Genomic DNA, 57,671 nt, shown 5'->3' with positions numbered 1-57,671 from the left:
TCTATGAACTTCCGCTTGGAAGAATTCACGTTCCACCAAGTTTCCTTTGGCATCATACTTAAAGTGAATCTCCCCTAGTTTGATTTTCTTATCATCCAATAGGAATTGAATTTGAACGTTTAGTTTTTTAGGATCAGGAATGATACGAAAGGATTCTACATCTTTGGATTCTGAATTTTTACCTTCGCCACTGACTAGCATTCCGTCTTTGTCCGTTTCCAAAGTATAACTGATCAGATTCTTTCCTTCGAAGTTTTTAACGACCAGTCTTTTGAGAATTTTGCCTTTATAGACGAAGTCTTTTCTTTCTACAAGAGTGTTGTTCTGACCATAGACTTCTTCTGAAGTTACAAGTCCTTCTGTGTAACGAAAGATGGTTTTACCATCCGACTTACCTTCTTTATCAGAGTAAGTTTCTTGGACGAGATGACCGTCTTCATCATAAACATATTCCGCTACATAGATGACTTGTCCTTCTGAGTTGCGAACGATCTCTTTGGATGGACCTTTCTTTCCTTTGAAAAAAACAAACTGATCTTTGTGAGACCATTTTCCGGGAGTGAATGCAAACGAAGGAAGCGTAAGTAGTAAGAAAGCAATGAGTGTAAATGTTAAGATTAAAAATCGTTTCATGGAAAAGAATTCTCCTATTAGAACCATCGACGATTTTTAGAAATTAAGTAACAATTATGGCAGAAAATTTAGCGCGCGAAAAAGTTTCCTCTTTGCTTCCTCGGATATTTGAAAGTTTGGATGCACAATTTGATTGGAAGAAGATAGATCTCTATCACGAATTTTTGATTCGTGAAAATGAGAAAGGTGGCTTTTTCTCTAAGAATGATTCCGCGTTGATTTTAGATCGGCATATCATCGACTGTTTGGTTTTTGTTTTTAAACTAAAGGAGTCGGGATTTGTTTCACGTGAAACAAATCTGGCGGATGTAGGCACAGGCCCTGGTCTTCCCGGATTTCTTTTTTTATGTCTCAAAGAATCTCCTAAGCTTACACTCATCGATTCTCAAAAAAGAAAACTTTTCCTTCTGGAAGAAGAGGTCAGAAAAGGAAATTTGTCCGGGGCAAATGATAGAATTTCTTTTGAATATATGAGAGCAGAAGAAGAGAAAAGAAAATTTGATCTGGTAACTTCCCGTGCGGTAGTCCCCTACCCTTTTATGGTAGAAGTAGTTTCCAATTTAGTCAAGAAGGGAGGATATTTTTGCCCTTTCCTAGGTCAGAGAAATTTTGATGAGAAGATAGAAACAAAAGTTTTGAAATACAGTGGCTTCCGAATTAAAAAAGAAATCGAACTTACGGAATTAGAGTTTGTGGGAAAGCGACATATTAAAATACTGCAAAAGGATTCCGAACCAATTACGGGTTACCCCAGACTTTGGAAAGACATCAGCAAGGAGAGTAAAGAAGGCAATGGGTAAAATAGTTTCGATTAGCAACCAGAAAGGTGGAGTGGGAAAAACAACCACAGCGATCAATCTAGCGTCGAACCTAGTTGAGCTCGGAAAGAAAATTTTACTCTTGGACATTGATCCGCAAGGAAACTCAGGATCCGGTTTGGGATTGGAAGTGCAGTCACTCAACAAAACAACTTACGAGGTTTTGATTGGAGAACTTTCCGCAAGAGAGGCGATTCAAAAATCTTTTATAGCAAACCTTGATATCATTCCTGCCAACATCAACTTATCAGGATTGGAAGTCGACTTCCTTGGAATTGAGAAAAAAGAATTCAAACTCAAAGACGCACTCGCAAGTGTGCAAGCAGATTACGATTACATCTTGATCGATTGTCCTCCTTCCCTCGGAGTACTTACCATCAATGCACTTTGCGCTTCTCAGTCTGTGATGATCACTTTGCAAACAGAGTATTTTGCTTTGGAAGGTTTATCACAACTCATGAGAATCATCTCGCTTGTTCAATCTCAATGGAATAAAAGTTTGGAATTGGAAGGAGTGCTTCTTACGATGTATGACAAAAGAACAAACCTTGCCAATCAAGTAGCGGAAGATGTTCGCAACTACTTCAAAGAAAAAGTTTATAATACAATCATTCCTAGAAATATAAAATTGTCGGAAGCTCCTTCTTTTGGAAAACCAATCAACTACTACGACCCGGAAGGGATCGGTGCGAAAAGTTATAAAAGTCTAGCAGAAGAAATCGTCGGTCAGGGTTAAGAAAATGGCACTGGGCAAAGGAAAAGTTTTAGGAAGAGGACTTGGTAACCTAATTCCCGTTAACGAAAAGAATGTTGAACTCAATACAGATGATGTTTCCGGATTACGCGAAATACGAATCTCTGAGATTGTTCCTAACCCTCACCAACCTAGAAAACATTTTTCAGAAACGGCGATCCAGGAACTTTCACAAACCATCCAACAGCATGGAGTGATTCAACCGATCGTCGTTCAAAAGAATACCGCGGGTGCCGGCTTCATTCTGATTGCCGGCGAGAGAAGACTACGCGCTTGCAAGCTTGCCGGTTTCCAAAAAATTCCAGCTATCGTTAAAGACGTTTCCGATGCGGACATGATGGAACTCGCATTAATCGAAAATTTGCAAAGAGAAGATTTAAACCCGATAGAAGAAGCGCAAGCTTATCAAAATCTAATTGAAAAAAGATCTTTGAAAGTGACGGACCTTGCGACTCGGGTTGGAAAAAACAGATCCACCATTGCCAACTTGATTCGCCTTTTGGGTCTTCCTTCTCAAGTTCAGGATTTGATTAAAGAAGGAAAACTTTCCGAAGGTCAAACAAGGCCATTGCTTTCTCTTCCCGAAACTAAAAAACAAATCGAAGTTGCGAACAAGATCATCACTGAAAATTGGACTGCCCGCGAAGTAGAGAATTATGTTTCTTCCATTTTAAACCCGGATAAAAAACAAAAGAGTTCCGGTTCGGGATCAGAGAAAGATGCAAGCATTGTAAAGATCGAAGGCAAACTTAGAAACAAGTTCAGTGCCAAAGTGGAAATCTCTCATAATGATAATAATGGAAAAGGAAAGATCACATTCAATTATGCAAATCTTTCCGACATGGAACGAATCCTAGAGCAATTAGGTTTGAAATTGTAATTTGGAAAGTCGCGCATAAAGTTCACTTTGGTTCTGTAACTCTTCATGAGTTCCGATAGAATCAATCTTACCTTGTTGGATCACAACAATCTGATCGGAGCGAACGATGGTTGCCAGTCTATGTGCAATCATCAGAGTCGTTCTGTCTTTCATCAAAGAATCCAAAGCTTTCTGAACCATTCTTTCCGATTCAGAATCCAAAGCGGATGTTGCTTCATCCAGAAGTAAAATTTTAGGATTTCTTAAAATCGCCCGAGCAATTGCGATTCTTTGCTTTTGCCCTCCGGAAAGTCGAGTGCCCATATGACCTAGATCCGTATTGTATCCGTCTTTCAAATGATCCATAAATTCGGTAACATACGCTTGTTCTGCGGCACGTTCAATTTCTTCAAGAGTTGCATCCGGTCTTCCGTATGCGATGTTTTCACGGAGTGTTCCAGAAAACAAAATCGGTTGTTGGGGAACAAATCCTATGAGGGAACGAAGGTCCTTCAATGTAAGAGTTCGGATATCGATTCCATCGATTGTTATCCTTCCTTCCTGCGGATCATAAAAACGTAAAATGAGTTCGAAGAGTGTAGACTTTCCTCCTCCGGAAGGTCCAACAAGTGCGGTGGATTTTTGGGCCGGTAGGTTTAAATGGAAAGAGTCAATTGCATTTCTATCGGGACGGGAAGGATAATGAAAGGAAAGATTTTCAAATCGAATTTCCCCGATTGTATCAATAGGTAAATGAATCGGTGTGAGAGGATCTTTGATGTTGGATTCGGAATCCAAAAGTTCCATTAATCTTTCCGTAGCACCGGCGGCTCTTTGCAAATCTCCGATGACTTCGGAAATAGCTCCGACGGAATTTGCCACCATGATTGCATAAAAAGAAAATGCAATCAGCTCCCCGCCTGTGATCCTTCCTTCCAAAACATCCAATCCACCGATCCATAACATGAAACTGATTCCGGCTAAGATGAGTAAAATGACAGTCGCTATCAGCATGGATCTTTGTCGGATACGGAGAACGGAAACCTCGAAAGCATCTTCCACAGTTTCATGAAATTTTCGTTTGTCTATTTCCTGGTGAAAAAAGCTCTGAACGATTTTGATATTGAAAAGAGATTCGCTTACATAAGATCCTACGTTTGCGATTTTATCCTGAGTATCGCGGGAGAGTTTACGGACCTTTCGTCCGTAAAATAAAATAGGAAACAATACAAACGGAACACTCAAAAGTACGATCGCAGTCAATTTCACATTGGTGACAAAAAGAAAGATCATTCCTCCGATAAACAGTAGAAAATTACGAAGCGCGATGGAAGCGGAAGAACCTATCACTGTTTGCAAAAGAGTAGTGTCCGTTGTAATTCTGGATTGAATTTCTCCCGGCGAATTGGTTTCAAAAAAATGAGGATGCAGATCCACAACATGACGGAATACATCGGTTCTGATATCGGAAGAAACTCTCTCTCCGATCCAAGAGACCAAGTAATGTCTCAAATATGTTCCACTGGCTAACAAAAATCCAATGAAGATCAGTATAAAAAGAGAGAATGTGAGCTCTTCTTTGGATCTTGCAGTGAAGCCCGCATCGACCAAATGTTTCAATCCCTGACCGAGGGAAAGTGTGATCGCAGCGGTGAAAAGTAAGGCAAAAGAGGAAAGGGATACTTGTAAACGATAAGGCTTTATATAAGCCATGGTTTTGCTAAGAACCTTTAGGTTCTTACTGATGGGGCGGTTCGAGTCTTTCAAAAAATTATCCTTTTAGATCAATCAATAGACCTCTGATTTCATCTAATTGTTTCAAAATTGCGAAGGCGGAGTTGTTGGGGGAAAACATGGTTTTTGCCAAAAGATCCAATTTCTCATCTACAATCTTGACATAACGAATGTCTTTGTTATCATTTCTACCCCGGGAAGGTGCCTGCATGACTTTATGATTTTTCTTCAAAATCAATTGAGCAATGTTTTTGATATGCTCTTTGTATTCTTTCAGGTTGGAATGATTCGGATTGGCAATGAGGGCTTTTTCCAAATCGGGAAGATCTTTCCAAAGCTCGTTTAATTCTTTTGTGTTTTCCCCGTCGGAAGGGACGATGGATTCCAAAATTTCCAGGAAGGTTAAATTTTTGGATTCGGAAGTTTCCTGGAGTTTTTCTTTTTCTCCCGGTTTGCGTTTGGGGGAATTGGATACCGGTTTGTTATTTGTATTTTGTACGAACATAGATCCCCCGAAACTTTAAGTAGGGTTGATCGTACACTTACCGTGAAAAACCACGCCCTCTTCCACAATCAATCTAGGAGTTACAACATCTCCTTCCAATCGACAGCTGGAAAGAAGAGTCACCCTTTCAGTTGCAAAAATATTGCCCCGGATTTCTCCACCGGCAACTACTACTTTCGCTCTGATATCAGTATCGACGATTCCGGTTTTTCCTATAAGGACTTTCCCGTCGGTTTCCAAAACTCCACGGAATCTTCCGTCGATACGGATGAGGCCGGAAAATTTGAATTCACCGGTGAACTCAGCACCTTCTCCGATGACACTATTGACTAAAAACTCTTCTTCTATTTCAGGTGAGGGCATTATTCTTGAATTTGGTTGAGAAAGGAAAACGGATTGAGTGGTTGTGTTCCGACATGGACTTCATAATGTAAATGGTAGATTGGATTTTCGGGAGTTTTTCCCACATAACCAATCACATCCGACTTGGATATACGCTCTCCTTTTTTCACTTTGACCCGGTCAAGATTGGAGTAAATCGTTTTCCATCCGAACTTGTGCGCGAGTTTGATATAGTATCCCGTAGCAGGAGAAAATCCAGTATCAAAAACTAAACCGGGAGCAGTAGCAACTACTTCGGCTCCCGGAAAAGATCCGATGTCGAGTCCCTTGTTCAATTCTTCTTTTCCAGTGATGGGAGAAAGGTACTTTCCGAAAGGAAACAAAACATATCCTTTGGTCGGCCAGATGGAAGGAGTATTGCGGATGATACTTTTTCTTTTTTTGATGAGTTTGATGATCTCATCGGATAGTTCGGAAGATAATTTTAAATTGTGAATGTCTTCTTTGATACGGAAAGACTCATCAGTGATGTCTGTTTGCGGTGTACCTTGTAAAGAAGCGAATTGGTTTAAGTTTGCAGCGCCGCCCATACCTTTGGAAACACGAGCCGGGTCTCCGCCAAGTTTGATATACAGACTGGAAATCTTTTCATAATAATATTGGATCGTTTCATGGAGAGATCCCACTTCTTCTTTCATTTTAGAAGACTGACGGATAAAATCTTTGTTCGTGAGATTAAGCTCTGTTAATTGGTGAACGGAACCGCTATGAGAAAGTACATTCACAGCGCTAATGACAAGTAAGATAACGACAATACCTATGAAAATGGAAATAGCTTTGTAAGATATGATGAAATTGATCGTTCTACGGTCGGTATGGGGAATGACCATAATGGTCAGTCTTTCCCGGCCTTTTTTATCTAAATCTTCGTAACGCTGGGAAAGGCGTAACTTCCACTCCTGGAATTTATACCGAAGACGGTAAAAAATTAGATTTAGGCGGCTCTTGAAATTCACTTTAGTTTTTGCTTATCCCGTCGTTTAATAAAACATTACGTTCTTCTATAACTTTCGATGGAATTTTCATTTTCAGTCAATCTAATTTGCAAAACCTGAGCTATATGGCCTATTCTTTAATCGATACACATTGTCATTTAGACATAATTCAGGAACAAGGACAAGATATAGCCGAATCCTTACAAAAATCCGCTGTTGCCGGTGTGAAAAAAATTGTACAGATCGGAATCGACTTACCAAGTTCTTTGAAGGCTAGGGAAATTGCTGACAGTTTTTCTACGGAAGACTTGGGAATTCACTACACTGTCGGATGCCATCCTACGGAGACTCATGAATTTCCAAATGCGGATCAGATACTTAAATTTGCCGAAGAACAATTGGATCATCCACGTTTTACGGGAATCGGAGAAATCGGAATGGATTTGTATCATGACGCTTCCACTAAAAAACTACAAAGAGAAATCTTTTCCAAATTTTTGGAATTTTCCGCAAAACACAAATTGCCTGTAGTCATTCATTCCAGAGATGCTTTCAAAGAAACATACGAAGCCCTTTCCGAATACAAAGGAAAAGCATTCGGTGTGATTCATTGTTTTACTTACGATTATGAAGCCGGGAAAAAATTCGTAGATTTAGGTTATTACGTTTCTTTCTCAGGAATCGTTGCTTTTAAAAATGCTACGGACATTCATGAAGCGGCGAAAAAACTTCCTTTGCAATCTTTGTTGATCGAAACGGATTCTCCTTTTCTCGCCCCTCCTCCTCATCGGGGAAAAAGAAATGACTCATCTAACATGCCTTATATATTAGAAAGGATGTTTTCTTTGCGGGAAGAAACCAATGCTGTCGTTACGGAACAATTATACTCCAATTCGGAAAAATTTATAAATAAAAAGGCTTACCATGCTTGATATCAATCGAATTCTACAAGACCCGGAAGAACTGATTCTTTCTTTGAAAAAACGCGGAGCTTATAACGCTGACATCGAGACAAAAATCAAAGATGTTGCCACAAAACAAAAATCTTTAAAACAAGAAGCTGAGAACCTTCGTGCCGAAAGAAATAAAGTTTCCAAAGAGATTGGGATTTTAAAGGCGCAAGGAAAAGACATCACTGAAGTTTCCAATTCCGTCAAAGGTGTGGGAGATAGAATCAAAGAAATCGAAGAAGAACTCGCTAAACAAGAAGAGTCTCTTCATGATTTGAATATAGGTCTTCCGAATATTTTGGATGAATCCGTTCCCGAAGGAAAAAGCGAAGAAGACAATGTGTTGGTTCGCAGTTGGGGAGAAATTCCAAAATTCAAATTTTCGCCTAAGCCGCATTATGATATCGGTGAAGCTTTGAAAATTTTCGATTTTGAAAGAGGGGTCAAACTCTCCGGTGCCCGCTTTTATACATACCGAGGTTTGGGCGCGAAGATGGAAAGAGCGTTGATGAACTTGATGTTGGACACTCATACCGGTTCCAACGGTTATGAAGAGATGTGGGTTCCGGTGCTTGTGAACGATGAGTCCATGACGGCTACAGGGCAACTGCCAAAGTTTGCGGAAGATTTTTACCGTTTGGAAAAAGACGGACTCAATTTGATTCCTACGGCGGAAGTTCCTCTCACCAACTACTATCGCGATGAAATTTTAAATGAGAAGGATCTTCCCATTTCCGTTTGCGCCCATACTCCTTGTTTTCGAAGAGAGGCTGGTTCTTATGGAAGAGATACAAGGGGACTCGTTCGGGTTCATCAATTTCAAAAAGTGGAATTGGTAAAATTCACGAGCCAGGAATCTTCCAAAGAAGAACACGAAAAGATGCTTTCCGACGCAGAATCCATTTTACAAAAACTAAATCTTCCCTATAGAGTGATGCTTCTTTGCAGCAAGGACATTTCCAGTGCATCGTCCAAGACTTACGATATTGAAGTTTGGATGCCCGGTTTGAACCGTTTTATGGAAATTTCCTCCGTTTCTAATTTCAAAGACTATCAAGCAAGAAGGGGAAAAATTCGATACAAATCGAAGGAAGGTAAAAACCTACTCGTCCACACTCTAAACGGTTCGGGGCTCGCGATCGGAAGAACGCTTGCTGCTGTGATTGAAAATTACCAATTAGAGGACGGCACTTTCCAAATTCCGGAGGCATTGAAGAAATACCTTCCGTAATTTTTATAAAAAGCGGATACCAGGGAGGTCTCCATGTTGAAATCAACTTTCTTGGTATTCGTATTCTGTTTTGCAGGCGTATCGATTTTTTCGCAAAACAAAGAAAACTCTCCCATCATAGTAGAACCTATCAAAGGTAAAATCAATACCAACTTCCAAGAGTTTGCACCTACTCTTACGCCTGATGCTAAGACTTTGTATTTTTATTCCAAAAGAAGTAATACGAGTTATACGGATATATTCAAAAGCAATTTGGAAAAAGACGGTCAGTGGTCTTTTCCTGAAGAAGTGGATGAGCTCAATTCTGAATTTGACGACCAAAGTCCTTTTATCTCAAGGGATGGAAAAACGTTGCTACTTTCTTCCAACCGGGATGGAGCAGTTGAGGTAGAACTTCCGACAGGGAAAGTAGGGATATCCAGGGATATTTACATTTCCCAATGGCAGGGAAAAGAATGGAGTAATCCGCAAGCACTACCCTCTTCGATCAATACCGAGGAAATTGAAGAAAATCCACACCTGTTAGGTGATAGTTTATTGTTTACCAGATATCCTTTCGGACAGCCGGATAAGGCAAAGATTTATATCTCCAAGCGAAAAGGAAATTCCTGGGCCAAGCCCACTCCTCTGCCCGATCCCATTAATGATTCGAATTCAACAATCGCAGCCGCATGGAATGATGAAGGAACGATTCTGTTTTTTGCTTCCAATCGCGCAGGAGGATTCGGAGGATACGATCTTTATATGATAAAACATGATTCAGGTAAATTTTCCGATCTGGAAAATTTGGGAGAAGGGATCAACTCGGAAGCGGATGAAGCCTATATTGTTTATCAACAGGTAAAGAAGACTTTTGTATTTTGTAGAAGGGTGGAAAACAGATCCTTTGATATTTATACGGCATCCATCCCTAAAAAAGAAAACGTCATTGAAGAAATGTTAGTGGAAAAGAAACGGATTTCTTTGGATAATATCTACTTTGAAAGAGCTTCTGCAAAATTAAAAAACGAGTCCACGCCTCCTCTGGATTCGATCGTCGATTATCTTCACGAAAACAAATCCGTTCGTATGAAGATCATCGGTCATACCGATGTCACCGGCACGTTCGAAGACAATATGGTTCTTTCCAAAGATAGGGCAAAATCCGTGAAAGATTATCTGATTTCCAAAGGTGTGGATGCGAAACGTTTGGAAACGGATGGGAAGGGACCGACCGAACCGCTCATCAACAAGTCTGACGAAGAATCTTCCCGTAAAAACCGCAGAACGGAATTTGTATTGATAGAGAATTAATTTTTCCTTGATTCCTTTTTCAATTTAAAAGGGAATCAAGGACAGTGGTTTTTGCGAATTTCAAATACTTAGCAAGCGAAAAAACGATGTTAGTTTCGCTTATTCTGTTATTCAGTTTTCCTGTTTTTTCCCAAACAAGTCCAACATTAGATAAAATAAAAAAAACGAAACTCCTTACGGTTTCCGTGAATGAGTTTTACGATCCTTTCTATATTGAAAATCCATTGCCGGATTTCCCGGGCTTGGATGTCGAGCTAGCTCAAGAATATGCTAAGTTTTTAGATGTGGACTTGCGTATCATTCCGTTACGAACTTTTGATCAACATGCCCGCACTTTGGAAAAAGGAGATACTCAGATTGCTCTTGCAGGGTTGTCTTCATCCATAGCCCGATTCAAAGATGTTTATTTTACCGATCCATATTTGATATCCACTCCGGCCGGTTTGGTCAGTCGTTCCAGTTTACCGCGGAACCGGAAGGACAGATCGTAACCGTGCAACTTTTTCGAAATTTGGGTGATTTGCAAAACGTTGCCGGTATATCTTATTCGGTCTTATCAAATAGTTCCAATCATCATTATTTAAAGGAAACATTTCCAAAAGCACAGGTATATTCTTATTTCACCAGCGAAGCCGCGTTAAATGAGTTAAAGAAAAACAATGTGAATTGTTTCGTAGCGGATTCTTTTTACATACAGGCTTTATTGCAAAAAGAACCTTCACTTCGCGCATCCTACCTTCCTATTTTAGGAGTGGTTCAAGAAGATCATATCAGTATGGCTGTGGCTAAGAAAGATTTGGAGTTTATCTATCATTTGAACTTTTTTATCAAAGAATACAAACGAACTGGTAGAATGCAAAAATTGGTTAGCAAGTATTTCAAATCGAATCAGTGGGTTAAACAAGAATAACCGAAGATGAAAAAACCGTTTTTATTCTTTGTATTCATTCTATTTAGCTCCGGATTGTGGGCCCAAGAGGAGGAGTCTCAGAAAACTTCTTTGAACTTCAACGGATCCTTTCGCGTAAGGGCTACGAACGTGGGAAGAGACGTTCTCTTGAGTAGGACAACGCCGGTTACACCCGTAAAGGATCCTGAAAAAGAATACAATGATCGGGTCCAATCGGATGCGACTGCAATTTCACAGGATTTGGAAAGAAGAAAGTTAGGGCAACCGTCTCAACTAACACCCCGTAAAGAAGATGTAAGCTATTATGATACTCGATTCCTTTATAATATGAGTTTTTCTACGGGAAAATATGTAGAGGGGATTTGGGGGATGCAAGTAGGAGATATTCCTTTTGGGGGGAAAGGACTTCGTTCGACTGGTCCTGATGGATTTGATCCCGGAGTCATCGGTCCCGGTTCCGGAGGAGAGAGAGGAAGGACTTCTGCGGTAAACGTTCAAACAAACTTTTTATATCTCAATTTCAGAATTCCTGAATCGGCCTTATTCATTAAAGTGGGGCAACAATTGTTTTCCAGTGCGCAAGGTAGAGTTTTATTTTCTACGGGAACCGGTGTGAGTGTGTTGAAAAATTTTCAATTTCTCAGACTTTCCTGGGAGGGTGGAGTTTTAAGAGCAAAAGACCAAAGTTTTTTGGATGTGGATAAGAACGGATTTGCGGACAAGAACTATCAAAGCTCAAACATTTTTTATAATAAGATGCGCATCGAGTATTTTCGAAATGTAAGAAATGAAATCTACAGTTACTATCTGGATGATAACGACAAAACGGATAGCGAGACTTCACGTTTGTTCTGGCATGGTTTTCATAACGAATTCAATTTTCAAACTTTCTCTTTTGTAGTTCATGGAATCTATAACGCGGGTATTGTGAAAAAGCTCACACCTCTTGTGGATGAAAATCAAGTCACATATTATAATACCACAAGAAGGCATGCCATAAAGGGCGGTATGTATGATTTTCAATTCACTTATAGATGGAACGAATCTTTGAATTTCAACCTAATTGCATTGGGAACAACCGGAAGACCCGGTTATGATAAAAATGGAGAAGAAGCAAATCTGAAAGGAAACGGGTATAGAACTTTGGCACCGGGATTTTCCATTTCCAACATCGCTACCGACTTTACGGGTGGTTATGCGTTGTTCAACGGTTCCAGTTTTTCCGGTTTGAATGAGTATGGTTTTTTTACAAACATCATCGCCTTCGGTCCCTATCAATTCACTTTAGGTTACTATCAACTTTGGGCTACAAAATCTCCCGAGATTAAAATCAATCGGGAATTTAACGAATGGGCCGGTTACAAAACTTCCACTTATATGGGAATGGAATACAACCTGAATGTTCGTTATAATGTGACATCTGATTTTCAAATTATATTCAGATCGGGCTATTATGTTGCCGGAGATGCGCTTTTTGTGCTATTGGATTCGAAATACGGTAGAGTTCTTAGAGAAGCATTCGTTACATTCGAACATAGATTTTAACAATCCAAATTTTAAAGAGTCAATCTGGACTTGATCGCTTTTCCAAGAGTGTATTGGTCCGAATATTCGATCGTTCCACCGATTGTGATCCCATGAGCAATTCTAGTTACTTTGATATCTCTTTCTTTGATCAAATGCGATAAATAGGAAGCGGTCGCATCTCCCTCTAACGTAGGGTTGGTGGCGACCAGGACTTCTTTGATTGCAGATTCTTCCAGTCTTTCCATAAGAGGTCTGATTCTGAGTTGATCCGGACCGATTCCATCCAAAGGGGAAATGGAACCGTTCAGAACATGGTATGTTCCGAAAAATTCCTTTGTATTTTCTATGAAAAAAATATCTTCGGGCTGCTCTACAACACATAGAATCGCCTTGTCTCTCTTAGGTGAATCGCAGATATCGCAAATTGTTTCTTCCGTTAAACCACCGCAGATTTGGCAAAAATGCAATCTTTCCCGCGCTTCCTTTAATCCGTTCAACCAGGACTGGAATGTGGAGTCTTCCATCCGAAGGACGTGAAATCCGATACGGGTGGCACTTTTTTTTCCGATCCCGGGTAAGATGGAAAAGGAAGAAACTAGTTTCTGGAATTGATTTTCAGACAGAAGGATTTCCTCCGGGTGGATTCATCTGATTCATCATTGCTTCAATATCTTTTGGATTGAAACCCAAAACATTTTTTACTTCATGAGCCATCACATCCTTCGATTTGCGAAGCACTTCGTTAGTGGCGGAGATAATTAGGTCTTCCAACATCTTTGCATCGTCTGCATTGAACATGATGGGATTGATCTTCAAATCAGTGATGATTCCGTCGGCAGTCGCGGTGATTTCCACCATACCGGCTCCTGCTGAGGCAGTGACGCGGATTCCGGACAAACGTTTTTGCAATTCAGCTTGTTTCTCTTGCATATTTCCCAATTGAGAAAATGCTTCTTTCATTTGTTTGACTTGATCAAATATTCCCATGGCGCCTATCTATTAGATCTATAAATTTTTAAATTGGCCGGGATCGACTTCCATACCGGCAAATTTTTCTTTGAGTAATTTTTCCATTTCATTCGGGTCAGCAGAAGATTTCGGTTTTGTTTCCGTATCCGGTGTAGAACTTGTCACAGTTTCCTTCGGAGTTTCCTGTCTGGGAGGTGAAGGTTTTTCATCGAGAGCTGCCGAAGTAGTTGCAGTAGGTTTGTTTACATTCGTTGGAATCTGAGCGGTTGGTCTTTTGGCTTCGGGAATGACAGGTTTTTTTACTTCTGTTTCTTTATCTCCGGCTTCCGAAAGGTTTCCGATATCGGATTGGATCTGTTTCGTTAGATCCGATAGTTTTGCAAGCAGTCCCGAAACAGACGGCTTTTCCCTTTCGAGGATTAATTTTCTAAATTGAATCTCGAGATAAACTTTCACTTCGTAAGAGCTACGAAGTTTCATCTGATTCATTTTTTCATGAATGAGAAATAGATTTTCAGCGAGTAAGATCAGAACTTCACGATCCAATTCCCTGAATTGAAGCTTAAGTTTTTGCAAATCTTCCACGGGAATATTCAAAGACTCCCGATCCGCAAGATTGTCTTTTATGAGTAAAAGAGAATTTAAAAATTCGAGAAAGTCCCAAGTGAATTTGATCAGATCCATTCCTTCTTGAAAGAATGTCTCCAACTTTTCAAAAATTTTAGCGGAACGAGCGGGATCTAAAATATCCTCTAAAAGTTCGATGAAAGTATCAATTCCATGATAACCGATCATCTTTCTTAGTTTTGCACCTGTTAGATTGCCATCGGTGAAAACAACTGCTTGTTCCATAAAGGAAAGAGTATCTCTAACGGAACCGTCTCCTTTCTTAGCAATCCAGAAAAGACCTTCGGAGTCGAATTTGAAATTTTCCTTAACACAAAGTGTTTCTACATACTGTTGGAGTACGGCAACAGGTACTTTTCTAAAATGAAAATCCTGGCAACGGGAGAGAATGGTTTCCGGGATTTTGTGATATTCCGTTGTAGCTAGGATAAAGACCACATGAGGAGGAGGTTCTTCCAAAGTTTTCAGAAGTGCATTGAATGCGGCACTGCTGAGCATATGAACCTCATCTAAAATATAAACTCTATATCTTCCGCCCATTGCGTTGAATTTCACATTTTCACGCAAGTCGCGAATATTATCCACACCGCTGTTGGAAGCGGCATCAATTTCCATTACATCGTTGGAATTCCCTTTTGTAATCTCCATGCAAGATAAACATTTGTTACATGGTTCAACTCCGTCCGGATTTTCGCAATTCAAACGTTTGGCAAGAATGCGAGCGATTGTGGTCTTTCCGACCCCACGAGGTCCGATAAAGATATAGGCATGACCGATTTTTTTAGTCTTGAATGCGTTTTGAAGGGACCCTACAGCCAGGTCTTGGTAAATTACGTCTTTAAAGAACTGAGGGCGATATTTGCGGAATAGGACTTGGTGGTTTTCGTTCATTTAGGAACCATTCGGAGAAGCCGGGATTCGAACCCGGGGTGCTTTTGGCACACATGCTTTCCAAGCATGCACAATAGACCGCTCTGACACTTCTCCAATGGATTCTACGAACTTCCATAAAAAGAAATGGTCAATAGAATTCTACCTTTTCTCTTTGAAAAATTCCCGAAATTCATTTTTTATCGCAGAATTTTCAATCAACCGGATGGTCGGGAAATGATTCAGCAGATAAATGGATTCTGTCGAGTAAGAAGAGATTCCTTCACCCGGTTTTGCAGGTAGAAGGTAATATACTTTCGGTAATTTAACACGGAGTATAGCTCCGGCACATTGCAAACAAGGTTCCAGAGCAGTGATCAAGACGGCATCAGTTAGATATTTCTCGTTTAGCTTTTTGACTGCGGCTTCGATCGCGATGATTTCGCTATGAAGGGTAGCATTTCTTTCCGATTCTACATGATTGAAAGACTCGGAGATAACTTCGTTGTTTGTTTCGGAATAGATTTGTGTGAAGGAAGGTATTTCGTTCGGGAAGTTTTTTCTGATTTCAAACCAGCGATGCAAAAACGAATCGAAAAAAACTCGTGCGCCCAAGAGGACTTGAACCTCTAACCTTCTGATCCGTAGTCAGATACTCTATCCAATTGAGCTATGGGCGCAAATAAGCTCGAAAGCTTTTTTTCCCAGTCTGAAAGAATGGGTATATCAATGGTTTTTTTCAAGCGGAGAGAGTAAATCAAAAATCCCGACAATCCAAGATAAAGTAGAATGGATACGAGATGCACAAAATTAGATAAAAAAGATCCTACGAAGGGAAGAAAGGATAAAATCTGAGCCGCGAATAGCAATGCAAAAAATAAACCGGTGTTAATTGCTGAATAAAGGCACAAATGGCGGATTTTTAAAATCCGATCGTTAAAACTCAAAATAGGAACCCAGGAAAAATACAAAGGCAAAGCGGCAAAGAGGAGTTTCGCCTCTTCCGTTTTGAGAAACTTGGTAAGTCGATCTAGTATTTCTTTGATCCGGGGTGACATCTGGGTTAGTATATCGGAGACGCAGGGATTCGAACCCTGGGTACACTTTAGGCGTACGACGGTTTAGCAAACCGCTCCTTTCGGCCACTCAGGCACGTCTCCATTTGTACTGTCGGAGAAGGTAGGATTCGAACCCACGGTGGGATTACCACGACGGTTTTCAAGACCGCTGCTTTAGACCACTCAGCCACTTCTCCAGTAGTACCTATCCGTTATGGTAAATACGAGTGCGGTGTCAATGGAATTATCAATCCATGGATTAAACCAATGAAAAAGATTCGATTAAAATTAGAAAAATGGGCTCACGGTGGCTATACTCTGTCTCATCACGAAGGTCATCCTGTTTTTGTAACGGGAGGAATTCCCGGCGAAGAAGTGGAATTGGTGATTGAAAAGGATGGGAAAAAGGAATGGTTCGGTCGTGTTCTGGAAGTTCATGAATTTTCTCCCCAAAGAATCAAGATCGATTGCGAAGCGTTTGGTGAATGCGGCGGATGTTCTTACCGCCATATTTCTTATGAAAAAGAGTTAGAACTCAAACTTTCTCTTCTAAAGGAATTATTTCCAGATTTTAAAAAACAAATCTCTCTGATCTCGGGCCCTTCTTCACATTACAGAAATAATGTGCAATGGCAGATTGTGGATGGCAAACCCGGTTTTTACGAAAGATTTTCCCATGATTTAGTGGAATCTTCAGCAAAAGAATGTTTGAATTTGGACTCGAAACTCCAGTGGAAAGCTCTCTCGAACGAAATCAAAAAACCGAAACAAAGTTTAAATCCAAAATTTCACAAATCCAAATCGGATAGTATTCAAGCACGCATATCTCTGGATAAAGTTGTTCCTTACGAGAAAGAGAATACTTTGTTTCTCATCAAAGGGAAAACCATTTATGCACCGCCTAACGGTTTTTTTCAAATCAATCAATTTCTAATTGAGCCATGGATCGATAAAATCGGTTCTTGGTTATCGACTTCGGAGAAAGTATTGGAGCTTTTTTGCGGGTCAGGTTCTATCGGGATTTGTTTGAATGATAAAATCGAATCTCTTATGGGTTACGAAAGCCATCCTAAGAGCATTCAATTTGCAAAGAAGAATGCTTCCAAAAACGGAATAGATCATTACTTATATGAAGTGAAAGATCTATACACTCAAAAAATAGATCCGGCACCGAAAGGATATCCTACTTGGATTGTAAATCCTCCTCGTGCAGGATTGAATCCTTTGCTTTTGGAACAAGTGGAAAAGTACAAACCGAAAAAACTGATTTATTCCAGTTGTAATGCGAGCACTCTAAGGAGAGATGCGATGGGATTGGAAAAGATTGGTTATGAAATCAAAGAAATCGTTTTAGTGGACTTTTTTCCTAGAACAGCACATTATGAAGTGCTTATTTTGTTTGGAAATATTCAGCGATAAAGGCTCCTCGCAAGTCGCCTACTTTATAACCGAATGCTTTGTCGTTCGGATAGATTTTTAAAATTTCCTTTTTCACTTCCGGCAAAATTTCTTTTTCTATTCCATGGCAACCCAAACAATTGGGCGCAATCAAAATGGGTTTCATCACGAAGAATCTCTCTTCATTGTTGTAAATGAAAGTATCGGGAGCGAATTTGTTTTGAATTTTCTCCTCCCAATGTTTTAGGACGGACAATTGAATTTCATCCGGGCTGTGATTCGGATTTCGGTTTTTTTCGGAAATCCTTTTGATCTTCCAATTTGTTCCGGAGATTTCATTTTCCAACTTAGGAGATATTCGGGAACAATGAGAGATTGAAGCAACCAGACCTTGGTTTTTAATGGATTCCGTAAGATTAGTCAAAAGCTCCTTTTGCATTTTGCTCATCAGCTCTAAAGCCTGTCCTTTTCTGTCTTCCTGGTTTTCTTTTGAACAATTAACAAAGATCAGAAAAGAAAGGATGAGAAGGAACCGAATGATCATACCGGCTTTCTTGTTTTGGTAGAAAGATTTTTTTGAAAATAGATCGGGCAAAATCCGACCACAGCGGTGCTGATCAAATAAAGTCCGATGGGGGCAAAAACAATTGCTGTGAAACCTTGGATGGAGCCGGTTAAGTAGACGACTGCAATTACAATTCCAACTAACGCACGTAATAAACGATCGAGTATTCCTAAGTTTATATTCATCTTCGACTCCATGCTAAAATGAGACGAGCAGGAGTTCTAGAATTTATATTTGTTTTTTTTAACCCAAGATAAAATTTCTTCAACGACCGCTTCCGGTTCTTCCCAATGTAGGAAATGTCCGCAATTTTTGAATCCGATTTTTTTCAGACCTTGGGGAAAGTCCGAATCTTTCAATAATTGTTCGAATAAGTTTCTATGAAAGCAACCGTCTTCTTCTCCATACAATACTTGGGTAGGAGTTCCAACAACCGCATCCAAAATTCCCAAAATACTTTCTCTTCCTGATTCCGTAAGCAAATCGTTGAGGTTTCTATAATAAGAAAGAGCCGAAGATAGAACTCCCGGATTTTGAAAATTATTTTTAATCTCTGCTAGGTGGTCCTGATTCGGCAACAATTCCGGCGACCAATCTTTCCAAAGGTAATCAATCATTGCAAAATGATTGGAACGAATGGTAAGTTCCGCAAGAAAAGGAATTTGAAATAGAAGGAGGTACCAGGAATGAAAGGATTGTTGCGGTGCCCAGATCAGAGTTTCCTGATAGTTTTTTAAGAGTGGCACTCCTATGGCTGTAATGGAAGAAATCCGCATCGGATAATAAATACCCGCGGCATAAGCAATGACCGCTCCCCAATTATGACCTACCAGATGGACATGATCCCAGCCCCGATCGTCCATCCATCCTAATATATCCAAAACCAGATCGTTGATATGAAGTTTCGACCAATGAGAGATTGTTTTCGGCTCATAACCACGCATAACAGGGGCTACGCAATGATATCCTTGTCTTCCGATCGGTTCCATGATTTGAGAAAAGGTTTTGTTATTATCCGGAAATCCGTGCAGAAAGAGGATGGGTTCTCCCGATCCGGTTTCCAAAGTAGAGAATGTCGTTTGTTTGTTTCGAATTTCCGAATAAAACATTAATTGCCGCCCAGGTAGTTTGTCTTAGGAGTTTCTTTAAAAAAATCCAATACAGCAGAAGATGCATCCAAATCTTCCGAAAGATATCCGTATTTTTTATCGTTATGATAAAAAAATCCATGCGGCCAAATATGACCTCCATTTTCCAAAAGGAAGGCTCTTAATTTTAAAGAACTATTTGCGGATTCGTAATCGTAACGAATGATATCCTTATTGATTTTCGGTTTAAGTCCTTGGATATAACGTTTGTTTTCCGAAGTACATTGCAATTTTTCAGACCAGAATTTCAAACTATCTTGAAAGGAAATACTTTCCCCTGCACCGATTCTATCCTTATCATTTGAAGGATTTTTGGGGATATAAATGGTTCCCCCGTTATAAGGAATGATATCATCTTTTTTTCCGAATATGAACCCGATGGATAAAGGGCCGTTCAGAGTGCAATTTTGAGATAAGAATTTGGATGTAGTTGCGGCAACGGAAAACGAGGAAGCGAAAATATCGGGTGCTTCACAGGCCAATCTCTGGGCCATAAAACCTCCGTTAGATAAACCGACCACATGAATCCGACTCTCATCTATCTGATAGTTTTTTTTGAAATAAGTTACCATATCCCGAAAGAACAAAACGTCTTCAGTATTCTTCTGATCCGTGATGGAATGTTTGATTCCTCTTCCGTCATTCCATCGATTGGCAAAGCCTTCCGGATAAACTACGATGAATCTGTCCTGATCGACTTTTTCGGAAAGCCTGGTCAGGTAAATCATCGCTTCGCTACTACCACCACCTCCGTGTAATACGAAGATCAAAGGAAGGGAATTTTTTTTATATTCGCCCGGTAACAAATAACGAAAGCTCCGTTCGATCCCATTGCTTATGATTTGTGAAGATTTATGATTTTGAACCGGTATAAACTTCGGTAGTGTTTTACAGCTGAAAAAAGTAAACATGAATATGGAAAATAGGATCCTCATCACTGAAATAATTTTTTCCAAGACTCATTTGTCTTAGCACATTCCGGATCGCCTTCGCTTGGATATTTGGAATGAAATTCTTTATCCGTTGTTTCTATATACGGTCCGGACTTTCCTTCAAAACAAACCGCCACAGGACTTAGACAAACTAAGTTATGCCAAACCCCCGGTTGAATGTCTATTCCGTAGACCGGACCTTCCGAAGACAGCAGATGTTTTTCTTTTACATTCCCTTCTTCGTCATAAATGAGAAAACCTACCTTTCCTTGGAGAATCAAAAAGGTTTCATGTTTTGGATCGGAAAGATGTCTGTGAACGGAGACATATGTATCTTCCATCAGGACATTTAAAAATCTTTGGTAAACTTCTGTTAATTGGTGAAAATTATGATTGGTGCGCTTTCGCGGAGAGGAACCCGCTTTGGAAATGACTGTTTGGATTAAATGGTTATCGATAAGTTGAATGTCCTGCAAGTTCTAGCCCCTCTAGTTCATTTTGAATGAATTGGAGCATATCGCTTACACAAGCAGTGCAAGTATCGGCAGCTCCCATTTCCTTCGCTACTTCTAGTATAGGGCGATTTGTATCTTTGACAACATTTAAGATCTCTTCAAAGAAAACTTCTGCGCAGTGACATTTGATCATGGTGCTATTGAGAATCAATCTCGTTCCTGGCAGTACCATGACAAGTTTTTTTTTCGGAGGTTTTTTACGAAATACGGGGTTATTTTTGAGGAGATGGTCGGGACTTAACCGTTTTCTGCGAATCCTTCGATTTCGGATTGGTACAATGAATTCAAATTCTCGATCGCATTTTTCCAGGGAAACCGTTTTGAATTGGTTTCTCCTAATTTGGTAAGTTGTTTTTGTTTTTTTTGATTCTTTAGGATTTCCGATAATTTGATCTTCAGATCATTTTTATCGGAAGGATCGAAATACTCTGCCGTATCTTTTAAAATTTCAGGCAAAACGCTTGCAGAAGAAGATAATACAGGAGTTCCCGAAGTTTGTGCTTCCAAAACGGGAAACCCGAATCCTTCATACATAGAAGGATATATGAATAATTTCGCAGATTGATAGACTAATGGTAGTTTATCGTAAGGTAAATGAGGGAGAAAATAAATCAGAGTTTTATGTTTTTTTTGAAATTCCAAAAGTTCGTCCGGAATTTTTTTACTGATACCGCCGATCACCAAAGGTGATTTCAGGGATTTGTCCTGCCACATTTCTTCCAAAGTTTCCAATAAAAAAGGAAAGTTTTTATGTGCCTTTCCTATTCCTACCGTAAAAATATAATCTTTTGGCAATTTGTATTTCGTTTGAAAGGAAGATAGTTCAGCCGGTTTTCTTTTGGAGAAAGTTTCTGTATCGATTCCGTTATAAATTACGGAGATCCGGGATGTTTGGTAATGAAATTCCCGGATCAGATCTTGTTTTGTAAATTCGGATACTGCGATGATCTTGTGAGCAAACCACTTGATCCAACGAAAAATAAACTGCATGTAGATTCTTTTGACGAGAGAACTATGTGCCGCTTTGAAATGATACGGGATCAAATCGTGAATGGTAACAATGCATTTGCGTATGTGAAAAATCGGCACATTGAAATGAGGGATATCCAGAATGTCCATTTTTTTCATGGAAGGATGGCCTAACCATTCTCTTACGGAATATATTTTTGCAGTATAGGGAATGATTTTGGAATGGGAAGGTAAGTCATGTTTGGAAAGAAGACTTGGATCACCAAATACATGTAATTCGACCTCTTTTTCCGAAAGGGGCCAAAACTTTAAAATATGCTGAATGCGAATTCCGATTCCGGAATTTTCAATCATCCTCGCGTCAAAGCCGACTTTGATAGGCATCGTATTATTAGATTATGTCCTAAAGAATTTGAAAAAAGGAAATGTGCCTATCTAATTCTGAATAAAACTAGTCAAATTGATAGTAATTTCTCTGAATTCAGATTTTAGAATCAGAGCAGGCGAGCAATACTATTTCTGGAAAGGGAAACACGAATGGAAGATTTAATCGAGGGAATCATCAAACAAATCGGCGAAGACCCGGGTCGGGAAGGACTTCTCAAAACTCCTAGTCGTGTAAAAAAGGCTTATGAATTTTTAACAAGCGGTTATAAAGCCGATCTTGATTCCCTTGTAAACGGCGCCATCTTCGAAGAAAATACCACAGGCATGGTTCTCGTTCGGGACATTGAAATGTATTCTTTATGCGAACATCATCTTCTTCCTTTCTACGGTCGCGCTCATGTCGCCTATATTCCGAATAAAAAAATCATAGGAATCAGTAAAATCCCGCGCATTGTAGATGTATTTGCCCGAAGACTTCAGGTTCAGGAAAGACTCACGGATCAAATTGCACAGGCGATCCAAGAGACTTTGGATCCTTTGGGTGTAGGGGTTGTTATCAAAGCCAAACATCTTTGTATGATGATGAGGGGTGTGGAAAAACAAAATTCGGAGTTGTTCACGTCCAGTCTTTTAGGGCTTTTCAAATCCGATCCTACCACTCGAAGCGAATTTTTGGATCTGATCCGAACCGGATCGCACTAAGAGGATTCAATAACATTTATCATTACGAAAGTTTCGAAACTTTCTGGACAACTCTTCCATCCTGTTGTTTAATTTTCCCCTGAGAGGGAAGAGATGGCTAAGGAAAGAGTTGTTCCACCGAATAAAGAATTTGTCAAACAGACAAACATCAATTTAAAAGATTACAAAAAGTTATACAAACAATCCATCGAAAAGCCTGAAAAGTTTTGGGCGGAACAGGCAGACCGTCTAACATGGTTTAAGAAGTGGAAGAAAGTTCTAAGCCATGATTTTAAAAATGCAAAAGTCAAATGGTTTGAAGGCGGGAAATTAAACGTATCTTATAATTGTTTGGATCGTCATTTGGATTCCCCTCATAAAAACAAAGCGGCGATCATCTGGGAAGGGGACAATCCTGAAGAATCAAAAGTCTTCACCTATCACGATCTTTATCGCGAAGTCAATAAACTCGCAAATATTCTAAAAAACTTAAAAGTTAAAAAAGGAGATAGAGTTCTCATTTACCTTCCGATGATTCCGGAACTTGCCATCTCCGCTTTGGCTTGTACTCGGATCGGTGCCGTTCATTCCGTAGTATTCGGAGGGTTTTCTCCCGAGGCACTTTTGAGCCGGATTGAAGATTGCAAACCGAGCCTGATTATTACAGCTGACGGCGGTTATAGGGGAGGCAAACCGATCGAGTTGAAAAAAAACATAGATGCGGCCTTAGAAGAAACGAAAGTTCAGATCAACGATGTCATTGTAGTGAGAAGGACCGGTGACGAAACCAATCTCAACTGGAAGGAAGGACGTGATCATTGGTATCATTTCCTGATGAAGGACAAGGATTTAAAGGCTTACTGCCCACCGGCAGAAATAGATGCGGAAGATCCTCTATTTATTTTATACACTTCCGGTTCCACCGGAAAACCAAAAGGTGTTTTGCATACGACCGGAGGATATTTGCTCGGGGCGAATTTGACTTTCAGTACTGTTTTCGATTATAAAGAAACGGACACATATTGGTGTACTGCCGATGTGGGTTGGATCACAGGACATAGTTATATTGTTTACGGCCCTCTTTCCAACGGAGCCACCTCACTGATGTTTGAGGGAGTTCCCAGTTATCCGGATGCGGGGAGATTTTGGGATGTGATCGACAAATACGGTGTGACTGTATTTTATACTGCTCCTACTGCGATTCGTGCATTGATGCGGGAAGGATTGGGACCGATTCAGTCCCGATCCTTGAAATCACTTCGTTTGCTCGGTTCCGTGGGAGAACCGATCAATCCGGAAGCATGGGAATGGTATTATAAAAACATCGGAAAATCCAAATGCCCTGTCGTGGATACCTGGTGGCAAACGGAAACGGGATCTATTATGATCACTTCCTTGCCGGGAGCGGCTCCGCAAAAACCGGGATCAGCCGGGCTTCCTTTTTTCGGAATCAAACCTGTATTAGTTGATAACGACGGAAAGGAAATCATATCTAAGGGAGAAGCATCCGGAAATTTATGTTTGAGTTCTCCTTGGCCTTCCATCATGAGGGGAGTTTACGGAGATTCCAAAAGATTTTACGATACATACTTTTCCCAATTCAAAGGTTATTATTTCACGGGAGACGGTGCAAACCGTGACAAAGACGGATACATTACCATTACCGGTAGAGTGGACGATGTATTGAATGTATCCGGGCATAGGATCGGTTCCGCCGAAGTGGAAAGCGCGATTGTAGAACATAAATCCATTGCCGAGGCGGCTGTCGTCGGATTCCCTCATGATATCAAGGGTCAGGCGATTTATGCTTACGTTACCGTCAAACAAGGTGTACATTCAAATGATGATTTGAAAAAAGAACTGATTACGATGGTTGAAAAGATGATCGGTAAAATTGCAAGACCGGACGTGATCCATTGGGCCCCGGGATTGCCGAAGACCAGATCCGGCAAAATCATGAGAAGGATACTTAGAAAGATTGCATGCGGTGAATTTGACTCGTTAGGTGATATCTCTACTCTTGCCGATCCTAGCGTAGTACAAACTTTGATCGAAGATAAAAAGAAATATCACACCGGTTAAAGTTCCAGATTTTCCAAAGCGAAGGGACCAATGACGAATAGGAATTCTTTTACCTCATTCTCTTGGTCTCTTTCTTTTAGCAATCCGCGATATAGATTTGTTTTTTTCTCGTTTTTGTCTTTGAACCAATAAACGGCAAATTGTAAATATTCCCTGTTTTTCCTATGAGTTTGGATATGGTTTTCTAAATCTTCATCTTTTAACGAATCTCTTCGTTTGATATCTTTTACCAAAAGATCGATTGCCAGGGTTTCTTTTTCCCAACCCAAGTTTGCATAACTTTGCCTTAACAAAAACAAAATCTCGTCCCAATCTCCTTTTGTTTCAAATTTTAAGGCATTGAAGAACGCTCTCCTGAATATGGAAAGGGCTTCCAAATATCTGCCGTTCTCTTGCAGATAAACTCCGTATCTTACAAAATATCTTGTCTCTTCTTTGAAAGTAACGCATGCTAAAATATATGCTTCTTCCAAAAGAGGGGATTTTTTTCCCCTTCTGGAAAGAATTAAGTATTCATACATTCCTTCCGTTCGGGGGAAAAAGGGAATGTATCGAATTGTGAGTTCTTCCGCTTCTTTCCATTTTTTATTTTTGATATGTTTAGATAAACTGGATTGAAGAGCATCTTCTTCCGTAGCGAAAGAAGTATCACTTTCTAATAATTTAATATACTTTTGGTAGGATTCCTCTTTGCCGATCCGGCGGGAAAGTATAGCGGCTTTATAAATTCGATTTTTGTCAGTGGGAACCAGTAAAAGGTATTTTTCCGTGAATAAGAGTGCTCTGTCCGGCTTTCTATTGTTTTCGTAATAATCCGAGATCCTTAAAAACAAAGGAAACTGGTTCGAATTTAACTCTACCGATTTTTCGAAAGCCTCCATCGCTTCGTTATCTTGCCCTAGTTTTGAATGTGCTTCCCCCAAAATATTGTAATAACGATAGTCCGGCTCGGGACGGAGCTCTTTTGCTTTTGCTAAAAAATTAAATGCCTTGGTGGGAGTGTAAGTAGTGATCTTTTCCTCTGCAACGTGCAAAAGATGGTCATAAGTATAGAATACTTTTACCGGATCAGGGGATTCTGCCCAAATTCTGACGCAGAAAAGAAATAGAGTTGTAGCCAAAACCCTTAACTGCCATTTTCTCCTTGACCGTGATGCCATCTATAGATTCTCATCGGTCATCTTCTAAATTTTCTTAGAAAATCAAATATTCAATCCAAAAGAGGACTTCATGAATGCAGAGCTGATCATTATCGTCTTGGGCTTACTTTCTATAGCCACGGCGATTTTCTACGCTGGACGAGTCGTAAGGATTCAAGTCGGTGCAGAAGGCGGCAACGTCGAACAAAACAACCGCTTAAAAGAAATAGCGGCGGCTATCTCGGAAGGCGCTATGGCTTTCCTACTCCGCGAATACCGCGTCATTTTACTTTTCATTAGTTTCATGACTGTGCTTATTTTTCTTCTTCTGGATAATCCTAAAACGGATTTCAACGAAGGAATTTACACATCGATCGCTTTTGTCAGTGGTGCGTTGATTTCCTGCCTTTCCGGTTTTGTGGGCATGTCGATTGCCACAAAAGGAAACGTGAGAACTGCGCAAGCTGCAAAGACTTCCCTTTCCAAAGCATTTCGAGTGGCTTATGACTCAGGTGCGGTAATGGGATTCGGCCTAGTTGGACTAGCTGTTTTAGGCTTAGTCGGACTCTTTATTCTTTTTACAGTTTTAAATGTGGATGTTCCCAAACACATCCTTATGGAGTCACTTGCCGGTTTCGGTTTGGGTGGTTCTTCTGTGGCACTTTTCGGTCGTGTAGGCGGTGGTATTTATACGAAAGCTGCGGACGTAGGTGCTGACTTGGTAGGTAAAGTGGAAAAGGGGATTCCGGAAGATGACCCTCGTAACCCGGCTACCATTGCAGACAACGTGGGAGATAACGTAGGTGATATCGCAGGAATGGGTGCCGATCTTTTTGGTTCCGCTGCGGAAGCCACTTGTGCGGCTCTTGTAATCGGTGCCACTGCATCTGCGTTAGCTGGCAATAACACTGCTCTACTTTATCCTTTGCTGATTCTTGCCATCGGGATTCCTGCTTCCCTAATCACTTCCTTCTTTGCAAGAGTGAAAGAAACCGGTAGCGTTGAATTTGCACTTAAACTTCAACTTTGGATTTCCACAGCGATTGTTGCCGTTGCACTTTATTTCGTAACGGACTTCTTTATGGTAGATAGCTTCCAAATCGGTGAAAAGACGATTACTAAGTGGAATATATTCACCGCAGTATCTCTTGGACTATTTGCGGGAATGCTCATCGGTTGGGTTACGGAATATTACACATCCCATGCTTACAAACCAGTAAGAGAAGTTGTCGAATCCTGTGAAACGGGTGCTGCAACTAACATTATTTACGGTTTGGCGTTAGGATACCATTCCTCCGTTGTTCCTGTCGTATTGCTCGTGATCGTGATTGTTATCTCCAATCTACTTGCCGGAATGTATGGAATCGCACTCGCTGCGATTGGTATGATTTCCACAATCGCAATTGGACTTACGATCGATGCTTACGGCCCCGTTTCCGATAACGCAGGCGGTATTGCCGAGATGGCGGAACTAGGAAAAGAAGTTCGTGATAGAACGGATAACCTTGATGCTGCCGGAAATACAACTGCTGCCGTAGGAAAGGGATTTGCGATCGGTTCTGCCGCGCTTACTTCTCTTGCACTTTTTGCAGCATTCATTACCAGAACTCAACTCGCATCAAAGGAGTTAGGCGAAGGAGCCGTTGATCTTACCACAATCGAACTACTTGATCCTTGGGTTTTCGGCGGTCTTTTATTCGGTGCTATGTTACCGTTTATCTTTTCCGCAATGACGATGAAATCCGTGGGTAAAGCCGCTTTGGATATGGTAAAAGAAGTGAGACGCCAATTCAAAGAGATTCCTGGACTTATGGAAGGAACTGCAAAACCTGAGTATGCAAAATGTGTGGATATTTCCACTTCGGCTGCTCTTCGTGAAATGATTCCTCCCGGCCTTTTGGTTTTACTTAGCCCGATCGTTGTGGGCTATTTATTCGGTGTGAAGTCTCTTGCAGGATTACTGGCAGGTGCTCTTGTTTCCGGTGTGGTTCTTGCGATCTCTTCCGCAAACTCAGGTGGAGCTTGGGACAACGCTAAAAAGTACATCGAAAAGAAAGCCGGTGGAAAAGGTTCTGATATGCACAAAGCTGCGGTTGTGGGAGATACGGTAGGAGATCCATTAAAGGATACTTCCGGACCTGCCATCAACATTCTGATCAAACTTATGGCGATCACATCACTTGTGTTTGCTGAATTCTTTGTTCTGAAAGGCGGAGTGATTTTACAACTTTTCAAATAAGATAAGACTAAATCCGAACGGATTGTATAAGAAGCCTGAGTGGAAACACTCGGGCTTTTTTATTGAGTAGTGAAACCGAAAGTATATGCTTCCGTAAGAGCAGTTCCGGTTGTATCTTTGATTCCTGTTTTCAAAGTGAAAGTATAAGTGGACTGGGCATCAAAGGTAGTATTCGGTCTAAGGGTAACTACTTTGTTATTGGTGCTTGCGGAGAGACTTGTGATTTTATTGGAAGCAGGTTGAGTGAGAGTTATATTTCCGGCAACGCTGGACTGATCCACATTTTTGGAAAACGTGATCGTTATATTCACGTTCGTGGGGACCGCAGTTTCATTTTTTGCCGGGTTCGTCGTTTCTACTTTGAAAGTAGACGATGTATCCGAACTTCCCGAAGGCAGTGCTAGTAGACCTAAAAGATAAGGCTCAGGTTTCGGAGGTCCACATTGAATGGAAAATAATACGCATCCAAATAGGATTATGTAACTTGAAAGTTTTATCGATCTGGAAAACATGGGCTCTCTATTATTTAACGACTAATTTCCTTTTGTTACAATGCAAACTTTAGCATAGATTCCTAAAATACTAAAAGAATTTTGCTCGATCAGATTGATTTTAGTTAGTAAACCCTTCTCTCTTGCCTTTCCTATGCTGGCATCTCCCCAGGCCAAAAGTCCAAGTATCGAAAAAGCGCAGGCAGAACCTTCCTTCCCGGAATCGATTTGGTTCGCATAAAGTCCGATGGAGTGATTTGTGAAGAGCAATCCTTGCGGTCCGTAGCCCGTGGAAGCACAGTTTAAGCTGATGACTAGAAAAATCAGAACAGCTAGCGGTTTGATCAAATGAGAGAGAAAAATCATGGATTAGGAATTGAGTTCTTTATCAAGTAATGAGGAGAGTTGATTTTGTAAATGAATGATTTCACCGATTAGTTTTTGAATTTCAATTTCTTTGGATTCAATTTTTTTCTGAAGGGATTCTATCGATTTGTCTTTTTTGCCGGACTTCTTTTTTTGATAGGTCAGCAGTTTGGATTGGAGGTTTTCGTACAATTCGCCCGATTTGATCTGTTTTGAAAACTCTTTAAGATTTTCTAGATCTTCATTCATTTGCCAAGTAGGACAGTGCAGAATTCCTGTAAAAAAAGATACTGTGTTTTTGTTACATGATTGATGGAATAAATCTCTTTCAATTTTGCCATTCTTGCCGCAGACTCGGCGCTGGCATCTCCCCAAGAGAATAGTCCGAAGTAGGAAGTAATACAACTTTCCCCGATCACAAAATCATCCTTGGAAGAAATCGCGGTTCCAGCAAAACCGCTCGTGCCTCGATTGTAAAGCATAGTCATGGAAGGATTTCCCTGTTGGATGCTGATACATCCAACGAAGAAAACTGGTAGTAGGGATGAAAAAAACCTCATTCGCCTGTCGTATCGAAAAAATAAATATAGGAGAATCTGATTCCCCGATCAATGGCATTTTCATTTTTGGCAAGCACAGGGAATAACAAGGATAAGCTGAATGTTCCCGCTTTTTCGGTCGCATAAGATACTCCCGGATAAAAATTGAAAAACCTGGTTCTTGTATCGATATCTTTGGCAAAAGGTTCTCTATATTCCAATTCTGTGAAAACTCTTAATGACGGGGTGACTGCAAAAGAAGGTGCAATCCCTAATTGATAATAACGACGAAATTCCTGGATGTTGGATTCTTTCAATTTGGAATTGGTTTCGGTTTGAAACCGTAGTTCCGTCATGATTTCAAAGGCTCCGTTTTTGTATCCCATCCCGATGTTCGGTCTGACAAGATATAATTCGGGATTTTCCCTTTCTTTTAATTCCGAATTTCTTTTTCTATCGTACAATCTGAGTCCAGCACCAAATAACCATTGTGAGGTTCCGTTGTCCCAAACTTTCCCGTATTTTAAACCTGCATTCCATCTGTCCCAGGTTTTTTCCGTTTCTGAGTCCGTAAAAGAATATTGATTTCTTCCTAAGGAAGAAGTCACGGAAAGTGTTTTCGTAAAAGCATACTCTCCTTCTATATTGATGTTTTTGTTCTCCTCATAAACACCGAGATACTTTTTATCCCAATAGATGGCATTGACACGTACTTTCGTATAAATGGCTACAGGTTCGATTTGGATCGGGTGAGCGAACTTTGACGATGTAGATGGTGCCGCAGTAGTAGTCGTAGTAGCGGTAGCAGTGCCCGTAATGGTTGTTTCTCCCTCCGCTTGCAGGATAGAAACCGGAATTGCAATCAATAGGAGTAATATGATATAAAAACGCATTTGATTAATTTCCTTCTTTGGTAATGGGTGCGATGAGTGGAGCTAGTCTTCCGGCAAGAAAGGAAAAACCCAAACTGTTCGGATGAATACAGTCAAACATCAATTCCGGATTAGATACGTTAGGGCCGCCTAGTGTCCTTCGTAAATCCACATAATAAAAGTAAGGTTCTTCTTTGGTAAATCCTCTTAGCATTTCGTTGAATCCATCCAATTGTTTTGCGGAGAATACGGGAACCTCTGCGTCCGTCAGAACAATTCCTGCACTTGCAAAAGCGGATTTGCAACCTTCATCTGAGTTTAGAATGACCGGGGTTTTGAACGGATTTGAATAATCGTACCCGTGTATGATCCAACGAATCGGTTGCCCGCCGTATTTGGAAGTTTTATAGGCATTTCCGGCTTGGATCATGGTTCGCAACTGGGATTTGATTGTAGAGAGTCTTGCTGCTTGGACGGAATCGGGATTGGAACTGTATTCGCTTAAACGGGCTTGAATGTCATTTCCGCCTAGGGAAAGTATGATGGAATGGATATCTGCGCCTGCCTGGTCGATCACCTGGAAATGGAGTCCCTGGTTAAAAACTGCATTTAAAGTCTGTCCACCCAATGTAGCACCTGTTATCTGATAGCCATGGTTTTTTTCCAACTGAACTCTCAGAGTGTCGACAGCAGGAAAACCTAATAATAAATCCGTCCAGCTATCTCCGATCATTCCTACCCTAGTAGGATTGGTTTTGTTGCAGGCTGCGAGAGTATAACAAAGCATATTTGCAGTTATGTCATTGGTATATTCTTTCTTTGTATCGCAGTTCGAAACGAATCCGAAGAATCCGATTACAAGAATTAGTTTGTGAAGATGACCCATTTTCGTTTAATCCTTCCACCAGTGATCCATTATGACAGCAGCTGTCAAATCTCCACTGAGATTTACAGATGTTCGGCACATATCTAAAAATCGGTCAACCCCAAAAAGGATTGCGATGCCCTCAATCGGTATATGAAAGGAATGTAAAATAGAACCTAGGATAACAATCCCTACACCCGGCGTTGCAGCGGTTCCGATGGAAGCTCCGGTCACGGTAAATACCAGAAGAATCAGTTCCGTAATGCTAAAATCAATTTGATAAACCTGACTGAGAAATATCGTCGCCACTCCTTGGTACAATGCGGTTCCGTCCATATTCACTGTAGCGCCTAAGGGAAGTACAAAGTCCGCGATCTTTTCTCTGATTTTCATCTTCTCTTTTGCAATTTTCAAAGAAAAGGGTAACACGGAACTCGAACTGGATGTGGAAAACCCGAGAATTTGAATTTCTCTGATTTCATTTAGAAATTGAATCGGCTTTCTGTTTCCAAATAGGTAAGCAAAAAGCAAATACATAAGCAATACTAAAAATAGACCGGCTAACACGGTAAAAACATAATAAAATAATCCCGTAAGTAGCGCTACTCCCACTTGGGTCAATGCGTATGCCATAAGTCCGAAGACTGCAAAGGGAGCTATCTTCATAGCTTGTTCTACAACCCAAATGCAAAAACCCTCCAAGGAAGTTAGCAGGTTTCTGAGGGGCGCTACTTTGATCGAATCCGCGGATAAAAAGAAGATTCCGAGAAAAATTCCGAAAACTACAAGAGATAACATTTGTTTTTCGGCTATGGCTTTGATAAGATTACTGGGAATGATGTCTGCAATGATTTTAGGAATAGGCTCCTCTTTTTCGGATTTCGAAATATCCTTCTTTGTTTCGGACAATGATACTTCGGCTTGGTTGATTTTGTTACCCGGTTTGATAAGTAGTGCCAATGAAATACCGATGGAAATGGAAAGAACAGTAGTAAGAATAAAGTATAAAAATACCCTTGTTCCCAATTTATAAAGATCGGACAAGTTGGAAAGACTGGAAACACCTAATGCAACCGATGCGATCACCAAAGGAATCATGATCATCTGCAAAAGATTTAAAAAAACATCTCCGGGGAATCGTAACCAGGGAAGAAACATGGATGCGGTTTTTTCGGAAATAAAATTTCTATCCGGATGAAAACAAACTCCGGCTACAACGCCCAATATCAGACCAATAAAAATCTTTAACCAAAAAGGAATCTTATCTGTTTGCATGAACAAATCAGATAAGATTTTTAGCAGATTGTAAATGAATTTAATATGCTATGTAAGTTTGAAACAATTCGATTTTGTGAGTGATCTTCGATCCGTTTCTAACTTTTCGAATTTCAATTTCAAATTCTTCTTTGGCCCGTTGGATTTCTTTCATTGTTCTATGTAAGACTGCTTTTTTTTCGGGCCGAGTGTCCCATTTATAAGCAGCTTCTTGTCGCATCAGTTTTTCTTCCAATTGCCGAATCGTTTTTTGATGAGATAGTTCGATCTTATATTCTTCTTTTTGAAAAATAGAAAGGGTTTCCTTTCTTAAGGTTTCTTTTCTTTTTTCCACGTTGTTTTCAATATAAGGAAAGGATTGAATGAATGCATGTTCCAATACAGACATGGAAAGTTCTTTGTCTGCAACGTAAGTTGTGGCTTTTTCCCATTCGGGAGTCTTTTCCGATAGAACTTTGATTTCTTTTTTATTCAAATCATATTCTAAAAAGCTAATTTCCATTCGTTTCAATGAGAACTGAAATTCCACAAGGAAAACAAAAAGGATTTTGTTTTTGATGGTATCGGAATGCACGTATTTTTTTCTGGTGCCCACATGAGATGCTGTCAAGAGTTCCGTCACCTTTTCTACGAATGGATGGCCGAATGCCAAAAATTCAACGGAATCATTTGTGAGTGCGTATTCGGAATCAAAAGTCGCCGGCTTTACTTTTCCATCCGGGTGAGTGTAATTATATCTTCCTTTTCCTGCTTGCGTAAGACTGCCGGGCAATTGGTTGTAAAAAAATTTGGAACCTAGAGACACAACTTCTTCCAAGTGTTGGTTGTTCCAATCCCTTTCGTCTTGGGTATGATCATAATAATCTTTCAAATTGAAATCGAGAAGTTTCGGAGTGACTAGGGAATTCAATTTCTGAAAGCCTTTCTGAGCCACTTGAATTCGAAGATCGAATTCGGTTTCCAATTCTTCTTTGGATTTTGTTCCGGTGATAAACTTCATAAAACTGGAGTTAAAGTCCAATTCTCCTTCGATGGTACCGAGAAGTTCGTCGGAAGCGCCGATGGATTCTTCGAATAGTTTGATCTTGTTGGAAAGTACTTCTAAAATTCTTTCTGCAACCGTATCTTTGGAAGCGAAGTTGAAAATATAAACATTATCTTTCTGACCGAATCTATGAATCCTTCCAATCCTTTGTTCAATCTTTAACGGGCTCCAGGGAAGATCGTAATTGAAAAGAATATTGGCGAATTGTAAATTTCTTCCTTCACCACCTGCTTCGGTACAGATGATGATTTCATATTCTTCTTTGAATTTTTGAATCGCTCTTTCCTTATCATCCATGCTAAGGGAACCGTGAAAAGATACGATTTTGAAATCGGGCTCCAGCAATGCATGGATATGATCCTGAGTAGTTCTGAATTGAGTGAAGATGATGAATTTTTTATGACCTTCTTTTTTCAATTTGGCCAAAGTTTCTTTCAGTTTTTGAGACTTGCGGTCTTCTTTGATTTGTTTGCCCAAATGAATGAGTCGGTTCAAAGTGAATAGTTCGCGTTTCACTCTTTGGAAATTGGACATTTCCGACTCGTCAAGAACGGTTAGGAAATCTTCCACTCCTTCCGTCTCATCCAAGTCCCAATCATCCACACTTACTTCCTGTTCTTTCATATAGTGAAATTTGGATTCCAGCATGAATTTTCTTTTTTGCAAAGCGGATAACAAAGCAATAACGGAACTATCCAAAAGTTTTTGGAAAACGATCATTACGAAACCGACGGCACGGTTTTTTGTTCCCATTGCCAGATTGTATTCACGTTTTACATAATCGGTGGTTTCTTCATAAAACTGACGTTCGATGGGAGAGAGATCAATCTGCACTGTCTTTGCAAAACGTTTTGTAAATCCGCCTACTTCGACTTTTCTTCGACGAAGTAGTACTTTGGAGATCTTTTCTTTCAAATCGGTTTTTCCACCGATCACGTAATCATTTACAAACGTATGGTAAGGTCCTAGGATATTCGGATCAACCAAATGTAAGAGATAAAACAATTCTTCCAATTTTCCCCGAAACGGAGTTGCGGTAAGTAACAACAAACATTCCGTTTTGCGGGAGATTTTTTCCGCAAAGAGATATCCTCTTGTGATTTTGGAATAATCTCTTCGGAGTCTGTGAGCCTCATCAAAAACGACGATATCCCATTTTACTTTTAGAATTTCTTCGGCATAAATCGGATTTTTGATAAAATCTATAGATGTGATCACCTTATTAAAATTACGCCAATGGTCTTCCCCGTTGGTGACAAAATTTCTTCTGCGAACAATGGCGAAATCCTCGTTGAATTTGTTTCGCATTTCCTGTTGCCATTGAACGAGCAAAGGAGATGGAGCTACAACTAATACCCGTTTGAGTCCCCGACGAAACATCAACTCTTTCATCGCAAGTCCGGCTTCGATGGTTTTTCCGAGTCCTACTTCATCCGCCAATATAAATCTGGGGCGAAGGCTGTTTGCTACGATAAAAGTGGATTCGATCTGGTGAGGAAGGAGTCTTGTTCTGGAATTTGATAAGGAAGAAAGTTTATCGAAACTATGGGTCAGTTTGAGTTGGTAGGCCTGGAGCGCCACTTCCATAGCACGTGGAAATTCCTCCCATTCCCGGAGAGAATTCGGATACTTTTTTAAATAATAGAGTTTTGGATTTTTTTTGGAGATGGTTTTGAAGATTTCTTTGGATTCGAAAAGTACTTCGAGAGATACATTGGTTTCGCTTAAAATTTTACCGAAACCTAATTCGGGTTCATCGATTAAAAATGCATATTCATAAGTTTGTTTTGCTTCTTGGGTAGACTCAAAATCTAAACTCAGTTGTGTTGGGATTTCCATCAAACTCCTTTTTTATTACCCCATAATACTTTGTGTATTTGTAGCGACAAACGTGCTTTAGGCGGATTTTCTTTTTTGATCCATTCTACAAGTTCGTTTGCATCCATTTCTCCAAAAACTGGTGAATAAAGTATATTCGTATCGGGGGAAAATTCGCGGAGAACTTCTAAACTTCTTTCAAAATCGTATCTATCACGCACCACGAACTTGATTTCGTCAAGAATATTATGTCTCTTTCTCAGAACGGAAAAATTTTCTTTTTCCATTTGGTCTTCCATCCCCGACCCGGGCAGCTTGTAGTCCATTGTATAAACCCGATTTATTTCATCGTTAATTCTTTCTTTGCCGTTTGTTTCAATTCTAGGCGCAGGATAGGGCTTGTTTGCATGGATTCGTGTTTGGTAGATATGTTTACAAAGAAGAGAACTCATTTCTCCGTTTTTACCTTCCAAAGGTTCTCCACCAGTCAGTAAAATTTGTGAAGCATGGAAAGGATCGATTGTTTCCATTTCTTTGATAATGGAATCCAAGTCCATGGACTTTCCCTGATTGGGGCCAAGTGCGTACGGTGTGTCACACCATAGTTTTTTATTTTCGGTTTTTCCACAGCGAAGAGAACAACCTGCAAAACGAATAAAGATTGTCGGGATTCCTTGCGAAATGCCTTCTCCCGAGACAGAATGATATATTTCGTGAACGTTACCCAACATAGAATTGAAAAACCATTAGATGACAATAAATCATAAATTGTTCTTGCGGAAAGTTAAAATAGATAAATCTTCATAGCGTCATGCAGATTGAGGCAAAATTCGAATATCCGAACGTAGTATCGGGTGTTTCCCAAGAAAATCATCTCTTGCTTAGGCTAAGAACCCCCGCTAATCCCAGTTTAACACAAAGACAACCTATCGTCATCGGTCTTGTTATTGATAAAAGTTGGTCCATGAAAGGGGACAAGATAGAAGCGGTGATAGAAGCTTCCTGTGCTTTGGTCAATTGGCTCACTCGTCATGACTTACTTGCCATTATCGCTTATTCCGCGGATGTACAGATCATCCAAGCGGTGACTCATCTTACCGAAAAGATTTCCGTATCCGACAGACTTCGTAGCATTCAAGTAGGCACTTCCACCAATTTAAGCGGTGGTTGGCTTTCCGCGCTTCGCGCCGTAGAAGCCGCCTCGGTTCCGAATGCATACAAACGTGTGATTTTACTTACGGATGGAAACCCAACCTCAGGGATCAAAGAACCTGATCCGTTGATTCAGATTGCGAAAGATCATTTTGCAAGAGGAATATCTACTACCACAATCGGTGTAGGAAGCGATTTCAATGAATCTATGTTAGTTGATATTGCCAAAGCCGGTGGAGGCAATTTTTACTTCGTAGACAATCCGGAAACCGCATCCGATATTTTCTTTCAAGAGTTCGGAGATATTGGAGCTCTTTATGCACAGGCGATTGATTTGGAACTTACTCTTGCTCCGGGTGTACATTTCAAAGAACTATTGAACGATTTTTCCCATCAGGTGTCGGAAGAAATTGCAGAGTTCCAAGGCGATGCTAAAAGTCTGGGTCGTCAAAAGATCAATATTCAAACAGGTGATATACGATCCGATGATATTCGAAATATTGTGCTGAAACTGGAAATCGACGAATCCATTCGTAAAATCGACGAGCCTGTCTTTCATTCCAAAGTAACTTATTATAATTTAGTCAATCAGATGAAGTTGGAATCGCAAGAGATGGATTTCCCGATTCAGTACGGAGATGCAAAAGGAAAGCAAGATCCGGATGTGTTGGTAGAGATGCTTGTTGCCAACGCGGGAAAAGGTATCTCCAAAATCAGCGATCTTGTCAAACAAGGCAATCTTGAAGATGCTAGATTGATTTTGCTGGGACTGATCCAGGACATCGATGCAAACAAACATTTTTCTCCGAACGCACTCGGTTCTTTGGTTCACAGATTGCAATTGATGGATGCAAAAATTCAAGAAAAGTCGAACAACCTCACCAAACATATATTTGCCGGATCTTCGTTTATTGCCAGAGGTCCTGAAAAAATAGATCTGAAAGGGGTTCAGGTCCATGATGAAATTTTCGAATATAAAACAAAGGGAGATATCGATCTCTACAAATGTCCTGAAATCAAAACCATGGTGGAGAAAAAACTGGAAGAAGGGTTTCGTTATGTGATTTTCGATTTTTCAGATACGGCGCACATCGATTCATCCGCGATAGGAACGTTGATTCAAATTGTAGGATGGTTGCGACGCAGAGGCGGGGAATTTGTGGCCGCAAATATCCGTGATTCCGTTAAGAAGGTTTTTGAAATTACCCGTCTCTACAATCACATTCGTGTCGCAGAGACGTTGCCTTTGGCAAGAGAAACTTTACAAAGGATTATATTTGCAAATCAGGGAGAAACGGAAAGCTAAGCTAACCAGCGTTCTGCTTCTTCGATCGCTTCTTTCAATTCGCCTATTACGCTGGGTGAAAGTGCGACTCCTTTTTGGGTGGGTTTGAATTCTCCTGTAGCGTCTTGGTACCAAACTCGGATGTTAAAGAAAGTTTGTCCTTTGTATTCGGAAATTTCCACCCGAATCACTTCACCTCTTCCCTTGTCGATATCTTTGATAATTCCTAGTTTCGCCATCTTAGTAAGTCTCCACAAATAGTTGGTCTTTTGACTCTAGATCTTTCTTAAATTCTTCATAAGACAAAGTACTTTTTGCAGCCTTGAGCATTTCTTCGATGACCCCTTTTTCCATTCCTTTCGGTCCGCCGCAGATGTAAAAACGGCCGTTATTGGAAATAGCGGTGGAAACTTCATTTGCGAGCTCTCGGACTCTGTGGCTGATATATAATTTTCCACCGTCAAATGAGTTTTTTTCTTCACGGCTAACTGCTGTGATGAATTTGAAATTGGAATGTTTCTTTTCCATAGTCTCGAAATATTCCCGCAGAACGATTTCATCCGAGTAAGGGGCGCCGTAGATCAGATATACGTTTCCTTTGAATTGGATGAGTTTGTGTTCCAAAATTTCTTCCACCATCCCAAAGTAAGGAGCAACTCCCGTTCCCGTAGCCAGGAAAAAAAGATCTCCTGTATAATCCGAAAGAGGGAGAAGGAATTTTTTACCGGCAGGACCGGTCAGAATTACTTCCGCTCCTTCTTCCAGATCGCAAATATAATTGGAACAAGCTCCTTTGTGAAGAAGGTTACCGTTTTCATCATACACGTCATCGCGTTTGATCACAAATTCGATATTGTCCTGGGTTTTCCCGAAACTAAGGGAAGGGGAAGCGATAGAATACAACCGAACTGCGTATGTTGTGTCCGGTAGACCTTTCTCTACCTTCACCGGGTCCAAACCGGGTGGAATCACACCTGCACTTTGTCCGATCAGGTAGGGATAAGCACTATGATCGAGTGAGAGTGTAATTCTATATATGGCAGACTCACCTTCGTTTGCCGGTCTTTTGCCTTTTCCTTTCTCAGGAGTCAGTCTTTCGTTCCGAATGAGCTTGGCTTTGATAGGATTTGATTTTTTAAAAAGATTAATCTGTGGAGTGCGCAAAGTCTTCCTCTAGAGTTAGCGTTTTTCGTCAAGCCCGCTCCGTCAATGAAAGCTGGAAAAGTAAGTGGACGGGTTCTCTCTTTTCTTGCTCGGAATTATGTCTCTTGATTGACTGAATTTTTCCTGTTTTTAGGCTTTAGTCATTCTGGCGACTCTGCCGATTTTAAAGTTAACAGGATAAATTAAAAAGCATGCTATCTTACGATTCGAAGAATTATGAAACCAGTCCTTCTTTCCCGCCTGTTACTCAATTATCCAAAAAATTAGAAATTTTTACAAACAACCTGCTGCAAGGTATGCAAGAGAAAAAGGAAGAAGAAAGCACTTGGGCAGTTATCAGTTTGCAAGGAGAGATTCTGGCAAAGGGATCTTACGCCTTCCCGATGGAAAATTCCGATCTTTTGTTCCGCGAGGGGTAATCATGTTCCGAAATTTTATTTTTATCGGCGTATCTTTTCTTAGCCTACTTAGTGTTAGTTTATCAGCAGTCAATTACGGTATGGCAGGTTGCGGATTAGGTTCTATGATACCAGCTTGGAAAAACGATATTTCCCAAGTGATGGCTGCAACTACAAACGGGACCTCTTCCAGTCAGACATTCGGGATCACATCCGGAACTTCCAATTGCACAAACGATGGAATTGTAAAAGCCGAAAAAGCTCAGGAAGTATTTGTTCATTACAACCAAGCCGGTTTGGAATCTGAAATGGCTGCAGGGCGCGGCGAACGTATTGACGCGTTTGCACAGTTGTTAGGTTGTCCTACTCATTCGCAACAATTGGGAAATCTTGTTAAAAAAAACTATTCTAAAATCGTAACTACGGATACAAGAAAGGATTCCAAATTATTACTCGTATCTTTAAAGAAAGAAATTGGATCTGATCTTGAATTGAGTGAAGCCTGTCAGTTTTGATTAAACTGTGCGAGCCAAGTCTGTTCTCCAACACTTAGTTTTAACATTTTTATTTTTTTCTTTTCCTCTATTTTCACAAACAAACGATGAAGGCCATGGACCTAAAAGGGTTTCCGGCAGCATAGGTTATTCAAGCTTGGGCAGTTTTGCCGAAATTCAATTTCGACCGGCTTACCATGATTTATTGAATACCGATAAAGGATTTGTTCCCAATTCGGAAACCCAGGTAATGAACGGGGCAGTCCGTTATTATGAAGGCTCCAGAAAGTTGGAATTAACCCGCTTAAATGTTATTAGGATGTATTCTCTTAATCCTTATAATAGTATTTCCGAATCAAAAACCTATGCCTTGGATTTGGGAGCGGAAACAGTAACCGTTAAAACCAAACACCAACCGTTCTGGAAGGACAAGGAAGAATATTCCAGAATCACTCCGGTAAATGCGGAGGCGTCTTACGGTTATTCGTTCCAGAATGAATTTTCCAGGGAAGATTCTCCCTTTTTATTTACCGTAATGGCAGGTGTAAAAGCGCAAGCACACGGATATTTTAAAAATGAAGCCAGGATTGCTCCGCAAGGAGTTTTGAATTTTTTATACAATATAGGTTCCTGGAAAATCCAAACTTATTATGCTTATCATTATTATAATATTTCTCAGAATGAGAACGATTATACCGCTAACCTAAGATTGCGTTATGCGATTCAAAAAAATCATGAAGTTCGTTTCGAATTTTCGAAACATACTTATTATCAGGATGTTTCTTTTTCTTATCACTATTTGTTTTAATCGGAAGAAGCGAGAATTCTGGAAATTTCGGAATTGTATCTATGCGCGGTTTCCGATTGTGATAAAAATCCGTAAGATCCCAATTCAAATAGAAACGAAGCAGTCAATCCGTATCCACCGTCTAACGTAGAATCACATCCTTTTTTACCGGAAGGAACAATGTTTAAGTCTCTTGCATTGAGAAAACGGAAATTGTCGGGACAAGGAACATGCGAATATTCTTTTCCATCGGCATGTCTTGCTTCATGGAGAAGAATCAATGCCCGATCCAATTTTGGTAATTGAAAGAAGGACTTGCCTAGTACTACTTCTCCTTCATGGAAGTAAGCGATGAAATCCCCCGTTGATCCTTTCGAATAATTTTTAATCCTGGATTGGATCCATCTACTCAGCTTTTTACCGGAATAGTGGAAATGAAAGAACGATTCGAAATTCGAATAACGGCTATAAGTTTGTTTGCTGATTTTTAAACGGCTCGGTTCTAAAGATTCTATATAACGAAAAGTTTCTTTTAATGTTTTGGAGTCTTTATTGGAAAGTTTGGATTCTTGCGCTAAGAGAGTAGGTACAATTGATATCGTTAAATTTAGTAGTAGTACGAAGTAGAGAGTTTGAATCCACAAAGGTCTTCTCCATCCTATCCTGAGCATTCTCTCTCATTCCACCTAGATGAGATAAGGACAAATCTATGTAGTAGAATGTCCACATCTAATTCTTAGGGTGGTGAAAACCGCTTATCTATTTTGGAAGAAAAAGAGCTTTGTTGCGGAGCAAAAAAAGAGTAAACGCCGTTTAGAAATTCGAAAAATCGGAAAGAAAACCTTTGGATCTTCAAGTACGGAAAAAAAATCTATTGTAAGAACCGCATTTTCTCGTCTTCTTATTCTTAGTTCATGTCATCTAAAAATCTCACAGTTTATATTGAAAAAAACGACTCGGATTTTTATTTAACCCTTCTTAGTGACATAAAGAAAAATTTCGAAACAATTGTTTTTTCCGAATTTGCGGAACTTGACTCTTTCTCATCCGACTTATGCTCACGGAATGTTCTTTTTTTTTGGCAGGATGAGAAGCTTTTAGAAAAGCAAAAATTTCTTTTTGAACGTTATCCGAATCTTCCTTCCGTACTACTTTTTGAAAATTCAAGCCCGAAAGAAAATCTATCTCATCCTACACAGCTTCATCTTTCCAGGAATTATTATTCTTTCGAACTTTTGTCCATTACTCTTAACTTTGCGGAAAGATTGATCCAAGATCAAGAAAGATCTCGTGAATTTGAAGAGATCAAAGAGAGGATGGCCGTACTTGAAAATGTATTCGAAGAATCGTTGGATATAGTTATTCAGATAGATCCTCAATCCAAACAAATCATAGGGATAAACAAACAAGCATTAAATGTTCTAAATTATGACGAAAATGAATTGAAAGGCAAAGATTTTTCCATTTTACTCTCAAAGGTAGCAAGTGATGAAGCCGAATTTCAAGGGAGTCTGATTGAAGGAGGTTCTCTAGTCACAAAGAATGATGAATTGATTCCAACAGAATCATCCTTTCGATTGTATTCTGTAAATGGAAAAATGGTAATCTGGGCAACGTTTCGTGATATTTCGGAAAGAAAAAAAGCGCAGGAACAGGTCAAAAGACAAAAAGCATTTTATGAATTCATTTTAGATAATATCGACTCCGATATATCGGTATTAGGTGATGATTTCAAATATGAATATTCGAATCCGGTTTTAGTTCCGAGTACTGAGATTCGATCCTGGATGTATGGAAAGACCGATACGGAACTTTCCAAAAGATTGAATTTACTTCCTGAGTTTTCCGATAAAAGGCAAAAATTTTTAGATGTGGCTTTAAACAAAAACGATATAGTTCAGTTTGAAGAATTGCTCCCCGACGAGCAGGATGGGAAAAAATATCTATTAAGAAAATACATTCCTATCGAAGATCCCGATTCCAAGACAAGAAAAATCATCAGTTACGGAATTGATATCACCGAAAGAAAGTTAGCTGAGGAAAGAATTTCCTATTTGGCTTACTACGATTCTTTGACCGGACTTTCCAATCGTACTTTATTTATTGATCACACGAATCAAGCTCTTAAAAATCATAAATCCACAGAGACATTGATTGCCTGTTATTTTTTCGATATTGATAATTTCAAATTCATCAATGATAGTTTGGGACATGCAAAGGGAGATATGCTTTTGCAAATGGTAGCCGCCCGATTGAAACGGATTATGACCGAGGTGGATACTGTTGCACGTTTCGGCGGAGATGAATTCGGAATATTGAAAGTCGGTATTCTCAACAGAGGAGAAGCAGCCGAATTTGCTTCCCGTATACTTGATATACTCAGTCAGCCTTTCCATGTGACCGGAAGGGATTTATATACCACAATCAGTATGGGCATTGCACTTTCACCTAATGATGGTATTACGACCCAAGAGCTGCTGAAAAATGCTGATATGGCAATGTATAAGGCAAAGGAAGTCGGAAGAAACAATTTCCGGTTTTATACCAATGAACTGATTCTCCGTTCCGAAAAACGATTGTACATTGAAAGTTCGCTTAGAAAGGCGTTGCAAAACAATGAACTCAGTTTGTTTTTCCAGCCTCAGATTTCCATGAAATCGGATCGAATTTGCGGAGCGGAAGCATTGATTCGCTGGAAACATCCGGAACGAGGCTGGGTTCCTCCTATTGAATTCATTCCGGTTGCTGAAGATTCCGGACTGATTGAAAGAATCGGAGATTGGGTTTTGGAAGAAGCTTGTCGTTTGAAGAAAAGTTGGCAGGAAGAAAATATCGGGGGATTCAACATTAGCATCAACGTGAGCGGCAAACAATTGAAAAAGAATAATTGGGCTCACAAAGTTCATGCAACAATGGAACATTTTAAAATCGATGCGCATGAAATCGAACTGGAGCTAACGGAAAGCTCCATTATGGAAAACCCTGAGAAAAGTATTGAAGCGTTTCGTTATCTCTCCGATCTCGGAGTCAAAGTTTCCATCGATGATTTTGGAACCGGTTATTCTTCCTTGAGTTATTTGAAAAAAATAAATGCGGATATCCTGAAAATCGATCGATCCTTCGTAATTGATTTAGAAAAAAATGAAGATGACCAGGCAATTTGCAGAGCGATCATCAACATGGCAGTTTCTCTCGGTATGGAAGTCATTGCGGAAGGTGTGGAAACAGAAGTGCAACGGAATTTATTGAAAAGTTTCGGATGCCATATCATTCAGGGATACTACTATAGCAAGCCGCTCCCTGTTGAAGATTTTATATCCTATGTAAAAAAAATTAACCGCTAAAGAAGGGGAATCCGGCCGATTCTTTATCTAATGAAAGAACAAATTCTAGCTTTCAGTCTGTTATTTATTAGTTTTTCTCTCTTTGCCGAGGGAAAAAAATTACATCAACCGAATGGAATCAAAAATTCATCCAATTACTTTGTAAAAAAAGAAGAAAAAAACTTTTTTCTTCTTCTGGAAGCGAGGAAATTCGGAAGAGGTGAGGCGATTCTTTTTCGACTAACACCTAAAGATAAAAAATGGATTCATGAAAATTTCAAAGTATTTTGGATGGGGAAGGAAGTTATCTTATCCAAACAAGGAAATAGTCAGATCGGTTTTTTGGCAATTTCTCCCGACGCTGCTCCGGGACCGATGAATTTAGAAATCCAATCAAAGATCTTTTTTGTAAAACGCGGAACGAAACAATATCAAATTCAACTTGAACCGACTAAATTTCAAGTGATCCAGAAAAATCAAACCATCAAAGTCGATGAGAAATTCGTAACTCAGGAACTTTCCAAAGAAACGTTGGAATTCATAAAAGAATGTTCGAAAGCAAAAGAAGTTGCTTTTGCAAAAGAATCCGGCTTGCAGTTCAATGATAATTTCAAATTACCTTTGGAACGAATTCATATTACCAGTAAATTCTATGTTAGACGGGATTATAACAAGAAAAAGGGAAAACCACATGGTGGCGTGGATTTCCGAGGTAAATCGGGAACTCCTATCTTGGCAATACAGGACGGAACCGTGGTCCTTGCCCGGCCGATGTATTATGAAGGAAATTTTACAATTCTGGATCATGGAAATAAGATCTTCACTTTCTATATGCATCAGAGTGAAATGTTAGTGAAGGTGGGTGATAAGGTTAAAAAAGGACAAGTGATTGGAAAAGTAGGTTCTACGGGAATGTCTACCGGCCCTCATTTGCATTTAGGTGCTAAAATTGCCAATACCCTAATCGATCCTTTGTCATTGATTTCGATTGCGGGCATTATGGAAGAATCAGGTGAGGAGCTGGCCAGTTCTAAAAAATAAATCTATTTTGGGTCTTCCGGGTTCGGCTCCGGAGCTTCGTTTTCACTAAAACGTACGGATTTTAGAATAGATTCGATGCCAGGTTCATGGGCTTGGCCTTTTTCGAGATTTTCCGTGATGTGAAGCAGGATCTTGTCGTGATTTGCATTTTCTATAAGTATAAATCCTGATTTCGCATAACGGGGTCTAAGCGAATCATAGAATGTCCAGAACTTGCTTCCTAAGTTCGGAAGCAGATTTTCTGCGGAGGAAATTTCCTGCAAATCTTCTATCTCTTGTTTACTGATTTGCATGTTCAAATAGGAAGATACTTCCGATGCGGCTTGATTTATCTCAAAGCTGACGTAAGAAGGAAAATAAAACATTCGGATAAACGGATAACGATTTGCGTCGGTATCACTGGAAGCAATGAGTCCTGCTATTTGTCCGGCTCCGGTTTTCTGTTCCAGATTTAAATCTTCCGGTTTGAAAAAATAAAAATCTTCGGGAATTGTGAATCCCATTTTCAATTCTTCATTCCAGTAACTGTTTTCGGTTTCGGACTTCGTCCAGGAGTTCAGATTGACTTCTTCAAATTTGAATTTGTTCTTAAAAAGAACATAGGAAGATAAGATTTCCACTGTTTGCAAGGCGCGGAAAGACAACAATCCGTTGCCGACCAAAAGTATCGTTGCCAGTGAAATCTTGACATAAAAATCCATTCGCAAAACACGAATTAGTATGATTACGAATGATAGGATGAAAAAGAATACCTTGCCTGCTCTGAAATAAAATACTTCGGAAAGCCAAAGTGCGAAGATAAAAGTTAGAGCAGCAACAATCTCGATCAACGGATGGTAAGGATTGGCCCAATATTCCCGGATCGCATATAAGGTGCCGAATAGTAAAATAGATCCGCATATCAATGCGGCCAAACTAAGCAGTGTGATGTAATGCCAAGGCAGGTGCCACTCATGATATACAAAGAAGGGAAGTGCGATCAGAGTATAGGCGATTAAGAGATTTATAAGGGTGGATCCCTTCGTAAATTTATATAAGAAATCTCTTGCCTGATTCAATAATTTATTCGTAAATTGGCTCATGTCTGCCGTATTTGATTTCTTTCAAAAAATCCAAAAACAAATCCTCGACCTTCAAAATTCCATTCGTGAATTTCAGGAAAGTTGGGATCGTTTCCAAAAGTTTTGGGATCTGTTTTTTCAAATAGTTCCTTGGGAAGTTCTCCTTTTACTTGTGTTTTCTGTCATTCTCCTTTCCTTATTTAATTCGATTTCTCCTACAACTCCTAAGACAAATTTAACAGTTTCGATTTTGCTACTTTGCGGGATTTGGGGTTATTTGTGGAGTCTGTTCAGTGAAACTCCGAATTACGGTAAGATTCTTTGGATTTGTTTGTACATTCTGCTTCCTTTGCATGCGTTCGGATTGGGCAAATTCGCGTATGAAAAAATTCGAAAGAAAATTCTCGCGAAAAAAAGAATCAAACCGAGAGATTGGGAAGAGAGTTTGAATCAGGTTTCGAAAGATTACAACGGTTTGATGGCGCTCGCTCATTCCAAAATCGATTCGGCTCACGAAAACAAATCGGAAATCCAATCCAAAATTTCTGATTTGGAAAAATCGATTTCCGGAATCAAAAGTTTGCTTCAATGAAATCCAAAGCCACTTTTACAGTGTCGATCGTAGAAGATAATATTCACACTGCCAAAAATTTAAAAGGTTTATTGGCAAAAGATAAACAGTTTAAATTTTTAAAACATTATGTTAGTGCGGACGAGGCGATCGAAGAAATTCCCAAAGAGCCGGCCGATATTACTATTCTGGATATCGGTTTGCCAGGTAAAAGCGGACTGGACTGTTTGCGTGCTTTGAAACCAATTACACATAACACAAAGTATGTGATATATACTGTTTTTGAGGATGAAGAGAAGATTATCAACGCAATTCAGAACGGTGCATCGGGTTATTTATTGAAGGACACTGCTCCGGATCTTTTGCTTGCGGAATTGAATGTAATCGTTTTGGGAGGTGCTCCATTGACTCCTAGAATTGCGGACAAGATCATTCTTGAATTTGCAAAGCAGGGAGAATTGAATTCCAATCCGGAGCCTAACGATTCGGGATTGACTGCACGAGAATTGCAAATTCTGAATTTTGTGGCATTGGGTATGACTTTTCCTGACATTGCAGAAGAGCTGGATATCTCCTCGCATACGGTAAGCCGTCATATAGAAAAAATATATAAAAAGTTGGAAGTCCATTCTAAGTCGGAGGCAATCATTCGAGGTCGACGAATGGGTATTATACGAAATATTCCCGGTTACCCTTAATGAAAAAAATTTCATTAGTTTTCTTTTTTCTCTCCTCTCTGTTTCAATGCTCCGATGTGATTAAGCCAAAATCATTTCCTGTTTCTTCGTCTGGAAAAATTTCTATTCAAAGGGAAGATCTTTTGAATAGAGTATTGCCTTTGTCGGGAAAATGGGAGTTTTACTGGAATCATTCTCCGGAAGATTTGAAAAAACAAAATCCGAAGCCATCCTACGTTCCGGTTCCGGGGATCTGGAGGGAATACGATGTCAGCTTACACACATTAAAAGGGTTTGGTGTTTATAAATTAAAAGTTCAAATACCGGATGAAATTTCCGGATTGAAATTAAAAATACCTAGATTGCCAGGAATCTATGAAGTTTATCTGAATGATGCAAAAGTTTTTTCCAACGGCCACCCGGGAAAAAGCAGTTCGGATACTTATCTTACGGCGCATCCTTTCCAAACGATTCTTTCGGTTCCAGAAAAGGATTTTTCTCTAACAGTAGCCGTCTCCAATTTCCATGGAAATATTTTGAAGGCTGGGATTAGAGAACCGTTTTTACTTAGCCGCGGAGAATTATTGGAGAAAGAAGAAAAGAAAACGGAATGGCTGGAAATATTTTTAATTACCGTTATATTTTCGTTCGGTTTGTACCATTTTGTATTTTATCTTTCCTATAGAAAGGATCTCGCTCCTTTTTATTTTTCTTTATTTTGTGTGATCGTATCATCTTACAGTTTCATCACTTCGGAGATTCAATATAGAATGATTCCCGATCTGACGTTGGATTTGAGAATCAGAGCTGAGTTTTTTTGTGAAGTAGCATTCGTTCCGATTGTATATTTGCTTTTTAGTAAGATGTTTCCCAACCAGTATCGGTCAAAATGGATTTCCTATCCGATTCTGACGACGATTGTATTTTTCTTAGGTATTATCTTTTTTTCGGAGTCGGGTGTCATTGAGCTTTATCAATACTATCTGTATTTTCCGCCTTTGTATGCTGTTCCTATCCTCGGTGGTCTTGTACTGGCAATTAAAGACAAAGAACCGAAGGCGATAACCATTTTCCTGACCGGATTGATTCTCGCCATTACAATGTTAAACGATGTAATTTACGGATTGTATGAAATATATATTTTGTTTCCTTACAGCTTTCCCGTCGGCTTGGTCGGATTTGTTGCTTTGAATTCTTATATTATCTCTTATCGGTTTACGGATGATTTGGAGAAATCCAAAGAATTCGCTCAATTGCAGTTGAGATATAATGAACAGCTTAAATTTCAAACGGAAGAAAGAAGTCGCATCGCTTCCGATATACATGATTCGATCGGCTCCGAGTTGACTGCGATTTTGTTTGAGCTGGAAGCGAAAGGAAAAAGGGATCAGACTCTTTTGAAGTTAAAGAAAGAGATGAGTCAATTGATTTCGAATGTAAGGGATATTGTGTTTTTAATGCATCATCAAGGAAGCAAAAACGAATTGGTGGAAGAGGTAATCATCCGTTATTGCAAAAGAATTCATGAAACGGGCAGAATCCAAGTTCATTCCAAAATAGGAGACGTTTCAGGAGTTTTGAAAATTGATGAATGCCTTCATGTTCAGAAAATCTTTTTGGAAGTAATGTCCAACATTCTCCGCCATGGGGAAGCCGAATCAATTCATGTTTTCTGGCATAAAGAATCCCAAGGGTTAATTTTAAAGATTGCGAATGACGGGAAAAAATTCGAGGACCCCGATTTGGAAACTAAAGGTATCGGCCTGGAAAGTATCAAAATGAGAGCCTCGAAACTGGGAAGTAATGTTCGATTTTACTACGAAAAATCCAAATCCCATTTTGAACTTAGAATTCCCCGGTAGGTTTCCTATAGGGTAAAACATCCTATACAAATCACTTCTAATCTTCTATGCGGCACGTTTCCCTTTTACTATAAGAATATTAGAATGAGTGTCCGTATTCGGTTTTTAGGAATCGGGTGCGGAGATCTAAGCTTTCAACGCTTTTTGCGGGAAAGAGACCTTGTTTGTTAATTCAAATTTCGGACTCCTCCCGCCTTTTTCTTCCATCGCATAATTTACATTAGAGGATAAATAATGAACTCGAAGAGAACTGTATTTCTTTTTGCTATTGCCGCCATTTTATTTTATAATTCGTGTTTCGGTGAGAAAGAGAAAGCTTGGGTAGAACGTTTTGCCAAAGGATATGGCGAAAGTATTTGTCAGGTCACTGCTTTGAACAAGGCAGGTTACAAACAGGATAGTGATAAAATGATTATCGCTTTGAGTGAAAAGATAGAAAATAGAATGAAGTTTCAGGTCACGATTGATACCGGAATTGCACATAAAGAATATGGAAAAAAAATCCTAAACGATTATATTCATCAAAACTGCGAGCTTGAGCCTTTTATTGACGGAGAAGACGTTATATTGCTATCTACTAATCTTTAAAATTGTAGTCGGACAGGTATTAGATGCGCAAAGTAAAAATCTTTTTTACTATTCTCTATGATTATACTGACTTTACTAAAATTACTAGGTTATAAGCCGGATTATGAGCTATTACTTTCCGAATTAAGGGAAGAGATTACTTCTGATTTGGATAAGGCAAATAATAAATACAAAGGAAAAACTTTAAAGATTACTGGGTCTCAAAGAGAAACGATGGCAGTGAATGAAGAATATGTTTTATTCGGATTGATGGATCGCGGAACGGATCATAAAGCTCCCGTATTATTTACCGAATGCAAATTATCTTATAATCAAAATGAAAAAGCTATGGCGTTGGATCTTGGCGCCACAGTGGTGTTATATGGAGTTTACGGTAAAGCTTCGAAAGATAGTTATGGAAATTTTGAATTAATATTGGATAAATGTCGTCTGGAATAATCAGCAGATCGGAATGGGGCGCCGAAGGGCACCAAGGCGCCCGTCGGGAATTGGTATATAAGCGAAGCCGTTATTCTACCCAGTTTGGGAATAGTCCGAGTTTTTCTTGCACCGTTAAATCATGGGCTGGAATTAATTTTAAATCAGGATAGACTTTTAAAAGTTGATGTACTTTTGTTAACTCTTTTCCTAGGTCGCTCGGGTCTTTGTCTACGATCGAGCGCGAACCTCTTGGTCGATGGGCCGGAAATAGAAATCCTTTTTCCGACCAGGTTGTATCTCCTGTGAAAAAATATCTTCTTCCATCTGGAAAGTTTAAGAACATTCCTAAAGATCCCGCACTATGGCCTGCCATAGGAACAAATACCACACTTCCATCACCAAACCAATCTTTGCTGGTAGTGAAATTTTCATAAGGAATGGGATCAAATTCCAAGAATTTCCAATGTATGGAATCACCGTCAAATTGCCTTTTGATATAACCGGATTTTTCGAATGCTGATTGATACTCTTCTTTTGTTGTTATAAATTCTGTATTGGGAAAGTCTTTGATTCCACTTGCATGGTCCCAATGAAGGTGAGATAAGAAAGCGGTTTTGATTGTTTCTGGGGGAATATTTTGTTTGGAGAGTTGTTGTACGGCTGGGTTGTGATTTTTGAATCTCATTACAATTCTTAGAAATAATGGGTGTTCTGCGAATTCTTCTTCTACATTTGTTCCCAGCCCCGTATCAAATAAAAATCTGTCTTTGGAATGTTCTACTAAGATGGCCGGATGGGAAATCCTTCCTTTTTGAAAAGGATTTCCTCCTTCTACGACAAATGCTTCGGAAGTAATCGCTTCTCCGGTTTTGATGATCGTAAACCTTAATTTTTCAAAAGGGGTTTTATACCGGCTCTTGGAAATGGTCGTAGTATTTTCTTCCGGAGTAAGAGGAGGATAACCTAATCTCCATAAGATGAGTAGAAAAATGCTGGTAACAACAAGTAATGAAATAGAAAAATATTTTTTTGCTTTTCCCATAATTAGACTTCCTTAGTAATTTTAGTTAATTCCGATTGGATTAAGAATTCAGCCGTTTTGGTTGCTGCCTTCAAAGGTTCGGTGGTTTTGTTTGTTTTGGATAGCAAAACGGCCCCTTCCCATAGCGAAAGTATAGAATAAGAAAGCTCTTTTGCTTTCTTCGCCTGCACTTTATTATGTTGTAAATATAGAGAAAGTTTATCCGCCCAAGATGTGAAAATCGTAGAACAAGTCTTGTTTACCAAATTATTTTCTGAAGCGGTTTCCAGTGCGGTCGTTGCAATCGGACATCCTTTGGCATAATTGCTTTTTAGAATTCTTTCTTCTAAAACTTGAAAGATTTTAGAAATTCCTTGGGCAGGTGATTTTGCAGATTTGAGTAGTTCCGCAAATTCTTCTCCCATATCTTCCCCTGTGCGTGTCAAAGCCTGCGAGGCGAGATCTTCTTTTCCTCCCGGAAAATGGAAATAGAGAGATCCTTTGGGAGAATCTGTAGCTTTTACAATTTCGTTCATCCCTGTTCCGGAATAACCAATAGTTTCTAAGGATTCAGCCATCGCTTTGATCATTTTTAATTTGGTTTGATCCCCTTTGGTGCTCATTGGATCAATTTACTTTAATAAGTAGACCGGTCAATATAATCTTGAGATTGCCTGATCCGGAAAGTTTGGATCAATTTATTGGAAATGGGAATCGGTAGGGTGTGTGGAAGAAATTTAGAGTAAATAGGTCATTTTGGTTTTGTACTTATGCTGGATTGGGTAGGGTAGGAGTTGGGACTTGAGAGAGAGGAAGGGGAAGGATGCAATAGGTCTAACAAACCCCGCCTCACCCAACTTCGCCCCCCACCCCAACAAATCCAACTCCAATAACTTCGCAAAAAGACAACACCGCGAAACCCCCAAAAACTCCGCCAAAAGACTCAATTCCACCCAATCCCTTTCCCGCACCCGAGCACCCAATCTTCGCAATTCCAAACCTTCCTCTTGGTAAAGAATTGCCGATCGACCACCCTGGGCACCCCGTCCCATTCCTTTCGAAACCATTTCAGAATACCGGCTCAAAAGCACACTCAAGGCGCGGGCAATCCCACCAAACCGCCGCAAAACAGAAAGATGGGGCATAAACTCATAAGGAACCAAAAACATGACCCCCACTTTTTCAAGAGAACGAAACCTAGCTCGGTCTCGAGTCGAAACGAATCGGCTGGAATACATCGGATTCTTAATAAAGTTCTTCATCAACGAAAGAAGGCTCAAAAACAATCCGATTGGCTCCTAAATCTTATTGTTTTTTGGAACTCCCGCCGATAAATTTAGTAATCGGGATTCTCAGTCAAAGTTTATGCTCAATAAGAAGCCATCACTCACAGGTCGCCAAAAAGCCGCAATCTTCCTAGTAGCTGTAGGAAACGACGTAGCTTCTGAGATTTTCAAACACCTTCGCGAAGACGAGATCGAACAAATCACTTTCGAAATCGCTCGTTTAGATAAAATCACTCCGGAAGACAAAGAAAAAGTTTTAGTCGAGTTCAATGAACTCATGATGGCTCAGGAGTTTATCACTAATGGTGGTATCGACTTTGCCCGCGGACTTTTAGAAAAAGCACTCGGTAACCAAAAAGCGATCGATATCATCAATCGACTTACCTCTTCCCTCCAGGTCAGACCATTTGACTTTATTCGAAGAACCGACCCCGCTCACCTCCTCAACTTTATTCAGGGGGAGCACCCGCAAACTATCGCTTTGATTTTATCATACCTCGATCCCCAAAAAGCATCGAACATCCTTTCCAACCTCCCGCACCAAATCCAAGCGGAAGTTGCAAAAAGGATCGCAACGATGGACCGTGTATCTCCGGACGTACTCCGCGAGGTAGAACGAGTGTTAGAGAGAAAACTTTCCACTCTCGCTTCGGAAGATTATACCTCTGCCGGTGGTATCGATTCCGTGGTTGAAATCCTCAACCTTGTGGATAGGGGAACGGAGAAAACCATCATTGAAGCTCTGGAAGAAGAAGACCCGGAACTTGCGGAAGAAATCAAAAAACGAATGTTCGTATTCGAAGATATCGTGTTATTGGACGACCGTGCGATCCAAAAAGTAATGCGTGAAGTAGATAACACTGATTTGGCGAAAGCACTCAAATCGGTAGACTCCGAAGTACAAGATAAAATCTTTAAAAACATGTCCAAACGGGCCGCCAACCTCCTTCGGGAAGATATGGATTTTATGGGCCCGGTCCGACTCAAAGACGTGGAAGACGCACAGCAAAAAATCGTAAACATCATCCGTAAACTCGAAGAAGCAGGCGAGATCGTTGTTGCACGTGCCGGAGAAGACGAACTCGTCGTTTAGTTTTTTCCACCACTTAGTTTCTTTTTATCTTTCGGGCGACTTTCGCACCTTAGGCGGTGCGAAACCGGGCTCTTCCGCGGCTCCGCCTACCGGCTTCGGTCCTTCGGACGGCGCCTTCGGCGCCCCGCTCCGATCCCTGTCGCATCCAATTCGAAACTATCATCCAAGCCCCCACCCCTATAAAAAATCCTTTCTTTTCCTTATTGATTTCCTAACTTATGAACCAATTCAAATGGAGTTTTTATGAAATTTCGATTCATCTTTCGTTATCTTAGTTTGTTTTTTATTTTCCTTCTACTTGCAGATTGCTCATCCTCTGCAATTAAGAATGCACCCTTAAATGGCAAAATAGATTGGCAAGGACATCGTGGGGCTAGGGGCTTAAAACCGGAAAACACATGGCCCGCTTTCGAAGAAGCCATCCAGCACAAAATGACTACCTTGGAATTGGATACCGTTCTGACCAAAGACAAACGAATCGTGATTCATCATGACTCGGAAACCAACCCGGTGATTTGCCAAAATTCCGATGGATCTTCCATCAAAAAAACATCTCTTTATAATCTGACTCTAACCGAATTACAAGCATTAGATTGTGGATCAAAAAAGAACCCTTCCTTTCCTGAACAGGTGGCTGTTCCCGGAACCAAACTCATTACTATTGAAGATTTTTTTCAGAAAGTATCCGAGGCGGAAAAGAAAGCGAAACAAAAGTTCTTATTCAATATAGAAACAAAATTTCCTGACGATGGATCCGCCTCCGATTCGATCGTAGAAGAACATACGAATTTACTTGTTTCCGCAATTGAAAAAGCAAAAGTCACCGATCGAACCACAATTCAATCCTTTGATATGAGAACGATTCCCTTCGCACAAAAAAAGAATTCCAAGATCAAAACCAGTGCTTTATTCGCTCCTACTTATCCCCAAGGATTTCTTATGACCATCGGTTTTGGAAACGGTTATAGAGAAGACATCATAGAAAAAACGAAATCTTTGAAGGCCAATATCATTTCTCCTTATTTTCTGTATGTAACTCCCGAATTTGTAAAACAAGCTCATGATTCTCAAATTGAAGTGATTCCATGGACTGTAAACAACGAGAAAGAAGTTTATCGTTTGTTAGGCTGCGGGGTCGACGGAGTGATCTCGGATTATCCGAATTTACTTAGAAAAGTAGCGGATTCTAATTCCCGGTAACAATCGTACACAAAGAGGAATATACCGACAAAATGTTAAACGCCTCTTTGTTCACCGATTTGATATCTATAATTCGTCCGTTTTTTGCCGCCGCTTCCAAACTTGCATCTCCGGTCACATAAAGAAAAGCATATCGTTTCAGACATGCTTTTCCCGTTTTGGAAGCGGTTTCTATTTCCTTATTTTCCGAAATCCCAATTCGATAAGAACTGTAAAGAGTCCCTGTCGGTCCAAGTCCTTGCGGATTTCCCAAATTCACACAACCGAGTTGAAAAAAGAAAAAAAAGAAAACCCACCTGAAACCATTGAAATGCTGAAACGATTTGTAATTAAAAAATAAATTCATTAATCTTAATTATTTTCCACCCGCTTCTACGCATAACGAAGAATAAATGCCAAAAAGGGAGATGGCCTCCCAATTGATTTCTTCTACAACATTGATTCTTGCTTTTCGTTTTGCATTTTCAACGGAGCCGTCTCCGTAAGCAAAAAGTCCCAATAGTGAAAACACACAGGCCTTCCCGAATTTCTGACTTTTTTCCCCGGTTCCGAAAATACCGATTTTAGTTTGGGTTACCAATAATCCATTCGGACCGAATCCGGGAGAAGCGCAAGAAAGCTCCCAAATGCTAAAAAATAAAATCAATAGTCCTTTTGTTTTCATTTAAAAATAATAAATTTCTATTTATTGAAAATGTTTCTTTTTCATCCCTAAACATTTCGTTTCCAAATCAATCTGTTTCAACAATGTTTTTTGAATCGAAACAGGCAGTCGAGGATGATTGGAAACGAATTTTTTCAAAATCAACTTCGTTTCTTCCTTACAGAAATTAGGCGCCAAACTTTTTGCAAAACCATCCAGATAATTTTCGTCTTCACCGGGAGTGAAATTTTCCAATGCATCCAGGTAATCATTCAAATAGAGAAATTGTAAATCCTTTTGGTTCACAGGAAATAAATGATAAGCTACCGTTCTCAAACTGGAAGAGGAAAGACCCGATTTTTTAGGATTACGAAGCAAGTCCATCCACTTTGCTTTTGTTTCTTTTTCGGGAAACGATGCTTCAATCGCCAAACTTGAATTTACTCCTCTAAAGGAAGGATCAGCCTTTTTTTCTTTCTCTACAGCAAGGGCAATGAGTTCTTTCTGATAATTTAAACTGGCAAGTTTTGTAAGCAAAGACCATTTGATATCTTGATCTATTTTCAATCCGGGTATGAGGATTTTACCGTTATAAATTTCCCAAATTTTGTCTATGGAAGTTTTTGTGTAAGCGGATTCCAAATAAGCAAAAAACCAATATTTTTGTTCATCCGATCCGATCGTTGCCCGATTCAAACCTTCCCAGAAAAACTCGCCTAATTTTGTTAGTTGCTCTTTCTTCAAATCCTCAGGATACCAAAACCTACTTGTAAAATAAGTAAATCCCCGGTCGGAAGATAATTTTGATAAAACCCATTTTTTGATTTTAAGATTTTCTTCTTTGGGTACTACTTCCCGAGCCAATTCCAGGAAAGAATCGAACGTGGTTTTCCCCAAGGTGACTTGGTTATAAAAAGAAGTCCATAGTATCAATTTTCGAAAAGAATCTTTGTCTTTTGAGAGAACTAGCTTTAATTCTTTCAAATTAACTTCATTCCAGGTCCAGATTACAAAATCATGATCTTCGTCGTTAACCAATACGAAATTAGGACAGGATGAAACAGATATTATACCGGAAATGGATCTGCCTCCGTAAAGGACGGGGATGGAATTGTATTTGAGTTCTTTTTCTTCCGATCCTAGAGCAGGATTTTTTTCCAGAGAATACAACCCGATATTGATTTTGTGATCTCTCAATTTGTTTGCATTGCCCGGTGCGTTTTGTATGAGCTTCCAACCCAGATGATTTCCTTCGCAAATGGTTAAAAATTCGATTTCGTTTGTACCTTTTGTTTCCAACCAATCTTTGGACCATTTTTTCAATGGAAAGCCGCTCGCAAATTCTAGTTCGGAAAGAAATCCGCCTAACGTTGCATTGGAATAGGAATATTTTTTCAAATAAGACTGAACACCTTTCTGAAAGGATGTCTCTCCGATAAAGAATACCAATTGTTTGAGAACTGAGGCCCCTTTCCCATAAGTGATCCCGTCAAATTGAGTGAAGGCTTCTTCCGTATTATTTACTTTTGCTTCTACAGGATGATTTGTTACAAAGGAATCTTCATCGTAAGCCCATTGTTTCATCTTTTCAAAGAAAGATTCCCAGGTTTCTACAAACTCTGAATTTTTTTCCTGTGCGAGGCTTGCCATATAAGTCGCAAAACTTTCGTTCAACCAAAGTCCGTTCCACCATTTCATCGTCACAAGATTTCCGAACCACATATGAGCCATTTCATGCAAGATAACATCGGATAGGTTTTCTCTTTGCGCTCTGGTCATTGGGCTTCTGCTTACAAATCTTTCCGAAAAAGTGACAGCGGCGACATTTTCCATAGCACCGAAATTAAATTCCGGCACGATGATTTGATCGTACTTTAGGAATGGATAAACAATTCCGAAATATCCGTCAAAAAACTCAAATCCTTGTTTGGTGAATAAAAACCAATCTTTGGGATCTACATGTTTTGCAAGGGATTTACGTACAAAAAGTCTAAGAGGAATCGTATTGTATTTGTCTTCCCAAACCTGGTAAGATCCCGCATGCAAAGAAAAAACGTAAGTGGAGATCTTGGAAGTTTCGGGAAAAACGTGCAGACTGTTCTCCGGATCCGAAGGATTCGGGGATATGGAATCAGCCAAAGTAGTTGAGATTACTTTCCAAGTTTTGGGCGCATTGACGGACAGAGTGAATTTTGCTTTCAAGT

Annotated in this window: 59 protein-coding genes, 4 tRNA genes and 1 pseudogene (2 of these 64 only partly in view); 25 read left to right on the top strand and 39 right to left on the bottom strand. The window is 39.9% G+C overall.

From position 1 onward, the window contains the following. Positions 1-633: the 5' portion of a hypothetical protein gene (locus DI077_RS18245; RefSeq protein WP_242935283.1), read on the bottom strand. 192 nt of this gene lie to the left of the window's left edge; the window shows 633 of its 825 coding nt (coding positions 1-633); the start codon lies at positions 631-633; its stop codon lies beyond the left edge, outside the window. Between the two features lie 56 nt (positions 634-689). Here DI077_RS18245 and DI077_RS18240 point away from each other — a divergent pair, with 56 nt between their 5' ends. From DI077_RS18240 to DI077_RS18230, 3 genes are read left to right on the top strand one after another with little or no spacing between them, the layout of a single operon-like run. After that, complete coding sequence (locus DI077_RS18240; protein WP_109021692.1) at positions 690-1,433, top strand: 16S rRNA (guanine(527)-N(7))-methyltransferase RsmG; 744 nt, start codon at positions 690-692, stop codon at positions 1,431-1,433. Then, complete coding sequence (locus tag DI077_RS18235; protein WP_109021691.1) at positions 1,426-2,187, top strand: ParA family protein; 762 nt, start codon at positions 1,426-1,428, stop codon at positions 2,185-2,187. The genes DI077_RS18240 and DI077_RS18235 overlap by 8 nt, the downstream gene beginning before the upstream one ends. A gap of 4 nt (positions 2,188-2,191) precedes the next feature. Then, positions 2,192-3,085: a ParB/RepB/Spo0J family partition protein gene (locus DI077_RS18230; RefSeq protein ID WP_109021690.1), complete on the top strand. Its 894-nt coding sequence runs from the start codon at positions 2,192-2,194 to the stop codon at positions 3,083-3,085. Here the strand turns inward: DI077_RS18230 and DI077_RS18225 are convergent. The 4 genes from DI077_RS18225 to DI077_RS18210 are packed head-to-tail and all read right to left on the bottom strand — an operon-like array spanning position 3,068 to position 6,661. Continuing rightward, complete coding sequence (locus DI077_RS18225) at positions 3,068-4,831, bottom strand: ABC transporter transmembrane domain-containing protein (RefSeq protein WP_109021689.1); 1,764 nt, start codon at positions 4,829-4,831, stop codon at positions 3,068-3,070. The two genes, DI077_RS18230 and DI077_RS18225, sit on opposite strands and share 18 nt — an antisense overlap. 4 nt (positions 4,832-4,835) lie before the next feature. After that, positions 4,836-5,303, bottom strand: coding sequence for a YaaR family protein (locus DI077_RS18220; RefSeq protein WP_109021688.1), 468 nt, complete (start codon positions 5,301-5,303; stop codon positions 4,836-4,838). 15 nt (positions 5,304-5,318) lie between these two features. Further along, entirely contained in the window at positions 5,319-5,666 is a 348-nt protein-coding gene (locus tag DI077_RS18215) for a bactofilin family protein (protein WP_109021687.1), read from the bottom strand. Further along, complete coding sequence (locus DI077_RS18210; RefSeq protein ID WP_109021686.1) at positions 5,666-6,661, bottom strand: M23 family metallopeptidase; 996 nt, start codon at positions 6,659-6,661, stop codon at positions 5,666-5,668. Before DI077_RS18210 ends, DI077_RS18215 begins: the two co-directional genes overlap by 1 nt. 104 nt (positions 6,662-6,765) lie before the next feature. Here DI077_RS18210 and DI077_RS18205 point away from each other — a divergent pair, with 104 nt between their 5' ends. From DI077_RS18205 to DI077_RS18185, 5 genes and pseudogenes are all read left to right on the top strand, one after another. After that, complete coding sequence (locus DI077_RS18205) at positions 6,766-7,572, top strand: TatD family hydrolase (RefSeq protein WP_109021685.1); 807 nt, start codon at positions 6,766-6,768, stop codon at positions 7,570-7,572. Continuing rightward, positions 7,565-8,821: a serine--tRNA ligase gene (gene serS, locus DI077_RS18200; RefSeq protein WP_109021684.1), complete on the top strand. Its 1,257-nt coding sequence runs from the start codon at positions 7,565-7,567 to the stop codon at positions 8,819-8,821. The genes DI077_RS18205 and serS overlap by 8 nt, the downstream gene beginning before the upstream one ends. Positions 8,822-8,854: 33 nt before the next feature. After that, entirely contained in the window at positions 8,855-10,114 is a 1,260-nt protein-coding gene (locus DI077_RS18195) for an OmpA family protein (RefSeq protein ID WP_109021683.1), read from the top strand. An 86-nt stretch (positions 10,115-10,200) separates the two neighbouring features. Beyond that, positions 10,201-11,024 (top strand): annotated as a pseudogene (locus DI077_RS18190) (substrate-binding periplasmic protein). A gap of 6 nt (positions 11,025-11,030) precedes the next feature. Next, complete coding sequence (locus DI077_RS18185; RefSeq protein WP_109021682.1) at positions 11,031-12,569, top strand: alginate export family protein; 1,539 nt, start codon at positions 11,031-11,033, stop codon at positions 12,567-12,569. An 11-nt stretch (positions 12,570-12,580) separates the two neighbouring features. Here DI077_RS18185 and recR read toward each other — a convergent pair whose 3' ends face one another. The 8 genes from recR to DI077_RS18145 all read right to left on the bottom strand — a co-directional run bounded on the left by recR (position 12,581) and on the right by DI077_RS18145 (position 16,272). Next, positions 12,581-13,174 carry a recombination mediator RecR gene (gene recR, locus DI077_RS18180; RefSeq protein ID WP_423241798.1) on the bottom strand — a complete coding sequence of 198 codons (594 nt, stop codon included), beginning with the start codon at positions 13,172-13,174 and terminating at the stop codon, positions 12,581-12,583. Then, a complete protein-coding gene (locus DI077_RS18175; RefSeq protein WP_109021680.1) occupies positions 13,167-13,538 on the bottom strand; it encodes a YbaB/EbfC family nucleoid-associated protein in 372 nt (123 codons plus the stop codon). The genes recR and DI077_RS18175 overlap by 8 nt, the downstream gene beginning before the upstream one ends. An 18-nt stretch (positions 13,539-13,556) precedes the next feature. Then, positions 13,557-15,038, bottom strand: a complete 1,482-nt coding sequence (gene dnaX, locus DI077_RS18170; protein ID WP_109021679.1) for a DNA polymerase III subunit gamma/tau — start codon at positions 15,036-15,038, stop codon at positions 13,557-13,559. A gap of 12 nt (positions 15,039-15,050) precedes the next feature. Next, positions 15,051-15,134 (bottom strand) — tRNA-Ser (locus DI077_RS18165). A gap of 45 nt (positions 15,135-15,179) precedes the next feature. Further along, positions 15,180-15,632, bottom strand: a complete 453-nt coding sequence (locus DI077_RS18160) for a nucleoside deaminase (RefSeq protein ID WP_109021678.1) — start codon at positions 15,630-15,632, stop codon at positions 15,180-15,182. Then, a tRNA-Arg gene (locus tag DI077_RS18155) sits at positions 15,624-15,697 on the bottom strand. Before DI077_RS18155 ends, DI077_RS18160 begins: the two co-directional genes overlap by 9 nt. Positions 15,698-16,089: 392 nt before the next feature. Continuing rightward, a tRNA-Ser gene (locus tag DI077_RS18150) sits at positions 16,090-16,177 on the bottom strand. Between the two features lie 11 nt (positions 16,178-16,188). Then, positions 16,189-16,272: transfer RNA gene (locus tag DI077_RS18145), tRNA-Ser, on the bottom strand. A gap of 70 nt (positions 16,273-16,342) precedes the next feature. Here DI077_RS18145 and DI077_RS18140 point away from each other — a divergent pair. Beyond that, on the top strand, positions 16,343-17,494 hold the full coding sequence (locus tag DI077_RS18140) for a class I SAM-dependent RNA methyltransferase (protein ID WP_109021677.1): 1,152 nt from the start codon (positions 16,343-16,345) through the stop codon (positions 17,492-17,494). On the opposite strand, the gene DI077_RS18135 is transcribed toward DI077_RS18140, so the two are convergent. The 6 genes from DI077_RS18135 to DI077_RS18110 all read right to left on the bottom strand — a co-directional run bounded on the left by DI077_RS18135 (position 17,466) and on the right by DI077_RS18110 (position 21,986). Beyond that, the gene (locus tag DI077_RS18135; protein WP_109021676.1) at positions 17,466-18,017 is read right to left on the bottom strand and encodes a Tll0287-like domain-containing protein; all 552 of its coding nucleotides are present in this window, start codon (positions 18,015-18,017) and stop codon (positions 17,466-17,468) included. The two genes, DI077_RS18140 and DI077_RS18135, sit on opposite strands and share 29 nt — an antisense overlap. Continuing rightward, positions 18,014-18,223 (bottom strand): YgaP family membrane protein, encoded by a 210-nt coding sequence (locus DI077_RS18130; RefSeq protein ID WP_167837207.1) that lies wholly within the window; start codon positions 18,221-18,223, stop codon positions 18,014-18,016. The genes DI077_RS18135 and DI077_RS18130 overlap by 4 nt, the downstream gene beginning before the upstream one ends. 36 nt (positions 18,224-18,259) lie before the next feature. Continuing rightward, positions 18,260-19,147, bottom strand: a complete 888-nt coding sequence (locus DI077_RS18125) for an alpha/beta fold hydrolase (protein ID WP_109021674.1) — start codon at positions 19,145-19,147, stop codon at positions 18,260-18,262. Beyond that, entirely contained in the window at positions 19,147-20,097 is a 951-nt protein-coding gene (locus DI077_RS18120) for a CE1 family esterase (protein WP_242935282.1), read from the bottom strand. Before DI077_RS18120 ends, DI077_RS18125 begins: the two co-directional genes overlap by 1 nt. 23 nt (positions 20,098-20,120) lie before the next feature. Further along, the gene (locus DI077_RS18115; protein WP_109021672.1) at positions 20,121-20,594 is read right to left on the bottom strand and encodes a WbuC family cupin fold metalloprotein; all 474 of its coding nucleotides are present in this window, start codon (positions 20,592-20,594) and stop codon (positions 20,121-20,123) included. Positions 20,595-20,870: 276 nt separating this feature from the next. Beyond that, positions 20,871-21,986 carry a glycosyltransferase family 4 protein gene (locus DI077_RS18110; RefSeq protein ID WP_242935281.1) on the bottom strand — a complete coding sequence of 372 codons (1,116 nt, stop codon included), beginning with the start codon at positions 21,984-21,986 and terminating at the stop codon, positions 20,871-20,873. Between the two features lie 153 nt (positions 21,987-22,139). Between DI077_RS18110 and folE the strand changes: the two genes are divergently transcribed. Both folE and acs read left to right on the top strand, forming a co-directional pair. Beyond that, complete coding sequence (gene folE, locus DI077_RS18105; protein ID WP_109021671.1) at positions 22,140-22,691, top strand: GTP cyclohydrolase I FolE; 552 nt, start codon at positions 22,140-22,142, stop codon at positions 22,689-22,691. A 93-nt stretch (positions 22,692-22,784) separates the two neighbouring features. Next, positions 22,785-24,752, top strand: coding sequence for an acetate--CoA ligase (acs, locus tag DI077_RS18100; RefSeq protein WP_109021670.1), 1,968 nt, complete (start codon positions 22,785-22,787; stop codon positions 24,750-24,752). Here acs and DI077_RS18095 read toward each other — a convergent pair. Beyond that, positions 24,749-25,873 (bottom strand): tetratricopeptide repeat protein, encoded by a 1,125-nt coding sequence (locus tag DI077_RS18095; protein ID WP_242935280.1) that lies wholly within the window; start codon positions 25,871-25,873, stop codon positions 24,749-24,751. The two genes, acs and DI077_RS18095, sit on opposite strands and share 4 nt — an antisense overlap. A 109-nt stretch (positions 25,874-25,982) precedes the next feature. Between DI077_RS18095 and DI077_RS18090 the strand changes: the two genes are divergently transcribed. Then, positions 25,983-28,130 (top strand): sodium-translocating pyrophosphatase, encoded by a 2,148-nt coding sequence (locus DI077_RS18090; protein WP_109021668.1) that lies wholly within the window; start codon positions 25,983-25,985, stop codon positions 28,128-28,130. 59 nt (positions 28,131-28,189) lie between these two features. Here DI077_RS18090 and DI077_RS18085 read toward each other — a convergent pair whose 3' ends face one another. The 9 genes from DI077_RS18085 to DI077_RS18045 all read right to left on the bottom strand — a co-directional run bounded on the left by DI077_RS18085 (position 28,190) and on the right by DI077_RS18045 (position 36,132). Further along, positions 28,190-28,642 (bottom strand): Ig-like domain-containing domain, encoded by a 453-nt coding sequence (locus tag DI077_RS18085; protein WP_109021667.1) that lies wholly within the window; start codon positions 28,640-28,642, stop codon positions 28,190-28,192. Positions 28,643-28,663: 21 nt separating this feature from the next. Continuing rightward, positions 28,664-28,987 (bottom strand): TRL-like family protein, encoded by a 324-nt coding sequence (locus tag DI077_RS18080; RefSeq protein ID WP_109021666.1) that lies wholly within the window; start codon positions 28,985-28,987, stop codon positions 28,664-28,666. A gap of 3 nt (positions 28,988-28,990) precedes the next feature. Further along, positions 28,991-29,236, bottom strand: a complete 246-nt coding sequence (locus tag DI077_RS18075) for a hypothetical protein (protein ID WP_109021665.1) — start codon at positions 29,234-29,236, stop codon at positions 28,991-28,993. Beyond that, positions 29,233-29,469: a TRL domain-containing protein gene (locus DI077_RS18070; RefSeq protein WP_242935279.1), complete on the bottom strand. Its 237-nt coding sequence runs from the start codon at positions 29,467-29,469 to the stop codon at positions 29,233-29,235. The genes DI077_RS18075 and DI077_RS18070 overlap by 4 nt, the downstream gene beginning before the upstream one ends. Before the next feature lie 74 nt (positions 29,470-29,543). Further along, complete coding sequence (locus DI077_RS18065) at positions 29,544-30,419, bottom strand: hypothetical protein (protein WP_242935278.1); 876 nt, start codon at positions 30,417-30,419, stop codon at positions 29,544-29,546. Positions 30,420-30,423: 4 nt separating this feature from the next. Continuing rightward, entirely contained in the window at positions 30,424-31,284 is an 861-nt protein-coding gene (locus DI077_RS18060; RefSeq protein ID WP_109021663.1) for an SGNH/GDSL hydrolase family protein, read from the bottom strand. A 6-nt stretch (positions 31,285-31,290) separates the two neighbouring features. Continuing rightward, entirely contained in the window at positions 31,291-32,538 is a 1,248-nt protein-coding gene (locus DI077_RS18055; RefSeq protein WP_109021662.1) for a dicarboxylate/amino acid:cation symporter, read from the bottom strand. Positions 32,539-32,578: 40 nt separating this feature from the next. After that, a complete protein-coding gene (locus tag DI077_RS18050; RefSeq protein WP_109021661.1) occupies positions 32,579-35,422 on the bottom strand; it encodes a DEAD/DEAH box helicase in 2,844 nt (947 codons plus the stop codon). Then, entirely contained in the window at positions 35,422-36,132 is a 711-nt protein-coding gene (locus DI077_RS18045) for a 7-carboxy-7-deazaguanine synthase QueE (RefSeq protein ID WP_109021660.1), read from the bottom strand. Before DI077_RS18045 ends, DI077_RS18050 begins: the two co-directional genes overlap by 1 nt. 80 nt (positions 36,133-36,212) lie before the next feature. On the opposite strand from DI077_RS18045, the gene DI077_RS18040 reads away from it, so the two are divergent. Next, positions 36,213-37,859 carry an anti-sigma factor antagonist gene (locus DI077_RS18040; RefSeq protein ID WP_109021659.1) on the top strand — a complete coding sequence of 549 codons (1,647 nt, stop codon included), beginning with the start codon at positions 36,213-36,215 and terminating at the stop codon, positions 37,857-37,859. Here the strand turns inward: DI077_RS18040 and DI077_RS18035 are convergent. After that, positions 37,856-38,077: a transcriptional coactivator p15/PC4 family protein gene (locus DI077_RS18035; protein WP_109021658.1), complete on the bottom strand. Its 222-nt coding sequence runs from the start codon at positions 38,075-38,077 to the stop codon at positions 37,856-37,858. The two genes, DI077_RS18040 and DI077_RS18035, sit on opposite strands and share 4 nt — an antisense overlap. A gap of 1 nt (position 38,078) precedes the next feature. After that, entirely contained in the window at positions 38,079-39,002 is a 924-nt protein-coding gene (locus DI077_RS18030; RefSeq protein WP_109021657.1) for a ferredoxin reductase domain-containing protein, read from the bottom strand. A 191-nt stretch (positions 39,003-39,193) separates the two neighbouring features. On the opposite strand from DI077_RS18030, the gene DI077_RS18025 reads away from it, so the two are divergent. From DI077_RS18025 to DI077_RS18015, 3 genes are read left to right on the top strand one after another with little or no spacing between them, the layout of a single operon-like run. Then, entirely contained in the window at positions 39,194-39,421 is a 228-nt protein-coding gene (locus DI077_RS18025) for a hypothetical protein (protein ID WP_109021656.1), read from the top strand. 2 nt (positions 39,422-39,423) lie between these two features. Further along, positions 39,424-39,915: a DUF3015 domain-containing protein gene (locus tag DI077_RS18020; protein WP_109021655.1), complete on the top strand. Its 492-nt coding sequence runs from the start codon at positions 39,424-39,426 to the stop codon at positions 39,913-39,915. Positions 39,916-39,922: 7 nt separating this feature from the next. Then, positions 39,923-40,702: a DUF7840 domain-containing protein gene (locus DI077_RS18015; RefSeq protein WP_109021654.1), complete on the top strand. Its 780-nt coding sequence runs from the start codon at positions 39,923-39,925 to the stop codon at positions 40,700-40,702. On the opposite strand, the gene DI077_RS18010 is transcribed toward DI077_RS18015, so the two are convergent. Next, a complete protein-coding gene (locus DI077_RS18010; RefSeq protein ID WP_242935452.1) occupies positions 40,699-41,319 on the bottom strand; it encodes a hypothetical protein in 621 nt (206 codons plus the stop codon). The genes DI077_RS18015 and DI077_RS18010 overlap by 4 nt on opposite strands. 276 nt (positions 41,320-41,595) lie before the next feature. Between DI077_RS18010 and DI077_RS18005 the strand changes: the two genes are divergently transcribed. Together DI077_RS18005 and DI077_RS18000 are read left to right on the top strand one after the other, a co-directional pair. Next, a complete protein-coding gene (locus DI077_RS18005; protein WP_109021652.1) occupies positions 41,596-44,025 on the top strand; it encodes a sensor domain-containing protein in 2,430 nt (809 codons plus the stop codon). Positions 44,026-44,055: 30 nt separating this feature from the next. Then, positions 44,056-45,045 carry a M23 family metallopeptidase gene (locus tag DI077_RS18000; RefSeq protein ID WP_109021651.1) on the top strand — a complete coding sequence of 330 codons (990 nt, stop codon included), beginning with the start codon at positions 44,056-44,058 and terminating at the stop codon, positions 45,043-45,045. A 2-nt stretch (positions 45,046-45,047) separates the two neighbouring features. Here DI077_RS18000 and DI077_RS17995 read toward each other — a convergent pair whose 3' ends face one another. Beyond that, a complete protein-coding gene (locus DI077_RS17995) occupies positions 45,048-46,127 on the bottom strand; it encodes a hypothetical protein (RefSeq protein ID WP_242935277.1) in 1,080 nt (359 codons plus the stop codon). Between DI077_RS17995 and DI077_RS17990 the strand changes: the two genes are divergently transcribed. The 5 genes from DI077_RS17990 (at position 46,126) to DI077_RS17970 (ending at position 50,242) form a co-directional block, all read left to right on the top strand. After that, complete coding sequence (locus tag DI077_RS17990; protein ID WP_109021650.1) at positions 46,126-46,698, top strand: hypothetical protein; 573 nt, start codon at positions 46,126-46,128, stop codon at positions 46,696-46,698. The two genes, DI077_RS17995 and DI077_RS17990, sit on opposite strands and share 2 nt — an antisense overlap. Next, positions 46,695-47,375 (top strand): response regulator, encoded by a 681-nt coding sequence (locus DI077_RS17985; protein ID WP_109021649.1) that lies wholly within the window; start codon positions 46,695-46,697, stop codon positions 47,373-47,375. The genes DI077_RS17990 and DI077_RS17985 overlap by 4 nt, the downstream gene beginning before the upstream one ends. Further along, positions 47,375-49,216 (top strand): sensor histidine kinase, encoded by a 1,842-nt coding sequence (locus tag DI077_RS17980; RefSeq protein WP_109021648.1) that lies wholly within the window; start codon positions 47,375-47,377, stop codon positions 49,214-49,216. The genes DI077_RS17985 and DI077_RS17980 overlap by 1 nt, the downstream gene beginning before the upstream one ends. A gap of 234 nt (positions 49,217-49,450) precedes the next feature. Continuing rightward, positions 49,451-49,804 carry a hypothetical protein gene (locus DI077_RS17975; RefSeq protein WP_109021647.1) on the top strand — a complete coding sequence of 118 codons (354 nt, stop codon included), beginning with the start codon at positions 49,451-49,453 and terminating at the stop codon, positions 49,802-49,804. Between the two features lie 57 nt (positions 49,805-49,861). Then, entirely contained in the window at positions 49,862-50,242 is a 381-nt protein-coding gene (locus DI077_RS17970) for a hypothetical protein (RefSeq protein WP_109021646.1), read from the top strand. A 70-nt stretch (positions 50,243-50,312) separates the two neighbouring features. Here the strand turns inward: DI077_RS17970 and DI077_RS17965 are convergent, their stop codons facing one another. The 3 genes from DI077_RS17965 to DI077_RS19905 form a co-directional block, all read right to left on the bottom strand. Continuing rightward, positions 50,313-51,266: an MBL fold metallo-hydrolase gene (locus tag DI077_RS17965; protein WP_109021645.1), complete on the bottom strand. Its 954-nt coding sequence runs from the start codon at positions 51,264-51,266 to the stop codon at positions 50,313-50,315. A 2-nt stretch (positions 51,267-51,268) separates the two neighbouring features. Next, a complete protein-coding gene (locus DI077_RS17960) occupies positions 51,269-51,868 on the bottom strand; it encodes a TetR/AcrR family transcriptional regulator (protein WP_109021644.1) in 600 nt (199 codons plus the stop codon). Between the two features lie 114 nt (positions 51,869-51,982). Next, positions 51,983-52,414, bottom strand: a complete 432-nt coding sequence (locus DI077_RS19905) for a DUF1564 family protein (protein ID WP_423241797.1) — start codon at positions 52,412-52,414, stop codon at positions 51,983-51,985. 196 nt (positions 52,415-52,610) lie between these two features. On the opposite strand from DI077_RS19905, the gene fliG reads away from it, so the two are divergent. Then, positions 52,611-53,624, top strand: a complete 1,014-nt coding sequence (gene fliG / locus DI077_RS17955) for a flagellar motor switch protein FliG (RefSeq protein WP_109021642.1) — start codon at positions 52,611-52,613, stop codon at positions 53,622-53,624. 243 nt (positions 53,625-53,867) lie between these two features. Next, positions 53,868-54,824 carry a glycerophosphodiester phosphodiesterase gene (locus DI077_RS17950; RefSeq protein ID WP_109021641.1) on the top strand — a complete coding sequence of 319 codons (957 nt, stop codon included), beginning with the start codon at positions 53,868-53,870 and terminating at the stop codon, positions 54,822-54,824. Here the strand turns inward: DI077_RS17950 and DI077_RS17945 are convergent. The 3 genes in view from DI077_RS17945 to pepN are tightly spaced (at most 21 nt apart) and all read right to left on the bottom strand, a layout consistent with a single transcriptional unit that may run on beyond the window. Further along, a complete protein-coding gene (locus tag DI077_RS17945) occupies positions 54,811-55,170 on the bottom strand; it encodes a TRL-like family protein (RefSeq protein WP_109021640.1) in 360 nt (119 codons plus the stop codon). The two genes, DI077_RS17950 and DI077_RS17945, sit on opposite strands and share 14 nt — an antisense overlap. Before the next feature lie 9 nt (positions 55,171-55,179). Continuing rightward, positions 55,180-55,488 (bottom strand): TRL domain-containing protein, encoded by a 309-nt coding sequence (locus DI077_RS17940; RefSeq protein WP_109021639.1) that lies wholly within the window; start codon positions 55,486-55,488, stop codon positions 55,180-55,182. A gap of 21 nt (positions 55,489-55,509) precedes the next feature. Then, positions 55,510-57,671 carry the 3' portion of an aminopeptidase N gene (pepN, locus tag DI077_RS17935; RefSeq protein WP_109022166.1) on the bottom strand. 499 nt of this gene lie beyond the right edge of the window, so 2,162 of the gene's 2,661 nt are visible here — the last part of the coding sequence; its start codon lies off the right edge, out of view; it ends in the stop codon at positions 55,510-55,512.

Source organism: Leptospira kobayashii, from assembly GCF_003114835.2.
Lineage (GTDB): Bacteria > Spirochaetota > Leptospiria > Leptospirales > Leptospiraceae > Leptospira_A > Leptospira_A kobayashii.
Note: the sequence above shows the minus strand (reverse complement) of the source record. Positions and strands in the feature narration are given on the sequence as shown.

Coding starts and splice junctions, on each gene's coding strand:
- DI077_RS18240 (WP_109021692.1), top strand. CDS start 690: ATGGCAGAAAATTTAGCGCGCGAAAAAGTTTCCTCTTTGCTTCCTCGG.
- DI077_RS18235 (WP_109021691.1), top strand. CDS start 1,426: ATGGGTAAAATAGTTTCGATTAGCAACCAGAAAGGTGGAGTGGGAAAA.
- DI077_RS18230 (WP_109021690.1), top strand. CDS start 2,192: ATGGCACTGGGCAAAGGAAAAGTTTTAGGAAGAGGACTTGGTAACCTA.
- DI077_RS18220 (WP_109021688.1), bottom strand. CDS start 5,303: ATGTTCGTACAAAATACAAATAACAAACCGGTATCCAATTCCCCCAAA.
- DI077_RS18215 (WP_109021687.1), bottom strand. CDS start 5,666: ATGCCCTCACCTGAAATAGAAGAAGAGTTTTTAGTCAATAGTGTCATC.
- DI077_RS18205 (WP_109021685.1), top strand. CDS start 6,766: ATGGCCTATTCTTTAATCGATACACATTGTCATTTAGACATAATTCAG.
- serS (WP_109021684.1), top strand. CDS start 7,565: ATGCTTGATATCAATCGAATTCTACAAGACCCGGAAGAACTGATTCTT.
- DI077_RS18195 (WP_109021683.1), top strand. CDS start 8,855: ATGTTGAAATCAACTTTCTTGGTATTCGTATTCTGTTTTGCAGGCGTA.
- DI077_RS18185 (WP_109021682.1), top strand. CDS start 11,031: ATGAAAAAACCGTTTTTATTCTTTGTATTCATTCTATTTAGCTCCGGA.
- DI077_RS18175 (WP_109021680.1), bottom strand. CDS start 13,538: ATGGGAATATTTGATCAAGTCAAACAAATGAAAGAAGCATTTTCTCAA.
- dnaX (WP_109021679.1), bottom strand. CDS start 15,038: ATGAACGAAAACCACCAAGTCCTATTCCGCAAATATCGCCCTCAGTTC.
- DI077_RS18140 (WP_109021677.1), top strand. CDS start 16,343: ATGAAAAAGATTCGATTAAAATTAGAAAAATGGGCTCACGGTGGCTAT.
- DI077_RS18135 (WP_109021676.1), bottom strand. CDS start 18,017: ATGATCATTCGGTTCCTTCTCATCCTTTCTTTTCTGATCTTTGTTAAT.
- DI077_RS18130 (WP_167837207.1), bottom strand. CDS start 18,223: ATGAATATAAACTTAGGAATACTCGATCGTTTATTACGTGCGTTAGTT.
- DI077_RS18125 (WP_109021674.1), bottom strand. CDS start 19,147: ATGTTTTATTCGGAAATTCGAAACAAACAAACGACATTCTCTACTTTG.
- DI077_RS18120 (WP_242935282.1), bottom strand. CDS start 20,097: ATGTTTACTTTTTTCAGCTGTAAAACACTACCGAAGTTTATACCGGTT.
- DI077_RS18110 (WP_242935281.1), bottom strand. CDS start 21,986: ATGCCTATCAAAGTCGGCTTTGACGCGAGGATGATTGAAAATTCCGGA.
- folE (WP_109021671.1), top strand. CDS start 22,140: ATGGAAGATTTAATCGAGGGAATCATCAAACAAATCGGCGAAGACCCG.
- acs (WP_109021670.1), top strand. CDS start 22,785: ATGGCTAAGGAAAGAGTTGTTCCACCGAATAAAGAATTTGTCAAACAG.
- DI077_RS18090 (WP_109021668.1), top strand. CDS start 25,983: ATGAATGCAGAGCTGATCATTATCGTCTTGGGCTTACTTTCTATAGCC.
- DI077_RS18085 (WP_109021667.1), bottom strand. CDS start 28,642: ATGTTTTCCAGATCGATAAAACTTTCAAGTTACATAATCCTATTTGGA.
- DI077_RS18080 (WP_109021666.1), bottom strand. CDS start 28,987: ATGATTTTTCTCTCTCATTTGATCAAACCGCTAGCTGTTCTGATTTTT.
- DI077_RS18075 (WP_109021665.1), bottom strand. CDS start 29,236: ATGAATGAAGATCTAGAAAATCTTAAAGAGTTTTCAAAACAGATCAAA.
- DI077_RS18070 (WP_242935279.1), bottom strand. CDS start 29,469: ATGCTTTACAATCGAGGCACGAGCGGTTTTGCTGGAACCGCGATTTCT.
- DI077_RS18065 (WP_242935278.1), bottom strand. CDS start 30,419: ATGCGTTTTTATATCATATTACTCCTATTGATTGCAATTCCGGTTTCT.
- DI077_RS18060 (WP_109021663.1), bottom strand. CDS start 31,284: ATGGGTCATCTTCACAAACTAATTCTTGTAATCGGATTCTTCGGATTC.
- DI077_RS18055 (WP_109021662.1), bottom strand. CDS start 32,538: ATGCAAACAGATAAGATTCCTTTTTGGTTAAAGATTTTTATTGGTCTG.
- DI077_RS18050 (WP_109021661.1), bottom strand. CDS start 35,422: ATGGAAATCCCAACACAACTGAGTTTAGATTTTGAGTCTACCCAAGAA.
- DI077_RS18045 (WP_109021660.1), bottom strand. CDS start 36,132: ATGTTGGGTAACGTTCACGAAATATATCATTCTGTCTCGGGAGAAGGC.
- DI077_RS18040 (WP_109021659.1), top strand. CDS start 36,213: ATGCAGATTGAGGCAAAATTCGAATATCCGAACGTAGTATCGGGTGTT.
- DI077_RS18035 (WP_109021658.1), bottom strand. CDS start 38,077: ATGGCGAAACTAGGAATTATCAAAGATATCGACAAGGGAAGAGGTGAA.
- DI077_RS18025 (WP_109021656.1), top strand. CDS start 39,194: ATGCTATCTTACGATTCGAAGAATTATGAAACCAGTCCTTCTTTCCCG.
- DI077_RS18020 (WP_109021655.1), top strand. CDS start 39,424: ATGTTCCGAAATTTTATTTTTATCGGCGTATCTTTTCTTAGCCTACTT.
- DI077_RS18005 (WP_109021652.1), top strand. CDS start 41,596: ATGTCATCTAAAAATCTCACAGTTTATATTGAAAAAAACGACTCGGAT.
- DI077_RS18000 (WP_109021651.1), top strand. CDS start 44,056: ATGAAAGAACAAATTCTAGCTTTCAGTCTGTTATTTATTAGTTTTTCT.
- DI077_RS17990 (WP_109021650.1), top strand. CDS start 46,126: ATGTCTGCCGTATTTGATTTCTTTCAAAAAATCCAAAAACAAATCCTC.
- DI077_RS17995 (WP_242935277.1), bottom strand. CDS start 46,127: ATGAGCCAATTTACGAATAAATTATTGAATCAGGCAAGAGATTTCTTA.
- DI077_RS17985 (WP_109021649.1), top strand. CDS start 46,695: ATGAAATCCAAAGCCACTTTTACAGTGTCGATCGTAGAAGATAATATT.
- DI077_RS17980 (WP_109021648.1), top strand. CDS start 47,375: ATGAAAAAAATTTCATTAGTTTTCTTTTTTCTCTCCTCTCTGTTTCAA.
- DI077_RS17975 (WP_109021647.1), top strand. CDS start 49,451: ATGAACTCGAAGAGAACTGTATTTCTTTTTGCTATTGCCGCCATTTTA.
- DI077_RS17970 (WP_109021646.1), top strand. CDS start 49,862: ATGATTATACTGACTTTACTAAAATTACTAGGTTATAAGCCGGATTAT.
- DI077_RS17965 (WP_109021645.1), bottom strand. CDS start 51,266: ATGGGAAAAGCAAAAAAATATTTTTCTATTTCATTACTTGTTGTTACC.
- DI077_RS17960 (WP_109021644.1), bottom strand. CDS start 51,868: ATGAGCACCAAAGGGGATCAAACCAAATTAAAAATGATCAAAGCGATG.
- DI077_RS19905 (WP_423241797.1), bottom strand. CDS start 52,414: ATGTTTTTGGTTCCTTATGAGTTTATGCCCCATCTTTCTGTTTTGCGG.
- fliG (WP_109021642.1), top strand. CDS start 52,611: ATGCTCAATAAGAAGCCATCACTCACAGGTCGCCAAAAAGCCGCAATC.
- DI077_RS17950 (WP_109021641.1), top strand. CDS start 53,868: ATGAAATTTCGATTCATCTTTCGTTATCTTAGTTTGTTTTTTATTTTC.
- DI077_RS17945 (WP_109021640.1), bottom strand. CDS start 55,170: ATGAATTTATTTTTTAATTACAAATCGTTTCAGCATTTCAATGGTTTC.
- DI077_RS17940 (WP_109021639.1), bottom strand. CDS start 55,488: ATGAAAACAAAAGGACTATTGATTTTATTTTTTAGCATTTGGGAGCTT.